Raw genomic sequence first — 50,367 nt, forward strand, 5'->3', positions numbered from 1 at the left:
TATTGAAATTGTAAAGCGTGCGCGCCGAGCCGTAGCGCTTGAACTCCGCCGCCTTGACGCCGGTCACGCCGGCGCGGTCGAGCAGGTTTTGCAGCAATTCGAGATGCTCGGGCCGCATCTCCTTGGCGATGCAGTCGGCACCGAGGCTTTCGACCTTGCCGCGCACGAAAAGCCGCGCCTCGTAGATTGAATCGCCGAGCGCATCGCCGGCGTCGCCCAGCACCACGAGGTTGCCGGATTGCGCCATGAAGGCCGACATGTGGCCGATATTGCCATGGACGACGATGTCGATGCCTTTCATCGAGATGCCGCAGCGAGATGACGCGTTGCCTTCGATAACCAGCAGCCCGCCCCGGCCGGTGGCGCCGACATACTGGCTGGCATCGCCTTTGACGATGATCTGGCCGGACATCATGTTCTCGCCGACGCCGGGTCCGGCCGAACCATGCACGGTGATGGTACCGCCGTCGTTCATGCCGCCGCAATAATAGCCGACGCTGCCGCGCACATCGATGGCGACAGGCTGGTCGACGCCGACGGCGACCGAATGGCTGCCTCGCGGGTGCAGCACCTCCCAGGCGGTCTCATTTGAACCGGGGGCCAGATCGTGCAGCGCCTGGTTGAGCTCGCGCAATGACATTTCGGCCAGGTCGAAGACCCTCGATGCCTGGCCCGGCTCTCGCGCGGCCTTGGAGAGGTTGATTGCCGGCATTGGTTCAATGCTCCCAGAAATAGACGGTTGCGGGCTCGGGTTCCCAGACCTTCGCATTGTCTATGCCGGGCAGTTTGGTGAGCGCACGATATTCCGAGCCGAAGGCGACATACTGGTCGGTTTCGGCCATTACGGCAGGCTTGCAGGCGATCGGATCGCGCACCACGCCGAAACCGTTCTTGGTGCCGACGACGAAGGTGAAAAAGCCGTCGAGATCGCTCAGCGTGCCTTCCAGCGCCTCGCCCAGATTCTTGCCATGCGCCATCTGCGAGGAGAGATAGGCGGCAGCGACCTCGGTATCGTTCTCGGTCTCGAATGTCATGCCTTCGCGGATCAGCTCGCGGCGGACATTGTTGTGGTTGGACAGCGAGCCATTATGCACCAGGCACTGGTCGGCGCCGGTCGAGAACGGATGCGCGCCCATCGTTGTCACCGCCGATTCGGTCGCCATGCGGGTATGGCCGATGCCGTGCGTGCCGGTCATCTCGCGGACGCCGAAACGGTCGACGACCGCTTCGGGCAAGCCGACTTCCTTGTAGATCTCGACGACGTCGCCGGCACCCATGATGCGGATGTCGGGGCGCAGCGCCTGGATCGCCTCACGCGCTTGGTCGATCTTGGCAGGCGTCGTCCGGACCACCGCATGCGTCGACTTCGCAGCAATGCTCACCGGCGCACCGATCGCCTTGGCGAGTTCGGCGTCGAGGCCGCGGAAATCGTGCTCCGGCTTAGCCGACTGGATGGTGATCTTGGCTTCATGGGAGGGCGCGCCATAGATGGCGATGCCGGCGCTGTCGGGACCGCGATCGCTGAGGGAGATCAGCATCTCCGACAGCATCGCGCCAAGCTGTGGCTCGAGCGACTTGTCCTTCAAAAACAGTCCGACGATTCCGCACATGTCAGGCTCCCGAGATTTGTTCCCTTGGAGATGTATCGAATGCGTCAGGGGAATTCAATTGGTATGAAAAAAATTTTCCTGTCGTTATATATCGGCTGAGGCGCCGCCAACCGCACTATCGCCGCGCGCGCCGCCATTGTGAACCCATTTGGCATAGCGGATGCGCGCGATCTTGTAGGCATCCAGGATCGACAGGGCATAGATCAGGAAGCCGCCGGCATGGCGTCCGATGAAGCTGGCGTCGGGCGGCGCGATCTTGGCGGTGACCCAGGCGAAGATCACCATGAAGAACAGAAATTGCAGGCCGCGCACCGGCACGCCGAGAACGACATGCCCGCTCGCCGGCAAGACGATCGCAGCGCCGAGAACCAGATATGGGCTCGGTGGTGCGGGGGAGGTGGTGATCTGGCTGGTCATGCCGCTTGCCGTTCGCTTTGATTGATGGCATCGCGCAGCGCCGAAGCCGACGACAGCAGCCTCTCGATCAGCACCGGATCGAGCCTGACCGTGCCGAATTCGGCTTGCCGGAATACGCCGTAGCGCGCCCGCTCGGCCTCGGCCAGAAGCCAGACGATGCGCACGCCGTTCGGTGTGATCAGCAATTCCTTGGCGCGCCCCTCGGCAAAGACATCGAGGTGATCGGCGATGACGGCTTCGGGGAAGCGCACGCCCTTGCGGTCGCTCCGCAGCACCGCCTCGGCCGGAAATCCAGCCGCCTTCGGCAGCGTATGGTCGAGATGATCGAAATTGGAAAAAGTCGTCGGCGATCCTGGCCGCATCATCATGTCGAAAGTGCCTGGTATCGCGACCTTTTCGGTGATCGAAACGCTCAGCCAGCGCGCCGGCAGCTTCCTGATCGCCAGCGTGTCGACGATGGTCCGCACCTGCACCCGCCGGCCGTTCCACGAGCCGGCGAAGGTGACGACGCCGGTAGTGCCGTCCGAGATATTGGCGACGTCGGGGATGACGGCGCGGATTCCGGCTTCCTCGGCGGCAAGCGCGGCCAAGGCCTTGATGCGGCTGGCGCGCGCAAGCCAGGCGAAATGAAGGACGAGAGCCAGGGCAACCGCCCCGGCGAGCAATGCTGAGATCACCTAACGCACCTTGTCACGCAAATGTCCGCCCGACAGGGCGCGCCTCCCGTCAGTACCCCTGCGGCTTCGGCCACGGCATGGTGAACTGGGCGCCGCGGCGCACGAATTTGTAGCGGTAGAAGTGGAACCACAGCGAGATCAGGAAGTAGAAAGCGACCATGGCGATCAGCTGCGAACCGAAGCCGAGGAAGATCGCAAAGAAGGTGACCACGCAAAGGCAGAACAGCACGATCGCCGGCAGCGGATGGAACGGATGGGTGTAGCCGCGGCGGATCGAGCCGAGCGGCCACTTCTTCCTGAACATGATGATGTTGATGCTCATGAAGGTGTATTGCAGCACGCCCGACAGGATCGAGAAGGTGATCGCCTGGTTGAGGTCGGCGATGAAGGCGAAGGCCAGCGCGATCGGCAGCAGGAACAGGATCGAACGGTAGGGCGTGCGGTATTTCGGATGCACCGCCGAGAACCAGGTCGGCAGATAGCGGTCGCGGCCGAGCGAGAACCAGGCGCGCGCGGCGTCGTTGATGCAGCCATTGGCGGAGGCGAGTGCGGCAAGCAGCGTCGCGATGAACAACAGGTTCTCCAGCAGCGCACTGCCGGTCAGTTTGCCTGCGTCCCACAGCGGATAGTAGGTGATGCCGAGATATTCCCAGGGCATCAGCGAGGCGCAGACATACCAGGTCATGGCGGCGGCGATCAAAAGCGTGATCATACCGGCCATCGTGCCGTAGGGCAGCGAGCGCGCCGGCGAGCGCACTTCCTCGGCGGCCTGCGTGGTGCCCTCGATGCCGAGATAGTACCAGATGCCGAACTGGAAGGCGGCGATGACGCCGATCCAGCCATAGGGCAGGGCGTTGCCGGGGGTCACCAACTCGTTCAGCTTCAGCACGGCGCCTTGCGTCCACGGGCTGACCGAGAAGAACAGGATGACGATCGAGACATAGGCGACGGCGGTGATGACGAAGTTGACGTTGAGCGTCATCAGCACGCCGCGATAGTTCAGCCACGCCAGAACGACGATGGTCGCTGCGATGAAGGAATTGTGGTTGAGGCCCTCGACGCCGGCCTTGGCGACGATCGTGTCGCCGAGCAGGATCGCGTCCGACACTTCGAGCATGGTATAGGCAAAGACCAGGAAAAGCGCGACGTTGAAGGCCATCAGCGGCCCGACAATGTGCTTTGCCTGGGCATATTGGCCGCCGGCGGCAGCGACCGTCGAGGTGACTTCGGAATCGATCATCGCCACCGACGTGTAGAGCAGCCCGACGATCCAGCAGACGATCAGCGCGGCCAGCGCGCCGCCCTTGTCCGCCGCGAAATTCCAGCCGGTGAATTCACCGACCAGAACGATGCCGACGCCGAGCGCCCAGACATGGGCGGGGCCAAGCACCCTGAGCAGCGAAACCCTGTCGCCTTGCACTTGCACCGCTGGTTCAGCCGTGATCGTCATCGTTCAATCCCCCACTCAGATCCGGTGTTTTTCGGACACGGCTTCAAGTTCGCCTTCCCTGGACGAGGTCAGCATCTCTTCGGAATAGGTCGTATCGATCTTGAACCAGTCGTAGAGCATCCACAGCGCGAGCACGATCGAGATGCCCCAGCATGCGTAAGAGAGTGCCACCCACATGACGATGCTTCCCTATCTATTTGTCGCCGAACTTTTCGTCGATGACGTCGCGGTATTCGCGGTCCGATGCGCGGAACAGAAAGATGAAATAGCCGATCAGCACCGCGGCCATGATGATCAGCGTCGGCCAGTCGATGATGTAGTGGAACCGGTTCTGGATGATGTCGTGCGCGGTTTCCGGCGTGTAGCCGAGCTTTTCCCAGATCGAGGCCATGGTCGGGTTTTGTCCGAGCGCTTCCCACGTCTTGGCGTCGAGCGCGTCGATGGATTTTGCCGCCCCTGCCAGCCCTAGTTTCAGCGGCAGCCACAGCGCGACGAAAATCGCGACCACGACGACGGCGATATCGAAAACCTGTCCGGCCTTGCTCTGTTCGGGCGGTGTATAGCGGGCCATGCGTCTCCCCCTCAGGACTTGCGGTTGCGGTAGGCGTCGGCATTCTTGATGTCGAGGCCGTAGATGAAGTCCTTGTCTTCCTTGTAGTGGTTGACCATCGCCAGGATCGCGGCCGTGTTGAAGATCAGCACGGCGCCGGCGGCGACCGCGACAACGAGCTTGATGCCGGCGTCGGGAATGTACGGCCATGTCATGAACAGGACAAAGAGGATCGTCGCCCACAGGCAGACGATCAGGAGCATGGATCCACGCACGTCGGAACGGTACAACGCTTCGACGCGCTGTTGCAGGTCGGACATCGGCTTTCCCCTTTTTCAACGCCCGGTCCGGATTGGCCGGTCATTGCCCTCTTTCAAGAGAGTGAAATTTTTTTCATAAAATCCGGCCGAATTTTGGAATTGTCAAGACGATTTTACACAGCGTTAACCGTTTGTTTGGTCCGCGGATTTGCCTGACAATGAAATTATTTGCTTACGGGTATTGCAGGCTCCCGGCGTTTGCGATCAATATTCGGCAACGCTCCCGCCTGTGTGCCGGGAGCAGGGGAAAGCAAAAAGTTCTGTCGAACGGAGGACCAGCGGATGACGGCATCCTGGAGATTTTCGGCCCTTGCGGACCGCCACCGGGCGCTCGGCTCGAAGCTCGAGGACTGGAGCGGCATGGGCACCGCCTGGACCTACGACAAGGACGCCGACGAAGAGTACATCGCCATCCGCACCAAGGCCGGCCTGATGGACGTGTCCGGTTTGAAGAAGGTCCACATCACCGGGCCGCACGCCTCGCACCTGATCGACCTGGCGACGACGCGCGATGTCGAAAAGATCTATCCCGGCAAGTCGGCCTATGCCTGCATGCTCAACGAGGCCGGCAAGTTCACCGACGACTGCATCCTCTACCGCACCGGCCCGAATTCCTGGATGGTCGTGCATGGCTCGGGCACCGGCCATGAAGAGCTGCAGCGCGCATCGGTCGGTCGTGACGTGTCGCTGCGCTTCGACGACAATCTGCACGACCTTTCGCTGCAAGGCCCGACGGCGATCGATTATCTGGCAAAGCATGTGCCCGGCATTCGCGACCTCAACTATTTCCACCACATGCAGACGCAACTGTTCGGTTTTCCGGTGATGATCTCGCGCACCGGCTATACCGGCGAGCGCGGCTACGAGATCTTCTGCCGCGGCCAGGACGCCGGCACGATCTGGGACAGGATCCTCGACGAGGGCAAGAGCGCCGGCATCATTCCGTGCCGCTTCACCACGCTCGACATGCTGCGCGTCGAGAGCTACCTGCTGTTTTACCCCTACGACAATTCGCAGAAATACCCGTTCGAGAACGAAGGCCCGGGCGACACGCTGTGGGAGCTCGGTCTCGACTTCACCGTCAGCCCCGGCAAGACGGGCTTTCGCGGCGCCGAGGAGCACTATCGCCTCAAGGGCAAGGAACGCTTCAAGATCTTCGGCGTGCTGCTCGAAGGCAAGGAGCCAGCCGACGAGGGCGCACCGGTCTATCGCGACGGCAAAAAAGTCGGCGTGGTGACCTGCGCCATGTATTCGCCGCTGGTCAGGAAATCGATGGGCATCGCCCGGCTCGACGTCGACTGCGCGGTGCAGGGCACCAGGCTTGAGATTCGCAACAAGAGCGGCGCCATCAGCGCAACGGCCGAGCCGCTTCCCTTCGACGATCCGAAGAAGACCAAGCGCACGGCGAAAGGCTGAGGCATACTGCGGGTATGGCAGCGAAAAGCATCATCAGCCGCCCGGTCTATGGGACCCTGTCTCCGCAGCCTGGCAAGCATCATCTTTTCATAGCGGATGCAGAGGGAGCGCTGGCGATTGCCGATCTGGCCGCTAAGGCCCCGGCGGATTTCTTCGGCGGCGCCCACATCATCTTCATTCCCGGCCGCGACGGCAAATATGCCGATGTGCTCGAAGCACTGAAGCCGGCGCAGTTCTACCTCGGCCATTCCTTTGCCAGCGCCCTGCCGCGGCTGAAGCAGACGCTGGCCAACGCGCATATGGGGCTCAGGCTCTATCTTGCCGGCACCGAAGGCCTGATCGGCCAGGCCATGCAGGCGGCGCTCGAAGCCGGCATCGACCACACCTCGATCCAGACCGAGCATCGCGGCTCGCTGGCGCGCCGCATGCAGTGCGTCCATTGCAAGGGCATCACCGAGAACGTCACGACGCAGCCGGCGACCTGTTCGCATTGCGGCCTCTTGCTTCTGGTGCGCGACCACTATTCGCGGCGCCTCGCCGCGTTCCAGGGCGTCTGCATCAATGCCGAGGACCGCAGCGAAATTCCTCCAACGGAGGAGGTCTTTCGATGAGCACCGGCACCACCAAGCTCGACGTTGTCGTCAGCGATGTCGTTCCGGTCAACGAGCTGGTGACGCGCTTTCATTTCCGCAGGCGCGACGGCGAGCTTTTGCCGACCTTTTCCGGCGGCGCCCATGTGGTCGTCGAGATGCGCGATGGCGAACGCACCAGGCTCAATCCCTATTCGCTGATGGGCTCGCCGCTAGACACCCGCGAATACACCATCTCGGTGCGCCGCGACGACGCCGGCCGCGGCGGCTCGCTGTTCATGCACAGGCAGGTCAGGCCGGGCACGGAGATGGTGGTCAGCTATCCCGTCAACCTGTTCTCGCTCGATCTGCGCGCCAGGAAGCATCTGATGCTGGCCGGCGGCATCGGCATCACCCCGTTCATGGCGCAGACCGCGCAGCTGGCGGCGGAAGGCGGCAATTTCGAGCTGCACTACACCTGCCGCACCGCCTCGCTCGGCACCTATGCCGATCTGCTGAGAGAGCGCTACGACCGCCGGGTCAGGTTCTATCACGACGACCGCGACGAGCGCGTCGATCTCGACCGGCTGCTGTCGTCGCAGCCGCTCGGCACGCATCTCTATGTCTGCGGCCCGTCCGGCATGATCGGCTGGGTGCGCGAGCGTGCCGCGGCGCTCGGCTGGCCTCCCGAGACCGTGCATTTCGAGCATTTCGCGGCGCCGCAGCCCGGCGCGCCTTTCGACGTGACGCTGGCGCTCAGCGGCAAGACAATCCGTGTCGACGAGCAGCAGAGCCTGCTCGAGGCAATCGAGGCGGCCTGCGTCGATCCGCCCTATCTCTGCCGTGGCGGCGTCTGCGGCCAGTGCGAGACCAACGTCATTTCGCATGACGGCAAATTCATCCACAACGACCATTGGCTGAGCGAAGAAGACCACCGTTCGGGCTGCAAGATCATGCCCTGCGTGTCGCGCTTCGAGGGTCGGTCGCTGGTGCTGGAAAGATAGGAGGCGAGCTTGGGCATCACCTTTCGCAAGGAAACGTTCCGCGACGACTTCACCTTCAGGAACAGCCCGGAGCACATCAGGCGGTTTCCTTTCCCGTTCCATGAAGACAGCTACATGTATGCGGTCAATATCGAGCCGCATGTCGTCGGGCCGAAGGGCAGCGTGCTGGAGAATTTGATCGACGTCGACGAGCACTATGTCGCCGAAATGCAGGACCGCGCTTTGGTGCTGGCCGAAGACCCGCTGCGCTGCCAGTCGCTGCCGCACATGACGCTGGCCGGCTGGGATCTGCTCGAGCTTTTGATGGAGCAGCAGGCGCTGGGCTATCCCGAGCATTTCACGCTGACGCGCGACGGCGACCGCTGGCGCTGGATCAACCGGCCGCTCGGCATCGACGACAGCTTCACCTTCGGTGACGTCTCGACGCTGCCCTATGGGCCGATGGAATATATCACCCGCCAGAGCCAGGGCGATTTCTGCATCCTCGACCAGCGCGACGGCAATCTGTGGATGGATGCCGGCATGGTCACCACCCAGGCCGACTGGTCGCTCGATTTCGACATCGGCATGAACTTCTTCGAATGGCACGCGCCGGTGCCGCTGGCGCATGAGAAGGGGATATTCGTCCGGGCGCTGAAGTTCCTCACCAACATTCAGCAGGGCAAGCCGGCGCGCCGGCTGAACTGGACGATGACCATCAATCCGCGCCTCGACACCAGCCCGGAAAATTACCACAAATGGGGCTCGGACCGCGCCACGGTGACGCCGGAAAATGTCGGCGAAAAAGTGCATCTGCGCGTTGAGCTGCAGAGCTTCTGGCGGCTGCCGCGCTCGAACGCGATCGTCTTCCCGATCCGCTGCTACCTGATCAAGATGGACGAGCTGGTGACGCAGCCGAAATGGGCACGGCGCCTGCACCGCGTCATCCGCGACCTGCCCGAGGAACTCGCCAATTACAAGGGCCTGACGCGCTATCGGCCGACACTGGTCGAGTGGCTGTCGAGGTTGGATGATGGCAGCCCGACGTCGCCTGGGTTCGGGCCGGATTGAGTTTTTCTCGCCCCTGTTGGCGCTGCCCCTAAAGCAGCCAATCTCCCCCCTAGAGGGGGAGATGCCCGGCAGGGCAGAGGGGGGCGCCGTGGAGCGCCGGCCTTGCCCAATCTCCCACCCCAGCGCCTCCGCGAAGCTCACGCCGCGCCGCCCAGCCCAGCCACGATCACGACATGCTGACAGACATTGTCGATATCGCGAATGACATCGTCGTTCCAGAAGCGCAGGACCGTCCAGCCCAGCGCTTCGAACTTCGCGGTTCTTGCAGCGTCCGATTCCGACGTTTCGGCCTGGCCATGCTGGGAACCATCAAGCTCGACGATCAGCTTTTTGTCCGGGCATGCAAAATCGACGACATGGCCGGCGATAGGCATCTGGCGTCGAAATCCCAGTCCCATCAACCTGTGTGCCCTGATCTCATTCCAAAGCTTGAGTTCGGCATCGGTCATCGCCTTGCGCATCCTGCGCGCATTGCGGCGGTTGTTGGCGGATACTAGATTATGCGTCATCGCGGTTCGCCCCCCTCTGTCCTGCCGGACATCTCCCCCTCAAGGGGGGAGATCGAATGTCACTTCGGCTTTCGCCAATCCCCAATGCTGCAAAAGAGTAGCCGTCGCGAAGCCGCCGATCTCCCTCACGAGGCGACCAAGGGGGAGATCGAGCTCCGCTAACCCGCGCTTTGCGGGTAGCAGATGATCGACAAATAGCGCATCGGCAGAACGCTCAGCACTTCCGGTCCGTGCGGCGCGTCGGCGTCGAAGAACAGGCTGTCGCCGGGCTTCATCGGGTAGAGATTGCTGCCGTGCCGGTAAACCACTTCGCCTTCGAGCATATAGAGGAACTCCATGCCCTCGTGCTGGAAGGTCGGAAACACGTCGGAATCCTCGGTGAGCGTGATCAGATAGGGTTCGACGACGACGCCGCTGGTGTTGGAGCCGATATGGCCGAGCAGATTGTACTGGTGGCCGGCGCGCGTGCCGCGGCGTTCGACGTCGAGCCCTTCGCCGGCCTTGACGAAGACGGCACTGCGCTCTTCCTCGAAGCGGCGGAAGAAAGCGGTGACAGGAACGCCTAGCGCCCGCGACAGCGCCTGCAACGTGGTCAGCGACGGCGAGGTGATGCCGTTCTCGATCTTCGACAGCATGCCCAACGAAATGTCGGTGGCGGCAGCCAGATCGGCCACCGTAATGCCGAGCTTCTTGCGGAATGCCCGCACCTCGCGGCCGATCGCGACCTCCAGGACTTTTTCGCGGGTATCGCGAATGGCGTGCGGGTTTTGTGTGAGCGGCGCGCGTATCTTGCGCGGATCGATTACAGCAACCGACGGCTTGGCTTTGCCCGCGGCGGCTGCAGCAGGCTTTAGACTGGATGCTTTTTTCGCCATGTTGCCACCCCGGACCTTGCCGATTCATTTCACTCACGGTGAACATATTCGGTGCCGATACAGAAGCGCAACTCTCACGGCAAGCCACCCGTGTCGAATTGCGCAATGTCCGGATTTCGCCCGAGCTACCACGTCGCTTGGAAATCCAGCTTGGTGAAACGAGGGTTTCGCGACAAGACCTGTTGACAGCATCGAAGGGGCAATTACTGTCCTGTCAGTGAAATTTGTTTCGTTAGGGAAATGAGATCGGGAGGCCCGCAATGAAAGATCGTGTTGCCGTCATCGGAGCCGGGCCGTCCGGCATGGCCCAGCTCCGGGCCTTCAAGTCGGCCGCCGACAAGGGCGCCGACATTCCCGAAATCGTCTGCTTCGAAAAGCAGTCCGACTGGGGCGGCCTGTGGAACTACACCTGGCGCACCGGCCTCGACGAACACGGCGATCCCGTGCATGGCTCGATGTACCGTTACCTCTGGTCGAACGGCCCGAAGGAATGCCTCGAATTCGCCGACTACACCTTCGAGGAGCATTTCGGCCGGCCGATCGGCTCCTATCCGCCTCGCGCCGTGCTGTGGGACTACATCAAGGGCCGCGTCGAAAAGTCCGGCGTGCGCCAATGGGTACGCTTCAACAGCCCGGTGCGCATGGTCACCTTTTCCGAAACGACAAAAAAATTCACCGTCACCGCGCATGACCGCACCAACGACCTCACCTATTCGGAAGAGTTCGACAATGTCGTCGTCGCTTCGGGGCATTTCTCCGTGCCCAACGTTCCCTATTTCGAGGGCTTTTCGACCTTCAACGGCCGTATCCTGCACAGCCACGATTTCCGCGACGCCATGGAATTCAAGGGCAAGGACATTTTGATCATCGGCCGCTCTTATTCGGCCGAGGACATCGGCTCGCAATGCTACAAATACGGCGCCAGATCGATCACCTCCAGTTACCGCTCGAAGCCGATGGGCTTCAAATGGCCGGAGAATTGGAAGGAAGTGCCGCTGCTGCAGAAGGTCGTCGGCAAGACGGCGCATTTCAAGGACGGCAGCACCAAAGACGTCGACGCCATCATTCTGTGCACCGGCTATCTCCATTCCTTCCCGTTCCTCACCGAGGATTTGAAGCTCAAGACCGCCAACCGCATGTGGCCCGACGGGCTTTACGAAGGCGTCGTCTGGGAGAAAAACCCCAAGCTGTCCTATATCGGCATGCAGGACCAGTTCTACACCTTCAACATGTTCGACGCGCAGGCCTGGTTCGCCCGCGACGTCATCATGGGTCGCATCAAGCTGCCCTCGGCCGAAGCGATGGCCGAGCACGGCAAAAAGTGGCGGGCACGCGAGGAAACGCTGGAAGACGCCGAGCAGATGATCTGGTTCCAGGGCGACTACACCAGGAAGCTGATGGAGCAGACCGATTATCCCGGCTTCGATGTCGAGGCCGTCAATCAGACCTTCATGGAGTGGGAGCACCACAAGGCGGAAGACATCATGGGCTTCCGCGACCATTCCTATCGCTCGCTGATGACCGGCACGATGGCGCCGCTGCACCATACGCCCTGGCTGCAGGCGATGGACGATTCAATGGAAAGCTATCTCGAGGTGAAGGGGGTCGCGGCGGAGTAGGCCAGGGGTCGAATACCCAAATCGTTTGGACGGGCTGCGTCGTCGCAGAGGTCCGGACGACGCAAGTTGACCCTGTGGTTTCGGTTTTGACGCCTTCTCGGCGCTGCGTGAGATCGCGGTGTCGCGGGAAGCAAGCGTTTGAAGGCCCGTCGTTTCGCTGATTACGGTCCTGGCGCTCTTCACTACCGGCTGACGCAAAAAACCTCTCGTTTTCCCACTATTGTTCCCACTGCACGTCAAACGCTGCCGGCCGAGGTTTAGCCGTCCGGGCAATCCCGGTCGAGCAACATCCGAACCAGGAGTGAATGACATGCAGGACGATACAATGGTCATGGAGAAGTCTTCCGTTAAGAAGGCGCCGCGGGAGCCAAGGAACGGCGTTGACACGCCCACCCTTCTGGCCACCATCAACGCAGTCGCGGGGCAGCCCGAGCTTGCCAAGTTCCAGTTCCGTGCCAAGAGCCGCTGGATTGCCGGCACGCACAGCAGCAGCACCATGGCCAATTTCTTCGGCGCTGGCACCGAGCAGTCTCACAAGATGGCCTACCAGGCTGACAGCGACCATCCAGCGGTGCTGTGCGGCACAGACAACGGCCCGACGCCGGTCGAATATCTTCTCCACGCGCTTGCTTCATGCCTCACGGCCGGCATCGCGAACATCGCGGCCGTGCGCGGGGTGACGCTGCATGAGGTGGAATCGACCGTCGAAGGCGACATCGACCTTCGCGGCATCCTCGGCATCTCGAACGAGGTCCGCAACGGCTACCAAGGCATCCGTATCTCCTTCAAGATCAAGGGCGATGCTCCCGCTGAGAAGCTCGAGGAAATCGTGACGCAGTCGCGTGCCCGTTCCGCCGTGTTCGACGTGCTGACCAACGGCGTGCCGGTCTCGGTTGTCGTGAAAGGCTGACTTCGGTCCGGAAGAGCAATATCGCCGGCCTCGTCCTGGAAAAGGATGGCGCCGGCGATCTGTTGCCCCTGCTTGCAAGGCGCGGATTCCATGCAGCGTACAGACGTGGCCATTATCGGCGCCGGACAGGCGGGTCTAGCCATGAGCCGATGCCTGTCCGAGCGCGGCGTCGACCACGTCGTGCTGGAGCGCGGCCGGATCGCGGAGCGCTGGCGCAGCGAACGGTGGGACTCGCTCCGCCTGCTGACGCCCAACTGGATGACGCGCCTGCCCGGCGGCGGCTATCGCGGCGCCGATCCCAACGGCTTCATGACAATGGCTGAGACCGTCGGGTTCCTGGAGGATTACGCGTGCTCGATCACCGCGCCGGTGGAGGACGGTGTGGAGGTGCTTTCGGTCGAAACGATCGACGGAGGCTTCCGGCTGCTGACCGATCGCGGCCAATGGAGCGTGCGTGCGGTCGTGATCGCGACCGGATACAGCGACAGGCCACGCATTCCGCCACTGGCAAAGGAGATCTCCTCCCGCATCAGGCAGATCGTGCCGCGGGACTATCGCAATCCCCGGCAACTGGCTCAGGGCGGCGTTCTCGTGGCCGGGGCCTCGGCGACCGGCATACAACTTGCGGAGGAGATCAATCGGTCCGGCCGCCCGGTAACCCTGTCGGTCGGCAGCCATACACGCCTGCCGAGGCTCTACCGCGGGCACGACATCCTGTGGTGGCTCGACCGGCTGGGAATGCTTGCCAAGCCCGTCGCCGAAGTCTCGGATCTCGCCGCGGCACGGCGGCAGCCCTCGCTACAGCTCATAGGTACACCCGAGCGCAGGTCGCTCGATCTCGCCGGCCTTCGGCAGCAAGGCGTTCGTCTTGTTGGTCGAGCCATTGCCGCTTGCGATACACGCATTCGGTTCAATGGCGATCTCGCCGACACGACCGCGGCGGCGGAACGCACACTGAGGCGCGTGCTGGCCAACATAGACCGCGCGGCCGCCGGCGAGGGCCGCTACTCAATCGATCCCGGTTCCATTCCGAGCCTGATCCTGAGCGCCGAACCGACCGAAATCGACCTCATCGACGAGGGTATCGAGACCATCATATGGGCCACCGGCTATCGCCGCGAATACCCATGGCTGAAGTTGGATGTGTTCGACGCCCGGGGCGAAATCCTGAACGATGGCGGCGTCTGCGCGTATCCGGGACTTTACGTGCTAGGCCTGAATTTCATGCGCCATCGAAGCTCCAGCTTCCTCGACGGCGTCGGCCGCGATGCCGAGGCTTTGGCGGCTCACATGGCAATGTTTCTCGACGCCTCTCGCCGAGCCGCGGCCTGACCGCCGAATACAACGCTGGTGCGGCAAAAATCGACGTTGCCATCAACGCTGACGCTCACGCCCGACCACGACAAGGGCTCCACTGGCGCCATAGTTAGCGCCCGCAACCATGGAGAAAATCGAAATGAGTACAATGATGAACCCTTCCCTGTCCCTCACCACAACGCGAGGTTTGCGCTGGGCCGGCGGAACGATGCTGGCCGCAGTCTGGCATTTCATTCGCATCCAGCGGGACCGTCGACAGCTTAATGAGCTGCCGGACTACATCCTGCGCGACGTCGGCATCACCCGCTTCGAGATCAACTCGATCACCTGGTTTGCCGGGCGTGACCCCAGCCGCCGCACGCGTTCAGGCGGCACTGGTGCAGTTTCTGCCGAAGGCCAGCCTCGACTTCCACGCATTGATCCATGAGTCGATGTCAGCAAGCGAATATGCCCGATTTGGCTTTTCGGTCTTGGTATTGCGCGGCGAATTTGCTTCAGTTCCGACGCGGCTCATCGCCCGGGAACTCATTTCCCGCGTTCAGGGCGCAATCGGTACGATTGTTCCTGGCGCGGGACACATGGGGCCGCTGACCCACGCAGATCTGGTGGCGGATCGTTTGGTCCGGCAGATTTTGTCCCATGACACCGCGGGATCGCGAGCTGCATGACCGCAACTTGCCTGTCCCACAGGCAGCACGACCCTTCGAAGCAGATCCGTGGGTGCGGAGAATTCACACCGTAGCTTCTATGCGATCGCGTATCATATTTCCGGCCGGCTCCTCCGTGTCGAAGAAATCGTCCCGCATCTGCATTTCTGTGTAGAGCTTGGCCGCTTCCGCGAGAGTGGCATCCGCGCCAGCGATCTTGCCGCGCCGCTTCGCAAGCCCGAGAGCTAGCAAGGAGCGGGCAAGCTCCGGCCGCAATTCCACCCGCCTGGCAAGATTGCAGGCCTGTTCGAGCCAGCCAATCGCCGATCTGGAAGGTTTCAGCTCGGCAAGGCCGCGCAGTACGATGATCTGGCTCCACGGATCGCCGCGCCCCCGTGCTAACTCGAGCGCATGGCCGAGATTGGCCGCAGCTTCCGGCTCACAGAGGCGCGCACGCACGCATGCGAGCACAGCGCGCGCGTGACATTCGAACTGGGCAAGATCGAGCCGCTCAGACTCGGTCACCGCCATCTCCAAGGTGGCGCCCGCGTCGTGGTTGCGGCCCAGCAGGAATTCCGCATGCCCGAGCACCGTCAACAGCCATGGCCGGAGTAGGATAGATCCGCTGGTCGCGGCTTCGGAGGACCACAATTGCAGCGCCTCGACAAGCGTCGGCTCGGGTCCGCGCAGGACGCCCACCACACCGGTGAAATAGGCGGCCGCGCAGCTGTCGATCGGGCGCGCCACTTCGGCGGCGACCTTATGCAGTTCGGCAAGCGAACGCTCCGCATCGTCAAACCGGCCAAGGCGCGCTTCCGCTTGCGCACGGTGCCCCAGGTACCAAACCGCACGCGCACCGAGCTGTCCGAAACGCTCCAGACGCCAAGCTTTGGTGAATCTCTCCTCATGCGGAACAAGCCGCTCCAGCACCTGCCGGGCCTCGCTGCGGATCAGAAGCGCCTGTGAGGCGGCCAGATCCGACTCGCTTATGCAGCGCTGCACGCCGTTTGCCGTGGCGCCGCGCTTGAGTGTATCGGCCGGTTCCAGCGCCTCCTCGTAGCGGCCGTGGGAGCTGTTAAGATAACTCAAGTGGAGCAACACGTCGGAAATGAGTTGCGGATCGCCCAGTTCCATGGCCAGTTCGCGCGCTTCCAACAGCTGCGGCAGCACCTTCCGGTAGGCCCCGAGGGCGCCGTAGGCGGGTCGCATCCGCACCCGCAGGTTGATCGCCTGGGCCAGGGTTGTCGGATTTCGGGGCAGCGCGGCGACCGCCTTGCGGGCGCTTTCCAGGAACTGGACCGCGGCGGAATAGGCCGAACGTTCCTCCGCCCGACCCGCCGCTTGCAGCAGATAATCCGCGGCAGATTCCCATGCCTCGGCACGAAGAGCGTGTTCGGCCAATTGCTCGATGTGGTGGTTCAGCGACCCGGCATAGAGTCTTTCCGTCGCAACCAACGCAGCCCGATGCAGCCTCTTTCGGTCCTCCGCCAGCAGAGATTCGTTGGTCACCTTCAGCGTCAACGCGTGCTTGAAGGTATATTCCACGTGAGGATAGCTCTGGACCTCGAACAGGAATTCCAGACTCTGCAGTTTGGCCAGGCATGCCTCCAACTCCGCCTCCGAGAGCGGCGAGAGCGCCCTCAGCAGCGGAAACGGAACATTCTTGCCGATAACCGAAGCCAGTTGGAGTACTTGCCTTTCCGAGTCACCTAGCTGCTGGATGCGTGCGGCGATGAGCGATTGAACCGTCGACGGGACGGTGATGGATTCCACCGGTCTCGTGAGCTCGTAGCGGCCCAACCGGCCGGCAAGGACGCCGTCCGCCACCAGTCCGCGCACCATTTCTTCCAGAAATAGCGGTGTGCCCTCGGCCCGCTCGGCAAGCGATTTCCGCAGTTCCCCCAGGCTGGGATCGGATCCTAGCAATTCGGTGAGGAACTGCTCCATTTCATCTCGCGCGAACCGCTCCAGTCTTATCTGCTGGAAATAGCCGCGGCGATTCCATTCGTGCCGATACTGCAGCCTGTAGGTGGCGAGCAGCATGATGCGGTTGGCACCCATGACTTCGACCAGCCTGTTCATTACAGCCTCGCTCTCGGCATCGATCCAGTGCAGATCCTCGATAAGCACGGCGACGGGTGCGGCTCGGCTCAAGGCAACGAGAAAAGCGCTCATCGCTTCGGATACGCGTGAGGTCCGCTCCCGCGCATCGAGATGCCGCCAGGAAGAATCGTTGACCGGCAGGTCCGCGAGGAAGGAGAGCGGCGCCGTGTGACGTGGATCCAGGTTCAACTCCGCCTGTTTGAAGGCAAACAGGCGCTCGGCTTCCGCCAAGCCGTCTTCGCCGCGAATGCCACAGGCCGAGAGCAGCAGCTTCTTTACAGCCCCGAGAGCAACTGACGAATCAAATTCCAGACCGCCGCATTCAAGCACAGTAAAACCGGCCACCTCGTCGAGGGAGAGAAATTCATGGGCAAGCCTCGACTTGCCCATGCCGGGGTCCGCGACGATCCCGACGACCTGGCCGTGGCCCTCCCTGACCCTGCGCCAGGTTGCAAGAAGGATTTTGAGCTCGAGCTCGCGGGCCACCAGTCCGGTGAGGCCGCGGTTGGCCCTCAAGTGCCAGCGCGACAGAGCGTGATTTTCGCCCAACAGCTCGTAAACGCGTTCGTCGCGGCCAAGTTGTGGATGCTCCGAATGCGCCAAGCGGTGCATCTGCACATAGCCCCCGGCTGCTGCGCGCGCCCGGCCTGTCGCGGCGATCGTCGCACGGTGCAAGGCACGCATCAGCCGGTTGGCTGCACGCGGCGCGGCTCCGGCCAGTTCAACCTTGCTGGCTTGGGTCGTCCATTGCTGCCGTACGATCACCTCGCCGGTGTCTATTCCGACCCTCAACTGGATCCCGCCCTGGGAAAGCTCCTCCACCGCCAGCTTGGCCGCAAGCGCGGCGCGGCATGCAAGATAAGCGTGATCCTCCGTGGCGCGAGCGAGGCCGAATGCTGCGGTGATTGTCCCGTCAGCAGCCGACGTGACGACGCCGCCATGACTCTCCACGACTTCTATCACCCGATCCTCGACGGGCTGGAATTCGCGGATCGCCACTTCCGGATCCTCCGTTTCGAGGAGATGCATGGGACTGACCACTTCCGTGGCTAGTACGGTTATGTACTGCCGGGAGCGGTTGATTCCCAAGGACGCCGGAGGGCCGGCCAATTGCTGCGTCTGTTCAGGGTCGGCAAGGAAACGACGCGTTTCCTCCACGAAGGTCGCGAATGCCGGTTCATGGCCAAGCAGCACGTGGTTGGCGCTGTCGAGCGCGACGAAACGCGCGCCGGGAATTTTCCCTGCCATCGCTTGGCCATGGTCGAACGGAATGACTGCGTCCCGCGTGGCATGCATCACCAGAGTCGGAACGCGGACCCGTGGTAACAGCTCGTCCACGTCGATGACGGCGCCTTCCTGGAAAATGCGATGGGCAATCTCCGGCGAGACGGTATTGCGTTGCAGCTCGTTGTACCAATTCCTCTGTTCCGGCGTTGCTTCAGGAATGAAGAGGGAGGTGAACATCTGCCGGAACACAGGGTCGTCTTGGCCCCACCCTTCCTGTATCAGCGATCCCATCGCTTCGCGGCGCGCTATTTCGCGCTGATTGCCCCGTTTGCGCCAGCCTTTGGTAAATCCGCCATACAGCACCATCCCGGCCACGCGCTCGGGATGCCGGACGGCATAGGCTATCGAAACGGCGCACCCTTGGGAAATGCCAAGCAGGGAAACGCGGCGCAGACCGGCCGCATCGATGATGCTCTCCAGGTCGGCGACCATGGCTTCGAAGGATAGGTCGGCGGGATACCGGTCCGACAGACCGTTGCCGCGCTGGTCGTAGCGTATCAGCTGGTAGTGCGCCGAGAGGCCCTCGATCCAATGCTTCCACACCGGACTGTCCCATTCGAGCTCGAGATGGGACATCCAGTGCGCGGCCCTTACCAAAGGGGGACCTTGACCACTCAAGGAATAGGCCAGGCGCGCGCCATCGGGCGTCGTGCACCGGCGGATCTCCTGCGCGAGGACTCGCTCCGGCGGAGGACGGAGCTGTATCTCCGCTGCAGGCCAAACCTGCGGAGTGACGGTCTCTCCGCTGGGAGCGGCCGCGGGTTCGGTTCTCGAAGCGCGGCTCTGGACCATGGCGGATTGCCGTGCTGCCTCGCTCAGCCGGCGGATGTCCGCTCGAAGAGCCTCGTCTTCGGGCTCCAACCCGTGAAGGACATGGGCGTACGGAAGCGCCCGCGCCGGCTCATCCGCCAGCCGGTCGACGAGCACCCGAAGGATGCGCAGATGCGTCACGTGCAGTTCGTCGGCGGTCGCAATGCGCCAGGCTTCGAATTCCGGACAGCGCGGCAATGAGAGGTCATCCAGGAAACCTCCGCGGAACGCTCCGGCGAGTGCCTCCAGTTTCTCCCCTTCGAGAGCCTCTATGTCGCGAGCGCCAAGGCCGCGGAGCGGCGCGACGTCCAGCACGATTTCGCTGGTGTTCAGGCGAACTGCGTTACGGTCGGCTTCCAGGATCCCGCCGTCCCCGAGCTCGACAACCTGTCGGATCTTCGAGAGGCTCCAGCGCAGGGCGCCGCGAGGATCGTCCGGTACCTCCCAGAACATCTCGCAAAGGCGCTCGCGCCGCTGCGGGCGCTCTACGAGGGCAAGATAGGCCAGCAGCGCCCGCGTCTTTTTCGAAGGCGGCAAGGAAACGACCTCGCCAAGGCGAAGGACGGTCAGATCTCCGAGAACGCGAATTTCGAGCGACACTTTGTTGATCCTAGTGCGCCTGCTAAATTAGCGATGGATTGTATCAAGTCCGTGCCGCTGCCGAAAGCGTTCGTTTCCGGAGCGCGAGGTTTCCGCCTGCGCTGATTTGCTCTTCTCTTCGTGAGAGAGCCGGGACGGACAGGTGCGGATGAAAGCCGAGCCGGAAACGGGATCACGCCCGTTCCGGCTCGGCTAGTGCTGGTAACGGCACTCTGAAAAGCCCGTAGGCGGGATCTCACGCTGCCGCGCGCACCCATCGAGGCAGCAGGCTCTCGGGATTTGCGCATGCGCTGGACGTGTAGCTTGCCCCGACGAACTCCAGCCGGGCGGCGAGCGTGCCGTCCCGCCAGGCCGCAAGCGTATCCATGCAGCCACCGATATGCTCGCCGCCGACAAAGACCTGCGGAATTGTAGGCGAACCGATCCGGGCCCTCAGGGCCTTCCGGATTTCCCCGTCCAGGCCGTTCTTCTGGAATTCTGGAGCATCGATTTCGATGGACCTGTAGGCGATTCCCGCGCGGTCGAAGAGCTTTCTTACCGTCCAGCAGAATTCGCACCATGTCAGCGCGAACATGACCACCGGACGCTCCGGATCACGGATCGCCTTGTCGACCATCGCATGCGCCGACTGATCGATTTGGATTTCGTTTACAGGTGCCGATGAAAGGGCGAAGGATGGCGGCCGGTCGAAGCGGTAGCCGGGTGTGGAGTGAGAGATCGCCTCTTCGGCGGGCGACATTTCCTCGCTGATGTGATCGAACAGGATCGTGCTGAGATACCGCTCACCCGTATCAGGCAACATACAGAGCACGTTTCGGTCCGGGCCGACGCGTCGAGCGATTTCCAGTGCCCCGCTCAAGGTTGCCCCGCCGGAGATGCCCGCCAGTATTCCTTCTTCCGTCGCAAGCCGGCGCGCGGCTTCCAGAGCGCTGGCGCCTGAAACGGGTAGGATCTCGTCCACAAGATCGTCAGCCATCGCGTTGCCGACGATCTGCGGAATGAAATCAGGGCTCCACCCCTGCATCGGATGTGGCCGGAAGCGGGTGTGCGCCCGAGTCGGCAGCCCCTGTTCGTCGAAAGTTTGGGGAATGCCACTCGACAGCAGCGCCGAATTGTCGGGCTCGCAGACTATGATCCGCGTTTCCGGCCGCTCGCGCTTGAGCACTCGCGCCACACCGGCAAGTGTTCCGCCGGTCCCGGTGCCGGTGACCCAGTAGTCGAGTGGACGGTTCTGGAACGCCGCGAGGATTTCAAGCGCTGTCGTGCGGGCATGAATATCGGCGTTGACGGGCGTCTCGAATTGCCGGCACAGGAACCAGCCGTGCGCTCCGGCCAGTTGGACCGCCTTGGCGAGCATGCCGCTGCCGCGCTCGACGGCAGGGGTCAACACGACCTTGGCCCCGAAAAAACGCATCAGCTTGCGGCGTTCGAGGCTGGCGTTTTCCGGCATGACGATGACGAGAGGGTAGCCTTTCCTCGCGCAAACCATGGCGAGTCCTATGCCCGTGTTGCCGCTCGTCGCCTCGATCACCGTCTGGCCAGGCCGAAGTGCGCCGGAACTCTCCGCTTCTTCGATGAGCGCGGCGGCAAGCCGGTCCTTGACCGAGCCGCCAGGATTGAACGCCTCGAGCTTGGCATAGAGCGAAGCGGCGCCGTTGTTGATGCGGGAAAGGCGGACGACCGGCGTATTGCCGATCGTGTCGAGAATGCTGTCGTAGATACTGCTCATCTCAGCTGGTCCTTGCTTGGTGACGACGGTGCTCCGCCGGTCCGTTCGATCTCTGAGGTTGGCAGGAAGGCCGTGGTTTGCAGCGTTCGAACCAACGTTGAAGTAAATGGATTTCGACGTTTGAATCAGCGGCACATCGCAGGATCCGGAACGCGGCTGCATGGGACCTGCGCTCTTGCGCTGGATGATGCCGCCAATGCGCCCAGAACCACGAGACTGGCCGCGCCTGCGACAAATGCCGCCAGGAAAGCGGGCCCATAGCTGCCGAAGCTGTCATAGACAAAGCCGCCGAAATATCCGGCCACGCCCATCCCCACCCAGGCGATCAGCATGACGATGCCGAGTGACTGGCCAAAGCGTTCGGCTGGCGCAAATTGGCGCACGCAAAGGATCAGGCATGTCATGTTTCCGGCAAAGCCGAAGCCAAAAACCGCCGACAGCGCCAGCAGGCTCAGCTGCTGGTCCAGCGCGGGAAAAATCGCAACGCATGCCGTCTGAATAAACGACGCCAGGGCGTAGGCAGAAATGTTGCCTGCCCGGTCGGCGAGGAGCCCGAATACGATCCGCCCGATGGCGCCGAACAGCATGGCGATCAGCAGGCTGAGCGATCCGACATCCGAAGATCCGCACACGGCCGTGACGAAGCTCGTGAGGTGCATCAGCGGGACGCCCATGCAGGCGCAGCAGAGGAAGGCTGCGGCAGATAGCAGCGTCACCGGGGAAAGATGGCCACCTTGGAAGCCTGGCCTCGCTGAAAAATGCGCCGGTGCGGCAAGGATCCGATTGACGGGCGGCGCCTGAACCGCCGGCATGAAGATCGCCAGCGCAGCCGTCGTCGCCACAGCCATGATCGCGTATGCGAGGCGCCAGCCGACGCCATCGATCAATGCATTTGCGGCGTAGGGCAGTACGCCCTGGCCCAGGGCTCCGCCTGCTGTGACGATCCCTATCGCCAGGCCGCGGCGGCGGTCGAACCAGAGCCCGGTCACGGCAAGTACCGGCGCATAGAGACAGGCAAAGCCTAGCCCGCCTAAAGCGAAGTTGGCGGCATAGATCTGCCAGAGCGAAGTGGCAAAGGAAAGCGCGGCGAGCGCGACCACCATGCCAGCCGAGCCGATGAATAGCAGTGTTCTGATATTCAAACGGTCCACAAGCCGGCCCCAGAACAGCCCGCCCAGGGCCATGCCGACGCTCGATAGCGTGTAGGCAAGGCTGATGTCGGCTCGCGACCAGCCAAACTCCGCCTCAAGCGGTCTGATGAAAACGGATGTGAGTGCCAGGCTGCCAAATCCGAAAGCCATGGCGATCGTGGCGCCGGCCGCGGCCAATAGGCCGCGCAGCCGTATTGTGCTGTCCCGAACCTCCCTGCCTGCAGTTGGTGATATTTGACGATTCGACATGTTCTTGCCCCTCGAAGGATCTCTTCGAAGCTGTCATCGGCCAGCGATATGGAAGCAGGCGTGTGCGTCAGCGTGGAAAGCTCCACCGCGGGCCGTGGAAACGGCCCCGCCTAGACCTGCAGCCTCGTCTCGGTGAGCGGCGGATTAGTGAGATCTTCTGATCATCGCCGCGCCATCACGAGGGACTGGTTGACGCCGAGCATGATCTCGAGAAGCGCCAGTGGCAGTTGAGCGCGACGGAGGACAGGGCCTGTATATAGCAAGTCGGCGACTATCCATCGGAGGCCTGCCTTCAGCTAACCTCCCGCGCCGGGTCGGCTGCCAGCGCCAGGGAATTTGCGACGTGCTCGAGGTGCTCCTCGTCCAGGATGCTGGTCGCGACGCGGACGGCGTTCGTTTTTCCGGTCGAAAACTTCGCCCCGGCATGGACCGCGATGCCGTGCGCGGCCAGCGTGACCATCGCGTAAGGTTCCGAGGCAACCGGAATGAGGACGCTGAGACCGTGTCCGGCGTCGATCGCGACATTGCGTTTCGCCAGTTCGCCGGCGAGCCGTGCGCGACGGCGGCGGTAGACCTCCTTCGCCTGCTCAACGAGGTCAGCCGTGGCAGGATCCTGTAGCAGCCAGGCGGTGGCCGCCTGCAGGATACGGCTGGTCCATCCCGAGCTGAAGCTGCGATAGGACTGGATCTGCTCGACGATCATCGCCGATCCGGACAGCACGGCGAGCCGCAGGTCCGGGCCATGGGTCTTGGAATAGGACAGGATGTGGACGACGCGATCGGGAAAGCGCCGGCCCAGCGAAATGCGCGGCGCCGAGGCAATATCGCCGACGCCGTCATCTTCGACGATCAGTACGTCGGTGCCGGCGAGCAGGTCGCCGATGACTTCCAGCCGCGCCGACGACATGCAGGCGCCGGTCACCGAATGGACGCGCGGCTGGAACAGGAACGCGACGGGCCGCTGCCGCAGAGCGTTGGCAAGTGCATCCGGCAAGGGACCTTCACTGTCGCAGTCCACCGGGATGATCGGCACGTCGAGATCTTCGAGGATGTCGAGAAGGCGAAGCGCCGTCGGGTTCTCGATAGCCACCGGCGCCCCCGACGGGACCAGCGCATGCAGCAAGGTGTAGATGGCGTTGTAGCCGCCATTGGTGGCCAGGAACGCGCCAGGATCGTACGGCCATGACGGGCGCACGGCGGCCTCCAGCTCGGGCAGAATGCGCACCCGCTCGTAGCTGTTGAGCTTTTCGGCGCGCGCGCCATGCGCCAGCGCGATGTCGAGCGGCGGCAACAGCATCACATCGGGCTCCGCGATCGCCAGGTTCAGAACGTCCGCACCGTAATTGCCGCCGCTCATGTGGCGCTCGGGCCGGGCGGCAAAGCGGTTGCCCATGATCCAGGTGCCGTTGCGCCCACGGCCGCCGATGATCTTGTAGCGCCGAAGCTCGCTCCACGCCTGCGAGACAGTCGCCGGGCTGACGCCAAGCACATAGGCCAGATCGCGCACCGGCGGAAGTTTTGCGCCGACAGGCAGCGCGCCGCTTCTGATCAGCGCACTGGTCTCGCGCGCGATGCCCCGCGTCGTGCAGTCGCCAAGGCGTTCAGCGAACCATCCTGCATCGAAGTCCATCGAATCAACAACTGTCAGGGTGAATGTTCAGTAACATAATAACATTTGATCGGCCAAAAATAAACATTTACCAATCGCCGGTCAAACATAGCTTTGAAGTTCATGCCGATGCCCGTCTCCATCACTATAGCCACCCGCGATTGGGACTATCTCACTCCCTTAGTCTTGGGTGACGTCGCCTCCAGCCGCTTGTCGGTGAAGGTTGATCGTGTCGCCACGCTGATCGCGGATCTCGGCACCGATCCGAACTACGATGCGGCGGAGGTCTCATTCAGCCGTTATGTGTCGGCCATGGAGTCGGGCCGGGATACGGTGGTTGGAATACCGTGCTTCATCATGCGCGGCTTTCGCCATCGCTGCATCATAACGGTCGAGACCAGCCCGCTGGAGCGGCTCTCCGACCTTGCCGGCAAACGCATCGGCGTGACCGGCTGGCGCGATTCCGGCAACACATGGACGCGAGCAGCACTTCGCCGGGAAGGTGTCGGCATCGAGGATGCCTATTGGTTTGCCGGCAGGCTGACATCCGAGCACCCGGTCGCCGACCGCCTCGACGGATTCGGCAGGCCGGGGCGCATCGAAGCGGCACCGGGCGAGCGCCCGATGATGGAACTGCTGGCGCAAGGCGAGCTCGACGCCGTTTTCACGCCCTTCATGCCGGACGGCTTTTTCGGCCCGGCTTCCGGCTTCCGGCAAGTGCTGCGCGATTTTCGCGCGGCCGAACGCGCCTATTTCGCCGACGTCGGTTATGTGCCGGGCATGCATCTGGTCGCCGTCAAGGCCGCAATAGCCAGGGAGCACTCTTGGCTGCCGCAGGAACTTGCCAGGCTGATCGACGAAAGCCAGCGCGTCTGGACGGCAAAGCGCCGAAAATATGCCGATACCTCGCCCTGGGTCCTCGAGGAGCTGCTTCATGCGGGGCGCGACCTGCCTGCCTCCTGGAACGCCAGCGGCCTGCCTGCCAACTGGCGCATGATCGAGGATTTCGTCACCGAGCTACATGCCCAGGGCATTCTGACGGAACCGATTTCCGCCGAAGCCTTGTTTCCTTTCGAGGCCAGGTCGCGGGCCACTGCAGCCTGACAACGCGCAACGGAGAACACGAAGGAGAATGCCATGAGGACAATCAGCTTCATATTCGCCTCGCTCGTCACCATGCTGGCGCAGGCCAGCTTTGCCCAGGACGTCCAAAAGCAATCGGTGAACGAAGACTTGCGGGCCCGGCTGCCGGAAGAGATCCGCACGGCGGGAAAGATCACGGCCGTCAACAACGGTTCGTTCCCGCCCTATGAGATCGTCACCGGCACCGAACTGTCGGGGGCGACCAAGGACATTTCGGACGCCATCGGCCAGCTGCTCGGCGTCGAAGTCGATCATGCCTCGGTCGCCGGCCTGCCGGCGTTGCTGAGTGGCATCAATGCCGGCCGTTATCAGTTCGCGATGGGGCCTGTCGGCGACTATCCCGACCGGCAGAAATCCAACGACTTCGTCGATTGGGTGCGCGAATACGTCGTCTTCGCCGTCGAGAAGGGCAATCCGCAAGACATTACCTCGCTCGACACCGCTTGCGGCAAGCGCATCGCCGTCATGTCGGGCGGGTCGGCCGAAAAGGTCATCAAGCAGCAGGCGCAGAAATGCACCGAGGGCGGCAAGCCGGCCGTCGAGGTGCAATCCTTCACCGACCAGCCGAGTTCGATACTGGCCGTCCGGTCGAAGCGCTCCGACGCATTCTTCTCCTCGCAGGCGCCGCTGACCTATTTCGTCGAGCAGGCGAAGGGCCAGCTGGAACTCGCCGGTGTCGGCCAGGCCAACGGCTTCAAGGACATCTATCAAGGCGCCGTCGTCAAGAAGGGCTCGCCGCTGGGCGGTGTGCTGCTCGACGCCTTCAAAATCCTGATGAAGAACGGCACCTATGCCGCGGTCATGAAGAAGTGGGGTCTCGAGAAGAACATGATCGATGCACCCGGCATCAACCAGGGCCAGTAGAGGCTGCCATGACCGACGCGACCGCTGCCTACGCGGCCGGGCTGCCGCGACGTCCCGACGACGCGCTGCGCGACGTCAAACGAGCCCACCGGCCGTTTCCGCTCGTCCGGCTGGCGCTCTGGGCGTTCACCGTCGCCGTGGCGGCCGGCTTCGCCTATATCGTTGCGGTCAACCCGAATTTCGGCTGGCCGGTCGTCGCCCAGTATTTCTTCGATCCCACGGTCATGCAGGGGCTTTCCGTAACGCTCGGCCTGACGGTCGTGGCGATGATCCTGGGTATCGTGCTCGGCCTGCTGCTCGCCATCGCGCGCATGTCGAAGGACAGGCTGGCATCCTTCCTCTCCGGCCTGTTCATCTGGTTCTTCCGGGGAACGCCGCTGCTGGTGCAACTGATCTTGTGGTACAACCTTTCGACGCTGTTTCCGCGCATTTCCATCGGCTTCGCCAGCTGGAACACCAACGACCTGATCACGCCTTTGACGGCCGCGGTTCTTGGTCTGGCGCTGAACGAGGCCGCCTACATGGCCGAGATCATCCGTGGCGGGCTGCTGTCGGTGGACAAGGGACAGGCCGAAACGGCTGAAGCCTTCGGCATGACCCGCCCGCGGGCCTTGCGGCGCATCATCATCCCGCAGGCGATGCGGTCGATCGTCCCGCCGACCGGCAATCAGCTGATCAGCATGATCAAGGCGACGTCGCTAGTCAGCGTCATCGCCATGGCCGACCTGCTCTACTCGGTGCAGTCGATCTACAACCGCACCTTCGAAATCATTCCGCTGCTGATGGTTGCGGTGCTTTGGTACCTGCTGATCACCTCCATTCTCAACGTCGCGCAGGGCGCGATCGAACGCCACTACAGCCGCGGCGACCGCGAGAAGACGGCGACCGCCACCCTGGAGGCCGCCAATGAGCGCGCATGACACGCCCCTGGTCCGGGCGCGCAACGTTCACAAGGCGTTCGGCCCGCTCGAGGTGCTGAAAGGCATTGACCTGGACGTCGCGCCTGGCGAGGTGGTGGTCGTTCTCGGACCGTCCGGCTCCGGAAAGTCGACCTTCCTGCGATGCATCAATCATCTCGAGGCGATCGACCAAGGGTCGATCGAGGTGGACGGCGAGCAGCTCGGTTACCGGTTGCACGACGGCCGCCTCGACAAGCTTTCCGACCGGGCGATCGCCGCGCAGCGGCGCAAGATCGGCATGGTGTTCCAGCAGTTCAATCTCTATCCGCACATGACGACCCTGCAGAACGTCATCGAGGCTCCGGTCGGCGTTCACCGGGAGAACCGCAAGGAGGCGATCGGCTACGCCCGCGAACTGCTGACCCGTGTCGGTCTCGCCGACAAGATCGACGCCTATCCGCGCCAGCTTTCAGGCGGCCAGCAGCAGCGCGTCGCCATCGCCCGTGCGCTCGCCATCCGCCCGAAATTGATGCTCTTCGACGAGCCGACGTCGGCGCTCGATCCGGAGCTGGTCGGCGAGGTGCTCGCCACCATGCGTGATCTCGCCAGGCAGGGCTTGACCATGATCGTGGTCACGCATGAGATCGGCTTCGCGCGCGAAGCGGCGGATCGGGTGGTGTTCATGGACGACGGCAATGTGATCGAGGCCGGGCCTCCGGACGAGGTTCTCGCCAAACCCAGGCACCCGCGTACGCGGGCTTTCTTGAGCCGTTTCATCTAAAGCAAAGCCGGCGCGATTACCTGCTCGGCCGGCAAAGGACCTTCGATGCCAAAGACCTCCAACCAGTTCGCCGATGTTTCCGACTTCGCCGACAAGTCCGCCGAGCTTGCGGCGGCTCGCCAGCACCTGCACGCGCATCCCGAGCTTTCCTTCCAGGAGCACGAAACCGCTGCATACGTTGCCGAACGCCTCGAAAGCTGGGGCTATGAGGTGACGCGCAATGTCGGCGGGCTCGGGGTCGTCGGCCGCTTGCGCCAGGGCAGCGGCCGCAGCATCGCCATCCGCGCCGATATGGACGCCCTGCCGATCACCGAAGCGACCAATCTCCCTTATGCCAGCCAAGCCAGCGGCAAGATGCACGCCTGCGGCCATGACGGCCACACCACGATGCTGCTCGGCGCGGCCGAATACCTGGCGCGCACGCGGCATTTCAACGGCACGGTGAACCTTATCTTCCAGCCGGCCGAGGAAGCCGGCAAGGGAAGCGGGGCGCAGGCGATGATCGCCGACGGCCTGTTCGAGCGCTTTCCCTGCGATGCGATATTCGGGCTGCACAACCATCCGGGCGCGCCGACGGGTTCGTTCCTGATGCGCGCCGGGCCGCTGATGGCGGCGAGCGATACCGTCACGATCAAGATCACCGGGCGTGGCGGCCACGCCTCGCGTCCGCACCTGACGGTTGACCCGATCGTCGCTGCCGCCAACATCGTGATGACCCTGCAGACGGTGGTGTCGCGCAACGTCAACCCGATCGAGACGGCTGTCGTTACCGTCGGCACCATTCATGGCGGCACGGCCTCCAACGTCATCCCGGAACACGCCGAGATCACGCTGAGCGTCCGCTCCTTCTCGGCCGAGATTCGCGACACGCTTGAGAAGCGCATTCGCAGTATCGCAGCACTTGTGGCGCAGGCACATGGCGCAACGGTCGAGATCGACTACGAGCGCGGCTACCCGGTGTTGATCAATTCCGAGGGCGAGACGTCCTTCGCGACAGACGTCGCTGTCGAACTCGTCGGTCAGGACAAGGTGTCCGTCTGCCCGCTGATCCCCGGCAGCGAAGACTTTTCCTATTTCCTTGAGCACAAACCTGGTTGCTTCCTCCGCCTCGGCAACGGCGAGGATTCAGCCATCCTGCACAGCTCGAAATATGATTTCAACGACGGCAATTTGACCGTCGGCGCAGCGCTCTGGGCTCGATTGACCGAGAGATTTCTGGCCGCTTGAGCCATACCTGCGGCTTGGATTGTCGATCGGCCGGTCGAGCAGAATTGGGGCGACCGGCCGCGCGACGATGCTCAACGAATTCTCACCCATTCCCCCTCTTCGAATGCGATAAGAGCTTCGCTTTCAGACGAACAAAAAGTCACTCGTCGTCAGCGGGCTTGTAAAGTTTGCGAGAGTAACTTGATCGACTCCCGCGGTAATGATGGTGCTGGTTCCATTTTGCGAAATAGTGAGATCATCGAACGATTGGACGCCCTCCACGCCACTAAACACGATAGTGTCGCCTTGGGTCTGGCTGAAGTCGTAAATGGTGTTTTGGGTTCCGACCGTCATTGAACCATCGTCCTTGAATATGAATTGGTCTGCGCCGCCCTGAGCCAACTCGCTCAGTTGTCCGTCACCCCACATGTCATTGATGACCGTGCAGCCAGGTGCCGCGCTCCCGGCGTACAGGGTATCATCTCCACCTTTGGCCGAACCGGACATTTGTAGAGCGTCGCCGCACAGGAAGTTATGGACCTGGCCGCTTTCGTTGTTGTCGCCCCCGGTAAGAATGTCGTTGCCGCCCTGGGCGGAACCGGACATAGCGAGGGCGTCGCCGTACAACTCGCTTAGAACATCCGGACCGGAGCTCCTGTCGCCGCCAGTCAGGGAATCATTGCCGCCCACAGCGCTGCCGAGCATCGTGACCGCATCGCCGTACCCCAAATTATGAGTGCCTTGCAGCACGGCCACGTCGTCGCCCCCAAGCGCATGGTCGAACATACTGCCGCCCGCGTCGCCGTAGAAAGTTATCTCCGAGCCACCCGCGCTCGTGAAGCTGTCGTTGCCGCCCGCGGCAAAACCGGAAAGATCGCCACCCGCATCGCCATAAAGAGTTTTGCTCCCAATCTCCCCACCCAGGTCCGTATAGTGGTCGTCGCCGCCCTGAGCATGGTCAGACATGTTGCCGCCGGCGTCACCGAAGAAGGTGTTGGTGGAAAAGAAGCTACCCGTGAAGGTATCGTTGCCACCCTTGCTGTAGGCCGACATATCGCCGCCGGCATCGCCGTAGAAAGTGTTGAAGGAGTCGGTCCGGCTCGTGAAACTGTCGTCGCCGCCCTGCGCATTGCCGGACATGTTGCTGCCCGCGTCACCGTAGAAAATGTTATTGGCTTCTATCGAGCCCTGGAAGGTGTCGTTGCCGCCCTTGCTATGATCGGACATCTCGCCGCCCGCGTCACCGTAAAAGGTGTGGTCGGCTCCTTGTCGAGTGCTGGTCACGAAAATGTCGTCGCCGCCTTGAGCAAAGCCGAACATGTTGCCGCCGGCGTCACCGTAGAACGTGTTGTCTACCCGTCTACCCACTTCACTGCTCAAGGTATCGTTGCCGCCCTTGCTGTGGTCCGACATGTCGCCGCCGGCATCGCCGTAAAAAGTGTTGAAGGAGTCGCCCTCGGCCCTAAAACTGTCGTCGCCGCCCTGAGCATGGACGAACATGTTGCCGCCGACGTCACCGAAGAAGATGTAGGTGCCTAGCGAGGCGCCTGTGAAAGTGTCATTGCCGCCCTTGCTGTGGTCCGAGCTATCCTCGCCGGCATCGCCGTAAGCAGTGGTGGTGGAGGATGGCGGCCCCGTGAAGGTGTCGTTGCCGCCCCTCGAGAAATCTAGCAGGCTGCCGCCAGCATCGCCGATCAAGATATTTGTATTTAGATCGCCTGCGAGGGTGTCATCAGTGCCCCATTGACGATCCGTTAGATCACCGGGAGTAAAGGGAACGCGTTTAGACATTGTTCGCTCTCCTGTTGAGCCTGCCCGTCCCATGACAGCCGTACGATGTGAGGCTAGAGCGAGCAATAATCCCGAAGGGCTATGTCTTTAGGCATAGGGATCGGTAACTCATCACCGGCGCGCCATTAGCGACGTCCCGGACTATCCCAGCCTTGCCCGAGCCTTCGCCGTCCAGGCGTTGAACAGCCGGTCGGCGACGATGCCGATGAAGGCGATGGCCAGGCCGGCGACGATGCCGCGACCGGAATCGGCCTTGGACAGGGCGATGAACACCTCCTGGCCGAGATCGCGCGTGCCGACCATGGCGCAGATGATGATCATCGCCAGTGCCATCAGGATGGTCTGGTTGACGCCGAGCATTATCTCGGGCAACGCCAGCGGCAGCTGCACGCGAAAGAAGGTCTGGCGCCTGGTACAGCCGGAAACCTTCGCCGCCTCGATCAGCGCCGGCGGCACCTGCCGGATGCCGTGATTGGTGTAGCGGATGGCCGGCACCACGGCGAAGGCGACGGTGGCGATCATCGCGGTGACGTCGCCGACTCTAAATAGCATGACCACCGGAATGATGAAGCAGAACGACGGCAGCACCTGCAGCGTGTCGATGACCGGCGTGACGATCTTTTCGAAGCGGTCGCTGCGCGATGCCATCAGCCCGATCGGGATGCCGATCAGGCAGGCGATAAAGGCCGAGATGCCGCACAGATAGACCGTCGCCATGGTCTTTTCCCAAAGGCCAGTGACGGCGCAGAACGCTGTCAATGCCGCGACCAGGGCGGCGAGGCGCAAGCCGCCGAGCTGGTAGCCGGCAAGGCCGAGGAGACACACCGCGCCCAGCCACGGAAAGCCCTCGCAGAAGGCGCGCACCGGGTTCAGCACGTTGAGGATAAGCGCCACGCGGAACGCTTCGATCGTGTCGAAGAAGTTGATGGTGATCCAGTTCACCGCCGCCTTCCACAAAGGCGCGGTGGTGAAGGTGATCGCCTTCGGCACCGCGGCGAAGGCCGGCACGAACAGGCCGAGCAGCGTGGTGACGGCGAGGATGGCGACGGCCAGCGTCAGGTTGGGATAGCGCCGCCAGAAGCTGGTGCCGGGCTGATGGCGGACATTGCCCTTGGCGTGATTGTGGGCGATCGCCTGGCTCAGCCGGTCGAGTGCAATTGCCAGTGCGACGATCGCGAGGCCAGCTTCCATCGCCTCGCCGACCTTGAGCGCGCGCAACGCCAAAAGCACATCATAGCCGAGCCCACCGGCGCCGATCATCGAGGCGATGATCACCATATTGAGCGCCAGCATGATGACCTGGTTGACGCCGACCATCAATGTCGGCCGCGCCGACGGCAACAGCACCCGCCACAGTTTCTGCCGTGCCGTGCAGCCGGCCATCTCGCTGAAATCGTCGATCTCCGACGGCACCCGCGACAGGCCCAGCATCGTCGCCCGCACCATTGGCGGTGTCGCGAAAATTGCCGTCGCGATCATTGCCGAAACCGGGCTGTTGCCGAACAGAAGCAGCATCGGGATGAGATAGGCGAAGGTCGGGATCGTCTGCATCAGATCGAGGGCAGGGGAGATCAACAGCCTCTCCACCCAAGGCTTGCGCCATGCCCAGATGCCGGCGAACAGCCCGGTGACAATGCAAAACGGTACGGCGATCGAGATCAAGCCCAGCGTCAGCATGGCGCTGGTCCACTGCCCGAACAGCGCGGTGTAGAGAAAACAGCCGCCGACCAGCGCACCCAGCTTCCAGCCGCCGGCGGCGCGCCCCGCAAGGTAGGCGGCAGCGCAGACGCCGACCCAGGACAGCCGCGGCAAGACGATCATATTCCCGCCATGGCCGATCTTGAAATTCTTGGCCAGAAGACTGAGCGCGAAATCGAGCGGCACGCCGAGCACCGCGGTGATCGAGCGGGTCAGCCAGGAGAAGTTCGACTTCACCCAGTTCATGAGCGCACTGACCCAGTCGGCGACAGGAACGGTCGAGTCGGCCGGGTAATTGACCGCCCAGGGCAGGCTTTCCTGCAGCAGGAAGACAATAAGCACGGCGGCGAGCGCGCAGGCCCAGATCGCCAGCCAGGTTTGAACCGGCCGGGGCCTCGCTGCGCTGGCGCTTGCCGTGACCGTCATGCGCCGGACCCACGACGCTCGATGCCTGCCAGAAGATCGATCACCGCTTGAGGCGTGACTTCGCCGATCGGCTTGCCGGTGCCGTTGACCACCGCGAACGGTTTGCCGGCGGAGACGATATCAGCCGAAAAACTTGATACCTTGGCATCCGGCGCGACCACACCGCCATGTTCGGCGCCGTCGCAGGCGCGCATCAGGCTGCGCGCCGATATCACCTTGGCGCGATCGACGTCGCGGGTGAATTCGGCGACATAGTCGGTCGCCGGGTTGACCACCAGCTCTTCCGGCGTGCCGATCTGGATGACCTCGCCGTCCTTCATGAGGGCGATCCGGTCGGCCAGCCGGATGGCCTCGTCGAAATCATGGGTGATGAAGACGATGGTCTTGTGCAGCATGGTCTGCAGCCGCATCAGCTCGTCCTGCATCTCGCGGCGGATCAGCGGATCGAGGGCCGAGAACGGCTCGTCGAGGAACCAGATTTCCGGCTTCGTGGCGAGGCTGCGGGCGATGCCGACACGCTGCTGCTGTCCGCCGGAAAGCTCGCGCGGATAGAAATGCTCGCGGCCGCGCAAGCCGACCAGCTCGATGACCTCGCGAGCCCGCTTTTCGCGCGTCGGTCGGTCCTGCCCCTGGATGCCCAAGGGAAAGGCGATGTTCTCCAGTACGTCGAGATGTGGCAGCAAGGCAAAATTCTGGAACACCATGCCCATGCGATGGCGTCGCAGCTCGATCAGCGCGGCATCGGAAATCTTGAGCAGGTCCTTGCCTTCAAACTCGACCTTGCCGTGGGTCGGCTCGATCAGCCGTGACATGCAGCGCACCAGCGTCGATTTGCCGGACCCGGAAAGTCCCATGATGATGAAGATCTCGCCCTGGCGGATTTCGAGATCGACCGCGCGCACCGCGCCAACCAGTCCGGCCGCGGCGATGTCCGCCGTGCTGGCCTTGCCGTCGCGCCGGCGGATGAAATTGGCCGCGTCCGCCCCGAACAGCTTCCAGACATTGCGACAGGCAAGCTTTATCGGGCGGGCATCGTTGCCCGCTTTCGCCGCCTGTTCAATCGTATCGGTCATGCGATCGTCCTTCTGGAACACGGGATCGAGACCCGGCCACGAATGGCCGGGTCGTCGGATTTCCAGTCAGACGGTCACTCGGCCCAGGCTTTCCAGTCGGCTTCGTGGGCGGCGATCCAGGCGGCGGCGACGTCTTCCGGCGTCTTGCCTTCGAGATCGATCTGGCCGCTCATCTTGTTGAGCTCGTCGGTATCGACCGTATAGTTTTTCGCGACCTTGTAGGCGACCGGCCATTTGTCCTTCATCCCGGCCCAGGAATATTTCCAGATCTCGCCATGCGGCTTACCGCAGTCATATTTCGCGTCGGGGTTCACACCCCATTTCGGGTCGGTGTAGCACTCTGTCGTATAGTCAGGGAATTCGACCCATTCGCCCTTGTATTTGGCCGGCGCCCAATGCGGCGAATAGATCCACAGCATGATCGGCGCCTTGCGCTGATAGGCCGAGTCCAGTTCGGCGAACATCGCCGCATCGGTGCCGGCATGGATGACGGTGAAGGGCAGTTTCAGCGCCTCGACGCGTTCGTCGTCAAAACCTTCCCATGTCACCGGGCCGCCGAGATAGCGCCCCTTCGGTGTGGTTTCGGCCGTCGAAAAGGCCTCGGCGCATTTCGGGTCCTTCAGCGCCTCCCAGTTCGGCAGGCCGGGGCATTTCTCTTTCATATATTCGGGAAACCACCATTCTTCCTTGGCCTTGGGTCCGAGCTTGCCGAGGCGTTCGGTCTGGCCCGTCGCGTCCGAGGCCTTCATCGCCTCGCCGGCCGTCGTGTCCCAGAATTCCAGGCCGACATCGATGTCGCCATTGGTCAGGCCGGTGGTCAGGCTGGAGAGATAGTCGGCGGTCGGATACTCGACGGTGTAGCCGAGCTTTTCGAGGATGCCGCCGAGGATCTTGGCGTTCAGATTGACGCTGGTCCAGTCGAACAGCGCGATCTTGATCGGGTCGTTGGATTCCGGCGCCGCCGCATAGGCCGAAGGTGTCAGTGCACTTGCGGCGACAAGTGTTAAGGCTCCCATTGAGAAATTCGAAATCATGCTCCGAAGTGACATGCTTGTTCTCCTGTCAAGCTCTGGTGGAAATTATCGTTAGTTCCCTTCTTGCGTCTTTTTTTGATTGTGTTGGAAAAGCTGGTCGTTGCGCAAGGCCGTAGGCGCCACAATGCTGCCGAAGCGGATGCCGGCGCAAAACGGGGTGGTGCCCAAATTGGTGAAGATGTGGCGCGGGACCGGCCGCGTCATGACTGCTGAAGGATTGCTGCCGAAGCAGTCATCCGCGGATCGATCGCCGGTCTTGAGGTAAAAACCATCAAAGTCCCATGATCTCGGCTGTTGGCTCGGCAACTCGCCCAGAGCCACTTTCATGAGATGAAATTATATATACCAACGTTCATGTCGCGCAACGATTAACGCCGGTGCCAATTTCACGGCCCGTCTTTTTGCATGGACCCGTAGATGGGTTTGAAAAAAGCCAAGGTTGCCAGTCATCCCTTATGCGAGCCGCGAGGCCAGGGTACCGATACAATGCAGCAGACCAAAGCGCCTTACTTCTTTGCGAACCGCGGTATCGCCACCGGCTTCTGACCTTTTCAACACCAGATCATATCCGAGGCTTTCATGACCCTGAACAGACTGCGCATCGCCGTGCTCTTTGGTGGACGTTCCGCCGAGCATGACGTTTCGGTGCTTTCAGCAACCAATGTCATGCGGGCTCTGCTGCCCGCCAAATACGATGCCGTCCCAATCTTCGTCACGCGCGAAGGACAGTGGCTGCTGAGCAGCTTCCAGGATGGTACGCTCGCAAAACCTGCGGGCGGCACGCAAGTTTGCCTCGTTCCGGGTGGGCGCGGACGGATGATGGCGATCCCGGCCGACGGCACGCCCTATGATCTGCCAAAGATCGACATCCTGTTTCCCGTCCTGCACGGCCCTCATGGCGAAGACGGCTCGGTACAGGGGGTGGCCGGGGTGGCTCTGGTGCCGCTCGCCGGCTGCGGCATCCTGGGTTCAGCAACCGCGCTGGACAAGGATATCGCCAAGCGGCTCCTGAAAGCGGCGGGGCTGCCAATCACGCGCTCAGTGACGATCCATGAAGGTGCGGCACCCGCCCTCGCTACACTGGAAAGCGAACTCGGCCTGCCGTTCTTCATCAAACCGGCGCGTCAGGGATCGTCTGTCGGCGTCAGAAAGATCAATGCCAGCCAGGAATTCGATGGAGCGCTTGCTGAAGCCTTCCGGCACGATTGCAAGCTGTTGGCCGAGGAATTCATTCGTGGGCGCGAGGTCGAATATAGCGTGCTGGAGGACCCGGCAGGCGACCTGTTCGTCTCGCGGCCAGGCGAGATCGTGCCGGCGGAAAGCCACGGTTTCTACAGCTACGATGCCAAATACATCGACGAGAACGGCGCGGTGCTGAAAGTGCCGGCCGAACTGCCGCCGGAGGTCGAGGCAAGCATGCGGGATGTAGCCGCAAGGGCTTTCAGAGCCGTCGGCTGTGACGGGATGGCGCGCATCGACTTCTTCCTGACACCGGACATGCAGTTCTTGGTCAATGAAATCAACACCATCCCCGGCTTCACCGATATCAGCATGTATTCCAAGGCAATGGCGGCAAGCGGCGTCAGCTATTCCGAAATCATCGACCGGCTCGTGGAACATGGATTGGCACGGGCGGGCCGAGCAGCCTGAACGCAGCGAAGCGGCTTTCATATCCCGGTCGATGGTACGTTGGCCCGCGCCGCCGCTCACGACATGATCAGGCCGCCATCAACATTGATGGTCTGGCCGGTGATGTAGGCTGCATCGTCACTGGCCAGAAAACTGACCAGGCCGGAGACATCCTCGCCGCTGCCGGCGCGGCCCATCGGGATGTTCTTCACCCATTCGGCCATCAGCTCGCCGGGCTTGTAGTCGCCCATCAACTTGCCCCATGCGGCATCGTTATAGGCCCACATGTCGGTGTCGATGATGCCGGGGCAGATCGCGTTGACGGTGATCTTCTCCTTGGCCACTTCCTTGGCGAGGCTCTGGGTGATGCCAACGACGCCGAATTTCGAGGCCGCATAATGCGGCGTGTAGATAAAACCCTGCCGCGCCTGGCCGGATGCGGTGTTGATCAGCCGGCCGCCATCGCCATGCTTGCGGATGCGCGCGATCGCCTCCTGGCAGCACAGGAACACGCCCTTGGTGTTGACCGCCATCACCTTGTCCCATTCGGCCTCGGTCATCGCCTCGATCCTGGCGATGGTGATGACACCGGCATTCTGTACGGAGATGTCGACGCGTCCGAACTGTTGCTCGGCCAGGTCGTAGAGGGCAACGACCTCGTCCTTCCTGGTCACGTCCATGCGCAGCGATGCGACCCTGGCGCCCGCAGCCTTCAGATCGGCGGCAACCTCGTCGACGCGCGCGTCGATGGCGCTGACGACGACCGCGGCACCTTCCGCCGCGAAGCGCCTGGCCATTGCCGCGCCGATGCCGCCGCTGGCGCCGGTGATGACCGCCGTTTTTCCCTGGAATCGCTTCTGCATCTTTTCTCCTACCAGCAGACGAAGCCGCCATCGACGATCAGGTCGATGCCGGTGACGAAACTCGCGGCGCGGCTGGCCAGGAACACGGTCGGGCCGACCATCTCTTCCGGCGCCGCCATGCGGCCCATCGGCGTATCGCGCTCGAAGATCCTGACCTGGTCGGCGACCTCCGGCCGCTTGTTCATCGGCGTCAGCGTGTAGCCGGGGCTGACGACGTTGACGCGCAGGCCGCGATCGGCCCATTCCATGGCGAGGCTCCTCGACATGTGGATGACCGCGGCCTTCGACGAATTGTAATGCGCCTGGGTCAGGCCGCGATTGACGATCGAGCCCGACATCGAGGCGATGTTGATGATCGAGCCCTTGCGCCGCGTCAGCATGGCGCGGGCCTCGGCCTGGCAGGACAGGAACACGCCGCTGACATTGACGTCATAGAGCTTCTGCCATTTTTCCAGCGACAGCGTCTCTGCCGGCTCAGCTCCGGCGATTCCGGCATTGTTGACGGCGACCGTCAGCGCGCCGAGTTCCGCCTCCGTACGCTCGATCGCGGCCGCGAGATCGGCCTCTGCAGTCACCGTGCCGGTCAGCACCAGTGCTTTGCGGCCCAATGCGGTGATCTGGTGTGCGGTCTCCTCCAGCCCGCCTTTGGAGGCGTGGCCGAAGCAAGCGATGTCGGCGCCGGCCTCGGCCAGCCCAATGGCGATTGCTTGCCCGATGCCGCTGCCGGCGCCTGTCACAAGTGCCACGTCACCATGAAGTTCGAATAGTTTCATCGTCGGTCCCTTTGCTCCAACCGCCGTCCTCCGGAAATAAAGGGGCGCCAACTCTGTTGCTGGCGCCCCGCGCGGTCTGGTGCCTGGGAGGATACCACCTGCTGCGCTTTGTTTCGATGGGCTGTCCTAGCTCGTGGCGAGTTCCATCACAGCGACATTGCTTGCTTCGCTGCGGTCAAGAATGCCGCGTTGCCGGCCGCGGCTCAGCACCAGCACACGATGCGACAGGCCGAGCACTTCCTCGAGGTCGGAGCTCACGACCACCACCGCCATGCCGGAACGGGCAAGGTCGGCGATGACATCATAGATCGCGGCGCGTGCACCGACGTCGATGCCGCGCGTCGGCTCGTCCAGAATGAAAACCTTGGGCGGGCGCGACACCCATTTGGCAATGATCACTTTCTGCTGGTTGCCGCCGGAGAGCTTGCTGACCGCCTGGTTCGGCCGTCCCTTGACGCCGAGCCGGCGAATACCAGCCTCGGCGAATTTCTGCACCGCCTTCGGGAACACCCAGCCATTCGGCGCGACATGGTCGAAATTGCCGATCGCCAGGTTCTCGCCGATCGTCTGGTCGAGCACCACGCCTTGCGCCTTGCGGTCTTCCGGTACCAGAACGACGCCGGCCTTGATCGCCGCCGCCGGGCCATTGAGATGCACCGGCTTGCCGGCGACGCGCACCGATCCCGATGAGATCGGATCGGCACCGGCGATCGCCCGCACCAGCTCCGTGCGTCCGGCGCCGATCAGCCCGGCAATGCCGAGGATTTCGCCGGCCCGCACCGAAAAGCTGACATTTTGGAAGCTGCGTTCCGGCGAGGACAGGTTCTCGACCTCGAGCAGCGTGTCGTTGCCCGGCGCCGATACCGTAGGGAACATCCGCTCGACACTGCGGCCGACCATCTGCTCGACGACAGTGCGCACCGGAATGTCGGCGCGCTCGTGCCGGGCGACGATGCGCCCGTCGCGCATCACCACCACGCGGTCGGCGATTTGGGCGATCTCGTCCAGCCGGTGGCTGATATAGATGAAGGACATGCCTTCCGCCTTGAGCTTGCGGATCTGCTGGAACAGAAGTTCCGTCTCCTCGCCGCCGAGGGCTGCCGTTGGTTCGTCGAAGATCAGCAGCTCGGCATTGAGCGTCAGCGCCTTGGCGATCTCGACCTGCTGCTGGGCGGCGATACGCAGCGTGCGCACCTTGCGCTCGGGCGAGACATCGAGGCCGAGACGCTTCAACTGGGCCGATGCCCGTGCATTCATTGCCGCGCGGTCGATGCGGCCGCCACGCATCGGCAGGCGCCCGACATAGACGTTTTCGGCGACCGACAGATCGGGCAAGAGCTTCAGCTCCTGATGGATCATGCCGATGCCGGCGTCGATCGCCGCTGCAGGATTGGCGGGGGAATAAGGGTTCCCCCGCCAGGTGATGGTGCCGGCATCGGGCTTGGTCGACCCGGCGATGATGTTTGAGACAGTCGATTTGCCGGCGCCGTTTTCGCCAAGTAGCGCCACGACCTCGCCCGGCCGCACCTCGAAGCTCGCATCGGCCAGGACCTGTACCGGCCCGTAGCTCTTGCAGAGGCCGCTGACGACGAGCCCGCTATGGAGGCTGTGCGTGTGGCGAGGATCGGTGGACATCGTTGCGCTCGTCGACTGCCGGACTGGTCTCAATCAGGGATGCTTGGCGATGAACTGCTCGACATTGTCCTTGGTGGTCAGCGTCGCATCCTGCAGCTGTTCGGCGGGAATGGTCTCGCCGGCCACCAGCTTGATTGCTGCATCGACGGCAAGCCGGCCCATGCCTTGGGTCTGCTGCGTCGCGGTCACGTCGAAGACGCCGTCCTTCAGTGCCTTGAGCGCCGCCACGTCACCGTCGAAGCCGGCAACCCAGACCTTGTGGCCGGGATTGGCGACCTTGACGGCCTGCGCCGCACCGAGCGCCAGCGCATCGGCCTGGCCGATGACGATCGACACATCGGGATGCGACTGCAACAAATCCTGCGTCAGCTTGAAGCCTTCGTCCTGGTGCCAGCCTTCGCTCCACAATTCGCCGACCACCTTGATGTCGGGATAGCCCTTCAACGCTTCGCCGCAGCCTTTCGAGCGGTCGACCTCGGGCGTCGTACCCTTCTGGCCGTGGATGATGATCAACTCGCCCTTGCCGCCGGCCTGCTTGGCGATGTAGTCGCAAACCGCCTTGGCCGATGCCACGCTGTTGGTGGCGATGAAGGTGTCGCCGGGTGCGCCGTCGGCGTTGCGGTCGACATTGATGACCGGGATGCTGGCAGCCTTGGCGGTCTTGGTCGGCACGGTGGCGGCTGTGGCGCCGGCCGGAATGTAGATCAGCGCATCGATGTTCTGCGTGATCAGGTCCTGCACCTGGCTGACCTGGGTCGCCGAATCGCCCTTGGCGTCGACGGTGACGACCTCGATGCCCTTTTCCTTGCCGTAGGCTTCGACGGACTGCTTGATCTGGTTGAAGAAGTCGGCCTGCAGATTGGCGACGGCGAGGCCGAGCTTCTTGGCCTCTTTGGCCGAGGCCATGTCGGACAGACCAAGCAGCGGGATGACGGCCGCGGCGGCAAGCAGCAATGAACGTTTGGTCAGCATGTTTATTCCTCCGTTGATGTTCAATCTGTCCTGCCCGCGCATCGCGGCGCCCCTTGGCCGAACAACTCCCAGTTTCGGATCACCGATCCGTTTTCGCCCGAATATCCGGGTGAATCTCATTGAGCCCAATTCTTCATTGTGCCCCATTCTTCATTGTGCTCGGCGGCGCCAGGTGTCGGTGGCCACCGCCAGCGCGATCACCACGCCGATAACCACTTGCTGGATGAAGGGCGACACGCCGAGCAGGTTCAGCCCGTTGCGCAGCACGCCGATAATGAGGACGCCGATGGCGGTGCCGCCGATCGAACCGACGCCGCCCGACAGGCTGGCGCCGCCGATCACCACTGCCGCGATCGTGTCGAGTTCGTAGCCGAGGCCGGAGCTTGGCTGGACGGAATCGAGCCGGGCGGCAAGCACGATGCCGGCGAGACCGGCGAGCACGGCGCAGATCGCATAGACCCAGTTGGTCAGCGACTTGACCGGTATGCCGGAAAGCCGGGCGACTTCGGCGCTGCCGCCGATTGCGTAGAGGCTGCGTCCGGTGGCGCGATAATTCAGGAAGATCGCGAAAATGACGGCAAGCACGATCATCAGCCCGACGGTGACCGACAGGAAGCCGAAATGGCGGATGATCGACAGGCTGGTGAACCAGTCGGGAAAGCCGACGATCTGCGAGCCGTCGGTGATCATGTTGGCGAGACCGCGCGCCACCGACATCATCGCCAACGTGGCGATGAAGGGCGGCAGCTTGGTGACCGTCACCAGCAGGCCCGAAACCAGCCCGCAAAGACCAGCGACGACGAGGGCTGCGGCGATGCCGACCGGCAGGCCGAGATTGAGATAGTCCGGATGGGCGACGAAGCCCATCACCATGGAAGCCAGCGCCAGCACCGAGCCGACGGACAGGTCGATGCCGCCGATCAGGATGACCAGCGTCATGCCGATCGCCATGATGCCGAGCACGGTGACCTGGTCGAGCACGTTGAGGATGTTGCGGACAGTCAGGAAGGTGTCGGTAGTCAGCGAGAGCGCCAGGCACAGCAGAACCAGCCCGATCAGCGGGCCCATGGTTCCGGCAAAGACAGCCGAAAACCTTGTGCCCGCCGTAGCCTGCGCGCCAGAGCCTGCCTTCAACTCGCTTGCGTCGTTGCTCACAGCCACTTTGTCTCCTCCACAGCAATCCGGCGCTGCATCACCGGGCCACTTTGTTCACCAGGCCCCTCCCTGTGAACAATTTATCTTTAGTATGCAATTTTGTTCAGCTAAACTGTTCGTCGGAAAATTGTCAAGGCCTGCCGCTTCATTCGACGACGGGTTTGCGCTGTCCGCCGGTTTGCCTTACGCAAGGTCTCCGAAATCTTGGGCATTTCGAAGTCGCCGGATTGGAATATCGTGAGCAGAGCCGGCGGCTGCGGCAAGGCAAACAGATGACGATCGTAGAGAACGAAAGAGCCTCGCGCTTCCCCGACGCCGAACTCAAGGCCCGCGCCGCCTGGCACTATTATGTCGAGGGCCTTACACAGGAGCGGATTTCCGAAATTCTCGGCGTCGGCCGCATCAAGGTGCATCGCATTCTCTCCGCCGCCCGCGAAGAGGGTGTCGTCCAGTTCCGCATCCGCGACAGCGTCGTCGAATGTGTGATTTTGGAGGAAAGCCTGAAGCAGCGGTTCGGCCTCAGCCAAGCTGTTGTGGTACCGTCGGCGGCCGACCGAAGCAACGCGCCGCTGATGATCGGCCACGCCGCCGCCGCCTACCTGGCCGACCACGTGAATGCCGGCGATGTTATCGCACTGGGCTGGGGGCGGACACTGAAATTCGCCATCAATGAATTGCCGCGGCGGCCCATCGCCAGGACGACGGTAGTTTCGATGCTTGGCGGCCTGACCCATGCCCAGCCGCTCAACCCGACAGAAAGCGCCTGGGATTTCGCCGAAAAGATCGGTGCGGAGTGCTTCCTGCTGCCGGTGCCGGTCTATGCCGACAGGCCGGAGCAGCGCGACGCTTTCATGAGCCAGCGCAGCGTTCAGGACGTCGTCTTCCGAGCACGCCGGGCAAACATCGCCGTGCTCAGCGTCGGCTCGTTTTCCAACGACAGCCCGATCGCCAATTACGGCTTCATCAAGCCCAGCGAACTCGAGGAACTGCAGGCGGCCGGCGCCGTCGGCGATATTCTGTGTCATTTCATCGACGCCGAGGGCCGCCCGGTCGACCACGAGGTCAACCGCCGCGTCTGTGCCTATCCGCTGCAGGATCTATCGGATATCCCGAGCATCATCCTGGTGTCGGGAGGCAGCGAGAAGGTTGCGGTGATGCGGGCTGCACTCGCCAACACCAAGGTATCGGTTCTGATCACCGACGAAGACGCGGCCAAGGGCCTGCTCAACCGCTAATGCATGTCGCGCAAAAGTGTGCAGCGGTTTTGCGGTAACGACATGCATCAAAACAAGAATCTAAAGCGCATCGCATGAGGCCGGTCGAACGCGACGCGCTTTAGATCCGGCTGAGAGCGCCGAGGCGGGTGTGGATGTCGCGCGTCGCCTGATAAAGATCGCGGTAGATTGCCTTGCGGTCGCGATAGCCGGCGACAAGTCCGTCGACCGGATCGACATGCCTGGTGGGAGTGGCGGCCATTGCCTTCGCGGCGGCTTCCGGCGAGGCAAACCAGCCGACGGCGGCAGCCGCCAGCATGGCAGCGCCGAGTGCGGCGGCCTCGTTGACCGGCGAAACCGAGAGCGGCCGCTCGAGCACGCTTGCCATGATCTGCATGAGCAGCGCGCAATTGGTGCCGCCGCCCGCGGCAATTATCGCTGCCGGTCTGCCGCCGGCCCGGGCTTCCATGGCCTCGGTGGCAACGGCCTGCTCGAAGGCGATGCCTTCCAGGACAGCGCGGAAGAGATGCTCCGGCCGGTGGTCCAGCGACAGGCCGACAATGGCGCCGCGTGCCGCACCGTCCCAATACGGGCTCATGACGCCGGCCCAATAGGGCATGATGAGCAGGCCCTCGCTGCCCGCGGCAACATCCAGCGCAGCTTTCTCCAGCGCTGCCGCCGACGGCGAACCGGTCGTGCGAACGATCCAGTCGACCAGCTGCATGCCCGAGCGCAGCACGGTCTCCAGCATGAAACCGGACCCGGTCGGCGAGACCAGCGTTCGAAAGGCGTCCGAGGTTTTCACCTTGCCGGAATAGCAGCCGCTGACCACGCCGGAGCCGAGCGAGAGATAGCTCTTGCCCTCGCCATAGACACCCATGCCGAGGCCCATAGCTTGCCCGTCACCCGCTCCTGCCACAACCGGCGTGCCAGCCTCCAGGCCGGTCAGCTGCGCCGCGGTTGTGGAAAGCCCGCCGCAAATTGCGCCCGGCGCGACCAGCTCGGGCAATTGCTCCATCTGCAGTCCGGCGGCCGCAACGAGACGGGGATGCCAGGTACCTTTCTCGACGTCGAGCAACCCGAGCGGATCCGCACTTGCGGTGCTGGTGACCAATCGCCCGGTCAGCCGCTGAACGAAGAAGCCGTGCACGTCGACCGCCGCCGCTGCCTGGTGAAGCACCTGGGGCTGGTGTTCGGCAAGCCAGGCAATGGCGTAGAGCGCCGGCGTCGGGTCCGGCGGCTTGCCGCTCCAGTCGCGGATCGCCTCGCGGCCGAGTTCGGCCGAAAGCCTGATAACGTGAGGCCGGGCGCGTTCGTCGAGCCACAGGATCGCAGGGATAAGTGGGTTGCCGGCGCTGTCCACCAGCGTGAAGGTCTCGCGCTGGTGGGCAATGCAGATCGCCGCCACCCGCGCAGCGCCGACCGCCTCGGTGACCTGCTTCAATGCGCCAAGCAGCGCGGTCCACCAATGTTCGGCGTCCTGCTCGAAATGGCCAGGCTTCGGATTTGAAAGCGGATAGGCTTCGCGCGCCTGGAACAGCTCTTCGCCGTCGCGCGTGAAGGCAATTGCCTTCACGGCCGTGGTCGAGGCATCGATCCCGATTACGACATCGTCCATCAGGCGGAGATCCGGCGGGGTCAGGCTGCGTTGGTAGCGAACCGTCCGTCCGATTGGTCGAGACGGCGGCGGATCTGGGTTATCACCATCGAATCGTCGGGTACACAATTTTCATAGGTCAGGAAGTCGCCGGTCTTGAGCGGCTTGACCACCTTGGCGCGTTCGGCAAGGCCGAGCGGCAGGGCGCCGCGGGCGCGAGCATCGTCCCACGTCATGGCGAAGCCGCGATAGTCGTTCTCGCCGATCATGCCGAGCGACTGGCCAACACCAAGATCGCTCTTGGCAACCGCCACCGCCTCGGCGACCGGACGGTCGAGCGGCTCCATGTCGGCGCGCTTGTAGACCACCGCGCGCGCCGCCGACAGCGGCACTTCCAGGCTGGTCAGATGATAGGGCCGGAAGATCGTGAAATAGGGGCCTTTGCCGACCTTGAGGTCGATCATGCGCTCCAGCACGCGCGGATGCCGGGTCTCGATGATGCAGAACACGCCGGGCGCGACGCCTTTGCCGATGGAATAGTCGACCACGCCCTTGCGATGCAGCACGCCGCCATTCTCGCGCGGGCAGAGCACGCTGGCCAGTTCCTCCAGCGTCGCGGTTGGGCCGTGCATGCCCGGCACGTCGGGCACCAGCCCGGTCGCATTGGCGATCGCCACCATTTCGATCGCCGTCTTCGAGCCGTCGACGAATTCGACCAGCATGCGCGCATTCATGTTGCGCTCGGCCGCCTCCTTCTCGTAGTCGGCCGGCATGGCGTCGATCTTCAGCGGATTGTTCTTGCCCTTGCCGGCGGCGATGATGTTGAAGCCGAGGCTTTTGGCAAAGCCGATGATCTCCAGCGTGCAGGCGGGCTCGTCGCCGGCCGCACCGGTATAGACGACGCCAGCCTTGCGTGCCTCCTCCTTGAGGAAGCGGCCGATGGTGATGTCGGCCTCGACATTGAGCATGACGATGTGCTTGCCATTCTTCATCACTTCGAGCGCGAACAGCGTGCCGATATTGGGATTGCCCGTCGCGTCGATGATGACGTCGATACGGCCGGCCGCCGCCAGCGCATGCAAATCTTCGGTCACCGCGATCTTGCCGGCCTCGATGGCGCGGTCGATCGCCGCCGCATTGCCGGCCTGGACGATGTCGGAACGGTCGTGGCCAGCGAGCAGCGCCGCGTCGATCGCTGCCTGCGGCCTGACTTCGGAGATGGCGCCGATCCGCATGCCCGGCATCAGCGCGACCTGGACGACGATGTCGGTGCCCATCTGCCCGGCGCCGGCAAGCCCGATGGTGATCGGTCCCTGCTGTTCAGCGCGCTGCAGAAGTTCCGCTGCAAATTGCGGATGGGACATGTCGCTTCCTCCAGTTCCTGACGCGCCGCAGCGTCCAAATCAGTTTTGAACATTTCTATTTCCAAATGAAAAATATTTCAACCGGCAATTGGGCATTGTCGCTCTGCAATCGGCCGAAGACGATTGGATGAGCGGTCAATCCACACGGCCGTGCCTCTGCAGTCAGAAGGACGCGGCATATTCAGGTCGATTGGGTGCAGCCTTATTGCGCTCAGCTGCCGATCTCGAAGAAGGGCGCGCCGAGCAGGTCGGGAACGACATCGATGCCAAGTCCCGGCCCGTCCGGAATGCCCATGCGGCTTCCCGAAACTGGCGGCATGTTGGATGCGGTGCGCACCGTCACCCATTCGTGAAAGGCGATGGCGTGCAGCCGGCGCTCCTCCGGCGTCGACAGCGACAGATGCGCCATGGCCGATGTGTCGATCTCGGCGCCGCCAGTGTCCTCGACCGTGATCATGAAGCCCAGGTCGACGGCAAGGTCGCGGATCTGGCGCGTTTTGGTTACTCCTCCGAGCCGCGAGATCTTCAGCGTCAGCCCGTCGGCGGCGCCCTTGCGATGGATGTCGAGCATATCATCCAGCGAGGCGACGGATTCGTCGAGCACCATCGGCTTGTCGAGCGAGCGGCGCACCGACAGACATTCGTCGATCGTCGTGCAGGGCTGCTCGAACGTATAGTCGATGGTGCGCGTCGCATCCACGAACTGGCGCGCCTGGTAAGGGGTCCAGCCGGCATTGGCGTCGCAGAAGATGACGGTGCCTTTCGGCACCGCGGCGGCAACGGCTGTGACGCGTTCGATGTCGTCATGGACGTTGCCGCCGACCTTGACCTGCAGCCGGTGAAATCCTTGGTCGACGATGTGCTTGGCGAGTGCTGCCATCGCGTCGACCGTGCCGTGGGTGACGACCTTGTAGAGTTCGGCAGTCTCGCTTTCGCGTCCGCCAAGCAGTGTCACCAGCGGCACGTCGGCGGCGCGCGCCGCAAGATCCGAGCACGCCATGTCGAGCGCCGACTTGATGTAGGGATGGCCCTTGAACACGGTATCCATCAGCCTGTTGATACTGGCAAGCCCGCGTGGATCATGGCCGATGAGATACGGCGCGATCTCGACGACACCGGCGCGCGTACCGGCGGCGAAGGCCGGCGAATAGAAATTGCCGAGCGGCGCCATCTCGCCCCAGCCGGTGAGCCCGCTATCGGCGGTGACGGCGACGATCACCGCGTCGAACGCATCGGCGACGCGCCCCTTGGACATACGATAAGGCCCGTCAACGAAGGGCTGGACGACATGGTAGGCTTCAATGGTTTTGATCTGCACGTTTTCTGTCCGTTATCTGCGATATTAAGGGTGGCCCACCAAACTTATCGGGCTCATCAGGCGGTTTCGGGCCGGCCGCGGGTCAGACTTGCACGACTAGCGTCATTTGAGCCGCGTTGCTCCAGCCCGCGCGCATAGGCGAGCAATGCCTCGAAATCGAAATCGATGTGCTCCTTGGCATGGCGCTGGGCGGCGCGCATGTCGGTGCCCTTGAGCAGCCGCACATAGGTCTCGTGAGCATCTTCGGCAGGCACCGGCTCGTTGCGCGCCCGCTGGTGCAACGCGAAGTACATCTGCAGCCGGCTGGTCAGCCGTTGCCACGTTTCAAGCAGCACCGAATTGTCGGCCCATTCGTGGATCAGGCCATGCAGTTGCAGCGCCGTTTCGATCTGCCGCGTCGTGTCCAGTTCGCGCGTCGCCTGCTTCACCGCCGCATGGCGCCGGTCGAGTTCGTCGAAGAAGCGCTGGTCGCGAAGCGACCAGGTCCGCGCGATGGCGAATTCGTCCAGCACCTTGTTGAGCGAATAGGCATCGTCGATATCCTTGGCGGTAACGTCGATGACGAAGGTTCCGGCGTAGGGGATGCTGGTCAGGATGCCTTCCTGCACCAGTTCGCGCATCGCCTCGCGCAGCGGCGCGCGGCTCACCCGCATCTGCTCGGAAATCCTGAGTTCGTTGAGCTTCTGCCCCGGCTCCAGCTGGCCGGTCAGGATCGCCCGCCGGAGCAGCGCGACGATCTCTGCCCTGCGTGTCGTATCGGCGATCGGATTGAAATCCAGCTTTGCCATCCGGCTGCTCCAGGAGACCAAAAGCGACACAAGCAGATTGTCGACAATCTAACAAGAGGAATTTCTGGATTGTCGATCCTGCATGACATTGGCGCTCTTCCGGCCTCAGCCAGCCTGGCCACGCAAGCCTTCCCGCTCGCCTCGCTGAGCGTCAGCTGGCTTCTCGCAGCGGGAAACGGACTGGTGCGTAGCCTTCGCAATGTCCATTGACGACTGGGAAGCTTTGTGTCACTAGCAGTGACATGAATTCACAAATGATGACTCAGAAATACGAGAGCCCGCTGCGGGCAGAGCAGGCGCAGGCGACGCGCGAGCGCATCCTCGCGTCCATTCGAACGATCCTGGAGCAAAATCCATACAGCCTCCTTGGCTTCGATGAGGTTGCCGAGGTTTCGGGCGTGAACCGAAGGACGATCTTCCGCCACTTCCCGACGAAGGAAGCGCTTCTGGAAGCCTTTTGGGCCAGCACCAATGCCTCGCTGGGAGTGCGGTTCTGGCCTGAGCGGGAGCAGGATCTGATCGATCTTCCTCCCGACCTTTTCGCTTCGTTGGACGCAATCGAAGGCGTAGTCAGGGCCTCGCATGCGAGCGCTACCGGGCGCGAGATGCGCCTGCAAGCCAATGGTGAGCGGCAACGTGCCTTTCGGAGCAGCCTTTCGCAAGTCGCAAACGGAATGGACCCGAAGGCGGCGCGCCAGCTTGAGGCCGTGATCCAGCTCCTGTTCAGCGCCACTGCCTGGCAGACGATGAAAGACTACTGGGGTCTTACCGGCCGTGAGGCCGGAGAGGCAGCCGCCTGGGCAATTCGCGCCTTGCTCAATGCGGCAAAATCGCAGCAGGGCGCTGTTCGAAAGGGAAAAAGCAAGTGACTTGGCATAAGACCAAAGCGACGGTCCATCCGGCCGATTCGGTTCAAGGCTTCTGGGTGATGGGCGATCAGGTCGCTGTCCGGGCAAAGCTCGCTGGGACGGCACTCAACGTGATCGACGTCACGGTACCTCCTGGAAGCGGCACGCCGCCCCACACGCATCCTTCCGCGGAAATTTTCCGCATTCTCGAGGGCACTCTCACGATGTGGACGGTGATCGATGGTGTCGCGCAAGAATATGAGGTGGAACCCGGTGATGTCGTCACCATTCCGGGCAACGCGCCCCATGGCTATCGCAATGCTGGTCCCGTGCCGGTTATATTCATGGCGATCGTCGACGACGAGATGATCGCATTCTTCGAAGAGGCTGCATCCAAGGACGCGCCCTCCGGCCCGCCGACCGCTGACATGATTAACCGCGTGATCGAGCTTACCGGACGCCACGGAATCCAGATCCTGCAGGCGGCCTGACCGGCGAAACCGTTGCGCCAGGCTCAGGATTTGACCTGGACGACGGTGCCTTATGCCGCCTAAATCCAGCAGTCCATCCATCCAGGGTCGAAGCGGGCCTTCGCGCGAGTGCTACGTGCAGCCGCGACAAGCCGTCGGCTGGATGGATGGCTCGTTTGCTGATCCACAAACTGCTTTCACAGCTAGAGCGGTTCCCCCTTTGACGGAATCAAAGGGGATTCCAGATTTATCTGTTTTGTGACTCAAGATGCTGGCTGGAGTGGAGGCCAGCATCGGATGACCCGACCTCTTTCCAATGATCTTCGCGAACGTGTTGTAGCGGCGGTT

46 protein-coding genes (1 of these 46 cut by a window edge) are annotated in these 50,367 nt (G+C 62.8%); 17 read left to right on the top strand and 29 right to left on the bottom strand.

Going from position 1 to position 50,367, the window contains the following annotated elements:
* From NKI95_RS15990 to NKI95_RS16025, 8 genes are all read right to left on the bottom strand, one after another.
* On the bottom strand, nt 1–712 hold the 5' portion of the coding sequence (locus tag NKI95_RS15990) for a GltB/FmdC/FwdC-like GXGXG domain-containing protein (protein ID WP_352717908.1). Its footprint begins 23 nt before the window's first position; only the first 712 of its 735 coding nucleotides appear in the window; its start codon is at nt 710–712; its stop codon lies off the left edge, out of view.
* Between the two features lie 4 nt (nt 713–716).
* Entirely contained in the window at nt 717–1,610 is an 894-nt protein-coding gene (locus tag NKI95_RS15995) for a class II glutamine amidotransferase (protein WP_352717910.1), read from the bottom strand.
* Nucleotides 1,611–1,694: 84 nt separating this feature from the next.
* On the bottom strand, nt 1,695–2,027 hold the full coding sequence (locus NKI95_RS16000; protein WP_352717912.1) for a hypothetical protein: 333 nt from the start codon (nt 2,025–2,027) through the stop codon (nt 1,695–1,697).
* Nucleotides 2,024–2,704, bottom strand: a complete 681-nt coding sequence (locus NKI95_RS16005) for a hypothetical protein (RefSeq protein WP_352717914.1) — start codon at nt 2,702–2,704, stop codon at nt 2,024–2,026. Before NKI95_RS16005 ends, NKI95_RS16000 begins: the two co-directional genes overlap by 4 nt.
* A 49-nt stretch (nt 2,705–2,753) precedes the next feature.
* Nucleotides 2,754–4,154 (bottom strand): APC family permease, encoded by a 1,401-nt coding sequence (locus NKI95_RS16010; protein WP_352717916.1) that lies wholly within the window; start codon nt 4,152–4,154, stop codon nt 2,754–2,756.
* Nucleotides 4,155–4,169: 15 nt separating this feature from the next.
* Nucleotides 4,170–4,331 carry a hypothetical protein gene (locus NKI95_RS16015; protein WP_023673991.1) on the bottom strand — a complete coding sequence of 54 codons (162 nt, stop codon included), beginning with the start codon at nt 4,329–4,331 and terminating at the stop codon, nt 4,170–4,172.
* A 16-nt stretch (nt 4,332–4,347) separates the two neighbouring features.
* Nucleotides 4,348–4,725, bottom strand: a complete 378-nt coding sequence (locus NKI95_RS16020; protein WP_023673992.1) for a hypothetical protein — start codon at nt 4,723–4,725, stop codon at nt 4,348–4,350.
* A gap of 11 nt (nt 4,726–4,736) precedes the next feature.
* Nucleotides 4,737–5,024, bottom strand: a complete 288-nt coding sequence (locus tag NKI95_RS16025) for a hypothetical protein (RefSeq protein WP_292653877.1) — start codon at nt 5,022–5,024, stop codon at nt 4,737–4,739.
* 282 nt (nt 5,025–5,306) lie between these two features.
* Between NKI95_RS16025 and NKI95_RS16030 the strand changes: the two genes are divergently transcribed.
* Genes NKI95_RS16030 through NKI95_RS16045 form a run of 4 tightly spaced genes read left to right on the top strand, consistent with a single transcriptional unit; the run spans nt 5,307 to nt 9,063 of the window.
* Nucleotides 5,307–6,440 carry an aminomethyl transferase family protein gene (locus tag NKI95_RS16030; protein WP_352717918.1) on the top strand — a complete coding sequence of 378 codons (1,134 nt, stop codon included), beginning with the start codon at nt 5,307–5,309 and terminating at the stop codon, nt 6,438–6,440.
* Between the two features lie 14 nt (nt 6,441–6,454).
* A complete protein-coding gene (locus NKI95_RS16035; RefSeq protein ID WP_352717920.1) occupies nt 6,455–7,051 on the top strand; it encodes a dimethylamine monooxygenase subunit DmmA family protein in 597 nt (198 codons plus the stop codon).
* Nucleotides 7,048–8,013 (top strand): PDR/VanB family oxidoreductase, encoded by a 966-nt coding sequence (locus tag NKI95_RS16040; RefSeq protein WP_352717922.1) that lies wholly within the window; start codon nt 7,048–7,050, stop codon nt 8,011–8,013. The genes NKI95_RS16035 and NKI95_RS16040 overlap by 4 nt, the downstream gene beginning before the upstream one ends.
* A gap of 9 nt (nt 8,014–8,022) precedes the next feature.
* Nucleotides 8,023–9,063, top strand: coding sequence for a heme-dependent oxidative N-demethylase family protein (locus NKI95_RS16045; protein ID WP_352717924.1), 1,041 nt, complete (start codon nt 8,023–8,025; stop codon nt 9,061–9,063).
* A 137-nt stretch (nt 9,064–9,200) separates the two neighbouring features.
* On the opposite strand, the gene NKI95_RS16050 is transcribed toward NKI95_RS16045, so the two are convergent.
* Both NKI95_RS16050 and NKI95_RS16055 read right to left on the bottom strand, forming a co-directional pair.
* A complete protein-coding gene (locus NKI95_RS16050; protein ID WP_352717926.1) occupies nt 9,201–9,572 on the bottom strand; it encodes an endonuclease domain-containing protein in 372 nt (123 codons plus the stop codon).
* A gap of 158 nt (nt 9,573–9,730) precedes the next feature.
* Complete coding sequence (locus tag NKI95_RS16055) at nt 9,731–10,447, bottom strand: helix-turn-helix domain-containing protein (protein ID WP_352717928.1); 717 nt, start codon at nt 10,445–10,447, stop codon at nt 9,731–9,733.
* A 260-nt stretch (nt 10,448–10,707) separates the two neighbouring features.
* Here NKI95_RS16055 and NKI95_RS16060 point away from each other — a divergent pair, with 260 nt between their 5' ends.
* The 4 genes from NKI95_RS16060 (at nt 10,708) to NKI95_RS16075 (ending at nt 14,720) form a co-directional block, all read left to right on the top strand.
* The gene (locus tag NKI95_RS16060; protein ID WP_352717930.1) at nt 10,708–12,066 is read left to right on the top strand and encodes a trimethylamine monooxygenase; all 1,359 of its coding nucleotides are present in this window, start codon (nt 10,708–10,710) and stop codon (nt 12,064–12,066) included.
* 325 nt (nt 12,067–12,391) lie between these two features.
* Nucleotides 12,392–12,976 (top strand): OsmC family protein, encoded by a 585-nt coding sequence (locus NKI95_RS16065; RefSeq protein ID WP_352717932.1) that lies wholly within the window; start codon nt 12,392–12,394, stop codon nt 12,974–12,976.
* A 45-nt stretch (nt 12,977–13,021) separates the two neighbouring features.
* Nucleotides 13,022–14,308, top strand: coding sequence for an NAD(P)-binding domain-containing protein (locus NKI95_RS16070; protein ID WP_352717934.1), 1,287 nt, complete (start codon nt 13,022–13,024; stop codon nt 14,306–14,308).
* Between the two features lie 109 nt (nt 14,309–14,417).
* Nucleotides 14,418–14,720 carry a DUF1127 domain-containing protein gene (locus NKI95_RS16075; protein ID WP_352717936.1) on the top strand — a complete coding sequence of 101 codons (303 nt, stop codon included), beginning with the start codon at nt 14,418–14,420 and terminating at the stop codon, nt 14,718–14,720.
* A 304-nt stretch (nt 14,721–15,024) separates the two neighbouring features.
* On the opposite strand, the gene NKI95_RS16080 is transcribed toward NKI95_RS16075, so the two are convergent.
* From NKI95_RS16080 to NKI95_RS16095, 4 genes are all read right to left on the bottom strand, one after another.
* Nucleotides 15,025–19,740, bottom strand: coding sequence for an alpha/beta fold hydrolase (locus NKI95_RS16080; RefSeq protein ID WP_352717937.1), 4,716 nt, complete (start codon nt 19,738–19,740; stop codon nt 15,025–15,027).
* Nucleotides 19,741–19,975: 235 nt separating this feature from the next.
* Nucleotides 19,976–21,469 carry a cysteine synthase A gene (gene cysK, locus NKI95_RS16085; RefSeq protein ID WP_352717939.1) on the bottom strand — a complete coding sequence of 498 codons (1,494 nt, stop codon included), beginning with the start codon at nt 21,467–21,469 and terminating at the stop codon, nt 19,976–19,978.
* 125 nt (nt 21,470–21,594) lie between these two features.
* A complete protein-coding gene (locus NKI95_RS16090; RefSeq protein ID WP_352717941.1) occupies nt 21,595–22,869 on the bottom strand; it encodes an MFS transporter in 1,275 nt (424 codons plus the stop codon).
* 292 nt (nt 22,870–23,161) lie between these two features.
* Nucleotides 23,162–24,499 (bottom strand): aminotransferase-like domain-containing protein, encoded by a 1,338-nt coding sequence (locus tag NKI95_RS16095; protein ID WP_352717943.1) that lies wholly within the window; start codon nt 24,497–24,499, stop codon nt 23,162–23,164.
* Between the two features lie 108 nt (nt 24,500–24,607).
* Between NKI95_RS16095 and NKI95_RS16100 the strand changes: the two genes are divergently transcribed.
* From NKI95_RS16100 to NKI95_RS16120, 5 genes are all read left to right on the top strand, one after another.
* The gene (locus NKI95_RS16100) at nt 24,608–25,582 is read left to right on the top strand and encodes a substrate-binding domain-containing protein (protein ID WP_352717945.1); all 975 of its coding nucleotides are present in this window, start codon (nt 24,608–24,610) and stop codon (nt 25,580–25,582) included.
* A gap of 72 nt (nt 25,583–25,654) precedes the next feature.
* On the top strand, nt 25,655–26,485 hold the full coding sequence (locus NKI95_RS16105) for an ABC transporter substrate-binding protein (RefSeq protein ID WP_502908318.1): 831 nt from the start codon (nt 25,655–25,657) through the stop codon (nt 26,483–26,485).
* 8 nt (nt 26,486–26,493) lie between these two features.
* Nucleotides 26,494–27,405, top strand: a complete 912-nt coding sequence (locus NKI95_RS16110) for an amino acid ABC transporter permease (RefSeq protein WP_352717949.1) — start codon at nt 26,494–26,496, stop codon at nt 27,403–27,405.
* Entirely contained in the window at nt 27,392–28,165 is a 774-nt protein-coding gene (locus NKI95_RS16115; RefSeq protein ID WP_352717951.1) for an amino acid ABC transporter ATP-binding protein, read from the top strand. The genes NKI95_RS16110 and NKI95_RS16115 overlap by 14 nt, the downstream gene beginning before the upstream one ends.
* 45 nt (nt 28,166–28,210) lie before the next feature.
* Nucleotides 28,211–29,392: a M20 aminoacylase family protein gene (locus NKI95_RS16120; RefSeq protein WP_352717953.1), complete on the top strand. Its 1,182-nt coding sequence runs from the start codon at nt 28,211–28,213 to the stop codon at nt 29,390–29,392.
* A gap of 123 nt (nt 29,393–29,515) precedes the next feature.
* Here NKI95_RS16120 and NKI95_RS16125 read toward each other — a convergent pair whose 3' ends face one another.
* From NKI95_RS16125 to NKI95_RS16145, 5 genes are all read right to left on the bottom strand, one after another.
* Entirely contained in the window at nt 29,516–31,162 is a 1,647-nt protein-coding gene (locus tag NKI95_RS16125; RefSeq protein ID WP_352717954.1) for a hypothetical protein, read from the bottom strand.
* Between the two features lie 141 nt (nt 31,163–31,303).
* Entirely contained in the window at nt 31,304–33,286 is a 1,983-nt protein-coding gene (locus tag NKI95_RS16130) for an ABC transporter permease (protein WP_352717956.1), read from the bottom strand.
* The gene (locus NKI95_RS16135) at nt 33,283–34,359 is read right to left on the bottom strand and encodes a quaternary amine ABC transporter ATP-binding protein (protein WP_352717958.1); all 1,077 of its coding nucleotides are present in this window, start codon (nt 34,357–34,359) and stop codon (nt 33,283–33,285) included. The genes NKI95_RS16130 and NKI95_RS16135 overlap by 4 nt, the downstream gene beginning before the upstream one ends.
* 74 nt (nt 34,360–34,433) lie before the next feature.
* Complete coding sequence (locus NKI95_RS16140) at nt 34,434–35,408, bottom strand: ABC transporter substrate-binding protein (RefSeq protein WP_352717960.1); 975 nt, start codon at nt 35,406–35,408, stop codon at nt 34,434–34,436.
* A gap of 36 nt (nt 35,409–35,444) precedes the next feature.
* Nucleotides 35,445–35,720 carry a hypothetical protein gene (locus NKI95_RS16145; protein WP_352717962.1) on the bottom strand — a complete coding sequence of 92 codons (276 nt, stop codon included), beginning with the start codon at nt 35,718–35,720 and terminating at the stop codon, nt 35,445–35,447.
* A gap of 252 nt (nt 35,721–35,972) precedes the next feature.
* On the opposite strand from NKI95_RS16145, the gene NKI95_RS16150 reads away from it, so the two are divergent.
* Nucleotides 35,973–37,043, top strand: coding sequence for a D-alanine--D-alanine ligase family protein (locus tag NKI95_RS16150; protein WP_352717964.1), 1,071 nt, complete (start codon nt 35,973–35,975; stop codon nt 37,041–37,043).
* A 56-nt stretch (nt 37,044–37,099) separates the two neighbouring features.
* On the opposite strand, the gene NKI95_RS16155 is transcribed toward NKI95_RS16150, so the two are convergent.
* The 5 genes from NKI95_RS16155 to NKI95_RS16175 form a co-directional block, all read right to left on the bottom strand.
* Complete coding sequence (locus NKI95_RS16155) at nt 37,100–37,885, bottom strand: SDR family oxidoreductase (protein WP_352717966.1); 786 nt, start codon at nt 37,883–37,885, stop codon at nt 37,100–37,102.
* An 8-nt stretch (nt 37,886–37,893) separates the two neighbouring features.
* A complete protein-coding gene (locus NKI95_RS16160) occupies nt 37,894–38,658 on the bottom strand; it encodes an SDR family oxidoreductase (RefSeq protein WP_352717968.1) in 765 nt (254 codons plus the stop codon).
* 126 nt (nt 38,659–38,784) lie between these two features.
* Nucleotides 38,785–40,293 (bottom strand): sugar ABC transporter ATP-binding protein, encoded by a 1,509-nt coding sequence (locus NKI95_RS16165; RefSeq protein WP_352717970.1) that lies wholly within the window; start codon nt 40,291–40,293, stop codon nt 38,785–38,787.
* A gap of 33 nt (nt 40,294–40,326) precedes the next feature.
* On the bottom strand, nt 40,327–41,265 hold the full coding sequence (locus NKI95_RS16170) for a sugar ABC transporter substrate-binding protein (RefSeq protein ID WP_352717972.1): 939 nt from the start codon (nt 41,263–41,265) through the stop codon (nt 40,327–40,329).
* Nucleotides 41,266–41,415: 150 nt separating this feature from the next.
* The gene (locus NKI95_RS16175) at nt 41,416–42,426 is read right to left on the bottom strand and encodes an ABC transporter permease (protein WP_352717974.1); all 1,011 of its coding nucleotides are present in this window, start codon (nt 42,424–42,426) and stop codon (nt 41,416–41,418) included.
* Nucleotides 42,427–42,692: 266 nt separating this feature from the next.
* Between NKI95_RS16175 and NKI95_RS16180 the strand changes: the two genes are divergently transcribed.
* Entirely contained in the window at nt 42,693–43,655 is a 963-nt protein-coding gene (locus NKI95_RS16180; RefSeq protein WP_031211026.1) for a sugar-binding transcriptional regulator, read from the top strand.
* A gap of 100 nt (nt 43,656–43,755) precedes the next feature.
* Here NKI95_RS16180 and NKI95_RS16185 read toward each other — a convergent pair whose 3' ends face one another.
* From NKI95_RS16185 to NKI95_RS16200, 4 genes are all read right to left on the bottom strand, one after another.
* On the bottom strand, nt 43,756–45,252 hold the full coding sequence (locus NKI95_RS16185) for a xylulokinase (RefSeq protein WP_352717976.1): 1,497 nt from the start codon (nt 45,250–45,252) through the stop codon (nt 43,756–43,758).
* A 20-nt stretch (nt 45,253–45,272) separates the two neighbouring features.
* Nucleotides 45,273–46,595, bottom strand: a complete 1,323-nt coding sequence (locus NKI95_RS16190) for an NAD(P)H-dependent oxidoreductase (protein WP_352717978.1) — start codon at nt 46,593–46,595, stop codon at nt 45,273–45,275.
* Between the two features lie 211 nt (nt 46,596–46,806).
* Entirely contained in the window at nt 46,807–47,913 is a 1,107-nt protein-coding gene (locus tag NKI95_RS16195) for a mandelate racemase/muconate lactonizing enzyme family protein (RefSeq protein ID WP_352717980.1), read from the bottom strand.
* Nucleotides 47,914–47,969: 56 nt separating this feature from the next.
* Nucleotides 47,970–48,701, bottom strand: a complete 732-nt coding sequence (locus NKI95_RS16200; protein ID WP_352717982.1) for a GntR family transcriptional regulator — start codon at nt 48,699–48,701, stop codon at nt 47,970–47,972.
* A gap of 206 nt (nt 48,702–48,907) precedes the next feature.
* Here NKI95_RS16200 and NKI95_RS16205 point away from each other — a divergent pair, with 206 nt between their 5' ends.
* Together NKI95_RS16205 and NKI95_RS16210 are read left to right on the top strand one after the other, a co-directional pair.
* Nucleotides 48,908–49,570: a TetR/AcrR family transcriptional regulator gene (locus NKI95_RS16205; RefSeq protein ID WP_352717984.1), complete on the top strand. Its 663-nt coding sequence runs from the start codon at nt 48,908–48,910 to the stop codon at nt 49,568–49,570.
* A 59-nt stretch (nt 49,571–49,629) separates the two neighbouring features.
* Nucleotides 49,630–50,040, top strand: a complete 411-nt coding sequence (locus NKI95_RS16210) for a cupin domain-containing protein (RefSeq protein ID WP_292653907.1) — start codon at nt 49,630–49,632, stop codon at nt 50,038–50,040.
* A 111-nt stretch (nt 50,041–50,151) separates the two neighbouring features.
* Here NKI95_RS16210 and NKI95_RS16215 read toward each other — a convergent pair.
* On the bottom strand, nt 50,152–50,367 hold a 216-nt coding region (locus NKI95_RS16215), incomplete at its 5' end, for a hypothetical protein (RefSeq protein WP_352717986.1).

This window comes from Mesorhizobium sp. M0306 (genome assembly GCF_040321655.1).
Lineage (GTDB): Bacteria > Pseudomonadota > Alphaproteobacteria > Rhizobiales > Rhizobiaceae > Mesorhizobium.

Bases quoted from the DNA above. Each gene is read 5' to 3' on its own strand.
- NKI95_RS16095 (WP_352717943.1), bottom strand. From the start codon at position 24,499: ATGGACTTCGATGCAGGATGGTTCGCTGAACGCCTTGGCGACTGCACG.
- NKI95_RS16040 (WP_352717922.1), top strand. From the start codon at position 7,048: ATGAGCACCGGCACCACCAAGCTCGACGTTGTCGTCAGCGATGTCGTT.
- NKI95_RS16120 (WP_352717953.1), top strand. From the start codon at position 28,211: ATGCCAAAGACCTCCAACCAGTTCGCCGATGTTTCCGACTTCGCCGAC.
- NKI95_RS16105 (WP_502908318.1), top strand. From the start codon at position 25,655: ATGCTGGCGCAGGCCAGCTTTGCCCAGGACGTCCAAAAGCAATCGGTG.
- NKI95_RS16075 (WP_352717936.1), top strand. From the start codon at position 14,418: ATGGAGAAAATCGAAATGAGTACAATGATGAACCCTTCCCTGTCCCTC.
- NKI95_RS16030 (WP_352717918.1), top strand. From the start codon at position 5,307: ATGACGGCATCCTGGAGATTTTCGGCCCTTGCGGACCGCCACCGGGCG.
- NKI95_RS16200 (WP_352717982.1), bottom strand. From the start codon at position 48,701: ATGGCAAAGCTGGATTTCAATCCGATCGCCGATACGACACGCAGGGCA.
- NKI95_RS16090 (WP_352717941.1), bottom strand. From the start codon at position 22,869: ATGTCGAATCGTCAAATATCACCAACTGCAGGCAGGGAGGTTCGGGAC.
- NKI95_RS16015 (WP_023673991.1), bottom strand. From the start codon at position 4,331: ATGTGGGTGGCACTCTCTTACGCATGCTGGGGCATCTCGATCGTGCTC.
- NKI95_RS16020 (WP_023673992.1), bottom strand. From the start codon at position 4,725: ATGGCCCGCTATACACCGCCCGAACAGAGCAAGGCCGGACAGGTTTTC.
- NKI95_RS16140 (WP_352717960.1), bottom strand. From the start codon at position 35,408: ATGTCACTTCGGAGCATGATTTCGAATTTCTCAATGGGAGCCTTAACA.
- NKI95_RS16065 (WP_352717932.1), top strand. From the start codon at position 12,392: ATGGTCATGGAGAAGTCTTCCGTTAAGAAGGCGCCGCGGGAGCCAAGG.
- NKI95_RS16035 (WP_352717920.1), top strand. From the start codon at position 6,455: ATGGCAGCGAAAAGCATCATCAGCCGCCCGGTCTATGGGACCCTGTCT.
- NKI95_RS16210 (WP_292653907.1), top strand. From the start codon at position 49,630: ATGGGCGATCAGGTCGCTGTCCGGGCAAAGCTCGCTGGGACGGCACTC.
- NKI95_RS16100 (WP_352717945.1), top strand. From the start codon at position 24,608: ATGCCCGTCTCCATCACTATAGCCACCCGCGATTGGGACTATCTCACT.
- NKI95_RS16000 (WP_352717912.1), bottom strand. From the start codon at position 2,027: ATGACCAGCCAGATCACCACCTCCCCCGCACCACCGAGCCCATATCTG.
- NKI95_RS16160 (WP_352717968.1), bottom strand. From the start codon at position 38,658: ATGAAACTATTCGAACTTCATGGTGACGTGGCACTTGTGACAGGCGCC.
- NKI95_RS16110 (WP_352717949.1), top strand. From the start codon at position 26,494: ATGACCGACGCGACCGCTGCCTACGCGGCCGGGCTGCCGCGACGTCCC.
- cysK (WP_352717939.1), bottom strand. From the start codon at position 21,469: ATGAGCAGTATCTACGACAGCATTCTCGACACGATCGGCAATACGCCG.
- NKI95_RS16145 (WP_352717962.1), bottom strand. From the start codon at position 35,720: ATGAAAGTGGCTCTGGGCGAGTTGCCGAGCCAACAGCCGAGATCATGG.
- NKI95_RS16050 (WP_352717926.1), bottom strand. From the start codon at position 9,572: ATGACGCATAATCTAGTATCCGCCAACAACCGCCGCAATGCGCGCAGG.
- NKI95_RS16010 (WP_352717916.1), bottom strand. From the start codon at position 4,154: ATGACGATCACGGCTGAACCAGCGGTGCAAGTGCAAGGCGACAGGGTT.
- NKI95_RS16190 (WP_352717978.1), bottom strand. From the start codon at position 46,595: ATGTCCCATCCGCAATTTGCAGCGGAACTTCTGCAGCGCGCTGAACAG.
- NKI95_RS16170 (WP_352717972.1), bottom strand. From the start codon at position 41,265: ATGCTGACCAAACGTTCATTGCTGCTTGCCGCCGCGGCCGTCATCCCG.
- NKI95_RS16070 (WP_352717934.1), top strand. From the start codon at position 13,022: ATGGCGCCGGCGATCTGTTGCCCCTGCTTGCAAGGCGCGGATTCCATG.
- NKI95_RS16185 (WP_352717976.1), bottom strand. From the start codon at position 45,252: ATGGACGATGTCGTAATCGGGATCGATGCCTCGACCACGGCCGTGAAG.
- NKI95_RS16025 (WP_292653877.1), bottom strand. From the start codon at position 5,024: ATGTCCGACCTGCAACAGCGCGTCGAAGCGTTGTACCGTTCCGACGTG.
- NKI95_RS16180 (WP_031211026.1), top strand. From the start codon at position 42,693: ATGACGATCGTAGAGAACGAAAGAGCCTCGCGCTTCCCCGACGCCGAA.
- NKI95_RS15995 (WP_352717910.1), bottom strand. From the start codon at position 1,610: ATGTGCGGAATCGTCGGACTGTTTTTGAAGGACAAGTCGCTCGAGCCA.
- NKI95_RS16130 (WP_352717956.1), bottom strand. From the start codon at position 33,286: ATGACGGTCACGGCAAGCGCCAGCGCAGCGAGGCCCCGGCCGGTTCAA.
- NKI95_RS16150 (WP_352717964.1), top strand. From the start codon at position 35,973: ATGACCCTGAACAGACTGCGCATCGCCGTGCTCTTTGGTGGACGTTCC.
- NKI95_RS16055 (WP_352717928.1), bottom strand. From the start codon at position 10,447: ATGGCGAAAAAAGCATCCAGTCTAAAGCCTGCTGCAGCCGCCGCGGGC.
- NKI95_RS16155 (WP_352717966.1), bottom strand. From the start codon at position 37,885: ATGCAGAAGCGATTCCAGGGAAAAACGGCGGTCATCACCGGCGCCAGC.
- NKI95_RS16165 (WP_352717970.1), bottom strand. From the start codon at position 40,293: ATGTCCACCGATCCTCGCCACACGCACAGCCTCCATAGCGGGCTCGTC.
- NKI95_RS16125 (WP_352717954.1), bottom strand. From the start codon at position 31,162: ATGTCTAAACGCGTTCCCTTTACTCCCGGTGATCTAACGGATCGTCAA.
- NKI95_RS16135 (WP_352717958.1), bottom strand. From the start codon at position 34,359: ATGACCGATACGATTGAACAGGCGGCGAAAGCGGGCAACGATGCCCGC.
- NKI95_RS16115 (WP_352717951.1), top strand. From the start codon at position 27,392: ATGAGCGCGCATGACACGCCCCTGGTCCGGGCGCGCAACGTTCACAAG.
- NKI95_RS16060 (WP_352717930.1), top strand. From the start codon at position 10,708: ATGAAAGATCGTGTTGCCGTCATCGGAGCCGGGCCGTCCGGCATGGCC.